This window comes from Amycolatopsis sp. NPDC054798, assembly GCF_053611505.1.
On sequence record NZ_JBSHAM010000004.1, the window covers coordinates 112065 to 168968 of the forward strand.

Consider the following 56904-nt stretch of genomic DNA (forward strand, 5'->3'; position numbering starts at 1 on the left):
GTCGGCTGCAACAACACCTGCACGTTCTGCATCGTGCCGTCGCTGCGCGGCAAGGAGCGCGACCGCCGTCCCGGCGAGATCCTCGCCGAGGTCGAGGCGCTGGTCGCCGAGGGCGTGCTGGAGGTGACGCTGCTCGGCCAGAACGTGAACTCCTACGGCGTCGAGTTCGGCGACCGGCTCGCCTTCGGCAAGCTGCTGCGCGCCACCGGCGGGATCGACGGGCTGGAGCGCGTGCGGTTCACCTCGCCGCATCCGGCCGCCTTCACCTCGGACGTGATCGACGCGATGGCCGAGACGCCGAACGTCTGCCACCAGCTGCACATGCCGCTGCAGTCCGGTTCGGACCGGGTGCTGCGCGAGATGCGCCGGTCGTACCGGTCCACGCGGTTCCTGAACATCCTCGACGAGGTGCGCGCCAAGATGCCGGACGCCGCCATCACCACGGACATCATCGTCGGCTTCCCCGGCGAGACCGAGGAAGACTTCCAGGCGACGCTCGACGTCGTCCGCGCCGCGCGGTTCTCCAGCGCGTTCACCTTCCAGTACTCGAAGCGCCCCGGCACGCCCGCCGCCGAAATGGACGGGCAGCTGCCGAAGGAGGTCGTGCAGGAGCGCTACGACCGGCTGGTCGAGCTGCAGAACGAGATCTCCTGGGAGGAGAACCGCAAGCTGGTCGGGCGCCGGGTCGAGCTGCTGGTCGCGGCGGGCGAGGGCCGCAAGGACGCCGAGACGCACCGGATGAGCGGCCGTGCCCGCGACGGACGGCTGGTGCACTTCACGCCGTCCGGCTCGGCTGTCGACCGTTCGGTCCGGCCGGGCGACGTCGTGGAGACGGTGATCAGCTACGGCGCGCCGCACCACCTCGTCGCCGACGGCGACCTCCTGACGCATCGCCGCACGCGAGCGGGCGACAACGCCGAAGCCGGTCTTCGGCCCAAGACGAGCGGGGTCACCCTGGGACTGCCGGGCTTCGGAGCCCCGGCGGCGCAGCCGGCCCCGGTGAGTGGGTGTGCAGGATGAGCGAACCGGGAACGTCGGCCGAGGTGGATCGGCACCTCAGCAACGAGATCGACGACGCGGGCCGCCGCGCCGCGCGCACGGTCGAGCTGGGCAGGCGCGGGTTCACCATCTCGGTGCTGATGTTCGTGCTGCTCGTGGCCCAGATCCTGCCGTGGGCCCAGGGCCGCGCGGGCTGGGAGACGCTGGCCGGCCAGGCGGGCGGGGTGCCGCAGCTGTTCGCCGCGACGTCCACCGGCGTCGGCGTGTTCATCGGCGCGGTCGCGCTGGTGTCGCGCCGCTGGTGGGTCGCGTGGTGCTGCGCCGCGGGCGGCTGGTTCGCCTCGGTCGACGGCCTGCTGGCGATCTGGTCGCAGCAGTCCGCGCACGCCAGCGGAGCGGCCGGGGACGGCCCGGGGATCGGCATGATCGTGGCGTGGATCGCGACGATCGTCCTGGCGACCCTCTGGATGCGCACCGCGTTCTCGCGCACCTGATCGCCTTCGGCAAAGTCCGTGAAGGGAACCTTCACGGACTCTGATTCCCTCAGGGTTCCCCTCACGGACTTCGGCCGGGCAACGAAAAGGGCCGGTACCCAGCGGTACCGGCCCTTTCCCGTAAATCAGCGATCCGCGACCGCGGCTTCCGCGGCCTCCATCCATTCCCGCCACTGAGCGGCCTGCTCGTCGGCCTTCTTCGCGCGCCGCTCGTCCCCGGCGGCGCGGGCCTTGGCGGCCTGCGATTCGAACTGCTCGACCCGCTCCCGGAACTGCGCGGCGCGCGCCTGCGCCTCCGGGTCGGTGCGGCGCCAGCGGCTGTCCTCGGCCGACTTCACCGCGTCCTGCACCGCCTTGAGCCGTCCGTCCAGTTCGCGGATGCGTTCGCGCGGGACCTTGCCGATCTCGTCCCACTGCTCCTGGATCCGGCGCAGCGCCGACTTGGCCGCCTCGAGATTGGCCGCCACGTCGATCTTCTCGGCCTCGACCAGCAGTTCTTCCTTGCGCTGGGCGTTGCCGGCGAACTCCGCGTCGCGCTCGGAGAACACCGCCGAGCGGCGGGCGAAGAACGCGTCCTGCGCCGCGCGGAACCGCTGCCACAGTGCCTCGTCACTGTCCTTCGGGGCGCGCCCGGCGGCCTTCCACTCGGCCATCAGGTCCTTGTACCGGCCGGCGGTGGCTCCCCAGTCGTCCGAGTCGGAGATCGACTCGGCTTCCGCGATCAGCTCTTCCTTGCGCTGCTTCGCGCTCGCCCGCTGCTTGTCCAGTTCGGCGAAGTGCGAGCCGCGGCGGCGGTTGAACGCCTCGCGCGCCTTCGAGAACCGCTTCCACAGCTCGTCGTCGGTCTTGCGGTCGACGCCCTTGACCGTCTTCCACTCGTCGAGGATGGCGCGCAGCCGGTCGCCCGCGGCCTTCCACTGGGTGGACTCGGCGGCGATCTTCTCCGCCTCGTCGGCCAGCGCCTGCTTGCGCGCGACCGCGGCGGCACGGGCTTCCTCGCGTTCGTGCTTGACGTTGACCAGCGCCTTCTCCGCCAGCCCGATCACGTACTCGAGCCGCGCGGCGAGCGCCTTGAGGTCGCCGACCACCGCTGCTTCGCCGAGCCCGTCACGGATCTGGGTGGCGCTCGAAAGCGCGTGCTTCGGGTCGCCCGCTCCGGAGTTCAGCCGCGTTTCGAGCAGTTCGACCTCGGTGCGCACGTCGTCGAAGCGGCGCGCGTAGTGCAGCAGGCCCTCCTCGGGCGTGCCGGCCTGCCAGACCCCGACCTCGCGTTCGCCGTCGGCGGTGAAGACGTAAACGGTGCCTTCCCCGTCGACCCGGCCCCAGGTGGCGGGGGCGGGCTCGGCGGGCGGCACCGGAGGCGCGGCATGGCCGGCGCCCTGCGCGTGCGGCACCGGGTGCGGTGCCGGGGTGCCGGGGGACGTGTTCTCCTGGGCCATCGCAGGCTCCTTATCGCCTGTACGCCCGCGGCTGCGGGCGCCCCGCCGCGGAAGCGGGGCCGGGTTACGCTGTTGTCGTGCTCTGCCGGGGGCATGGGGCCCCAGCGGCATTCAAGCAGCTCAGCGCGCGCCGTGGTACTGGGTGAGCCGCCTGAAAGCGTTGATCCTACTTCTCCTTGACGCTCCGTGCCCGCGTCCCGTCCCGGCCGGGTACCGTTCACCGGCGTGATCAGCCCTGCTCAGCGGCCCCGGCCGGTGGCCGTCGTCGGCCCCACCGCCACCGGGAAGACAGCACTGGCCGTGGAACTCGCGCTGGCGCTGGACGGCGAGGTCGTGAACGCCGACGCGCTCCAGCTCTACCGGGGCATGGACATCGGCACCGCCAAGGCGACCCCGGAAGAACGCCGAGGGGTCCCGCACCACCTGCTGGACGTACTCGACGTGACCGAGACCGCGTCGGTCGCCGCCTATCAGCGTGACGCCCGCAGCACGATCGAGCGGATTCTCGACGCGGGCCGGGTTCCGGTGCTGACTGGCGGCTCCGGGCTTTACGTGCAAGCGGTTCTGGACGACCTCCGTTTCCCGGGCACCGACCCGGCGGTGCGCGCACGGCTCGACGAAGAGGCGGCCGCACTCGGCACCGCCGCGCTCTATACCCGGCTGGGGGAGCGCGATCCGGTCGCCGCGGCGGCGATCCTGCCCACGAACACCCGCCGGATCGTGCGCGCGCTGGAGGTCATCGAGATCACCGGCGAGCCGTTCTCGGCGAACCTCCCGAAACCGGGTCCGGCGCGCTGGGACACCGTGCTGATCGGGGTCGACCGCGAGGTCGCCGAACTGGACGAACGCGTCGACCTGCGGGTGGAGCGGATGTTCGAGGCCGGTCTCGTGGACGAGGTGCGCGCGTTGCTCGGCCGGGGTTTGCGGGACGGGAAAACCGCTTCGCGGGCGCTCGGCTACCAGCAGGTGCTCGCCGAACTGGACGGCGAAGGCGACTTCGCGGCGGCAGCCGCAGCGACCGCACAGGCCACGCGGCGGTTCGTGCGGCGGCAGCGTTCGTGGTTCCGCCGGGACAAGCGGATCCAGTGGTTCGACGGCGGATCGGCGGACCTGGCCGCGCGGGTCCTCGCCGTGCTCGACCAGTAACCTGGACGCATGGGCGGCATCGAATTCCTCAAGGGCCACGGCACGCAGAACGACTTCGTGCTGCTGCCTGACGCGGCTGGCCGCCTGGACCTCACGGCGGAGCGGGTCGCGGCGTTGTGCGACCGGCAGCGGGGCATCGGCGCGGACGGCGTGCTGCGTGTCGTGCGTTCGAAGGCCATCGGCGAAGAGTCGGCCGGCGAATGGTTCATGGACTACCGCAACGCGGACGGTTCGATCGCCGAGATGTGCGGCAACGGCACCCGCGTTTTCGCGCGCTACCTGGTCGACGCCGGCCTGGAGCCGGACGGCGAGTTCGTCATCGGAACCCGCGCGGGCGACCGGCCGATCGTCGTGCACCCGGACCGTTCGGTCACCGTCCAGATGGGCCCGGCGGCGATCACCGGCACGTCGGTCACCGTGGTGGCCGGGGAGCCGTTCTCCGGGGTCGCGGTGAACGTCGGCAACCCGCACCTGGTGTCGGTCACCGACACCGACATCGCCGGTCTCGACCTGCGCGACCAGCCGGTTTTCGACCACGACGTGTTCCCGGACGGCGTCAACCTGGAGTTCGTCAACGTGCTCGGCGAGGGCGCGCTGCGGATGCGCGTCCACGAGCGCGGCGTGGGGGAGACGCGCGCCTGCGGCACCGGCACGGTCGCTGCGGTGGCCGCCGCGCTGCATCTCTCCGGCAAGGACACCGGCGAGTCCACAGTGGACATCCCGGGCGGCCGGGTGTCGGTCACGATCGGACGCGGCGAATCGACGCTGTCCGGACCGGCCGAGATCGTGGCCCGCGGCGAGCTGGACGAAGCCTGGTGGCTCGCCGCGGGCGCTTGATCAGCTGATCTTCACCGCCACCGCGAGTTCGCCTTCCCGGGTGGCCACGGTGTTCACCACACCGGCGATCCGCACGTCCTCGGCGATTCCGGCGAAGCCTTCGAGCACGTCCTCCGGAGCGGTGATCGACAGCGTCTCGACGGCGGTCCGCATGGACACCTTCGCGTCGCTCTTGGCCCTTCGCACGGCAGCGATCACCGAACCGGCTAGCGGCAGCAACGTGGCGTCGCCGTCGCTGTCCTGCGCGGTCGGCCAGGACGCTTGGTGCACGGAGCCTTCCTGCCACCACGACCAGATCTCTTCGGCGGCGAAGGGCAGCACCGGCGCGAACATCCGCACCAACGCGGACAGCACCGTCCGCAGCGCCACCTGGGCCGATTCGGCTGCCTCCGAGCCGAGGTCGCCGTACGCGCGGCCCTTCACCAGTTCCACGTAGTCGTCGCAGAACGTCCAGAAGAACGTCTCGGTCACCTGCAACGCACGCGCCTGGTCGAGCGCTTCGAACGCGGCTGTCGCTTCCTCGATCACCTTCGCCAGCGCGGCGAGCACAGACCGGTCCAACGGCTCCGTCGCGACCGCCTCTGCCCCCGGAATCCCGAGGCCGAGCACGAACCGGCTCACGTTCAACAGCTTCGTCGCCAGCCGTCGCCCGACCTTCATCTGGCCTTCGTCGACCGCCGTGTCCACGCCCGGCCGCGCGCTCGCCGCCCAGTAGCGCACCGCGTCGGAACCGTGCCGTTCCAGCAGATCCGCCGGGGTGACGACGTTGCCGACCGACTTCGACATCTTCTTGCGGTCCGGGTCGAGCACCCAGCCGGAGATCACCGCGTCCCGCCACGGCAGCACGCCTTCCTCCAGTTCGGCGCGGACCGCGGTGGAGAACAGCCAGGTGCGGATGATCTCGTGCGCCTGCGGCCGCAGCGAGAACGGGAACACGCGACGGAACAGGTCGTCGTCGATGCTCCAGCGCCCGGCGATCTGCGGCGTCAGCGACGATGTCGCCCAGGTGTCCATCACGTCCGCCTCCGCGACGAACCCGCCCGGCACGCCGCGCTGCTGCTCGGTGTAGCCCGGCGGAACGTCCGTGCTCGGGTCCACCGGCAGGCTCGCGTCCTCGGGCGTCAGCACGGCGTCGTGGTCCGGCTCGCCGTCGGCGTCCAGCGGGTACCAGACCGGGATCGGCACGCCGAAAAACCGCTGGCGGCTGATCAGCCAGTCGCTGGTCAGGCCTTCGACCCAGCTGCGATAGCGCACCTGCATGTGCGGCGGGACCCAGTTCAGCTCCTCGCCGCGCTCCAGCAGCTTCGCGCGCAGGACGTCGTCGCGGCCGCCGTTGCGCAGGTACCACTGGCGGCTGGTGACGATCTCGAGCGGCTTGTCGCCTTTTTCGTAGAACTTCACCGGATGCGTGATCGGCCTCGGCTCGCCGCGCAGCGCGCCCGACTCCCGCAGGAGGTCCACCAGGATCTGGCGTCCTGTGTGGACAGTCTTGCCCGCCAGCGGCTCGTACGCCTCTGTCGGCACCCCGTGCGGCGGTTCGGCGCGGAACCGGCCGTCGCGACCCAGCACGGGACGCGTTTCAAGCTGCAACGCCCGCCACCAGGTGACGTCCGTCGTGTCGCCGAAGGTGCACACCATCGCGATGCCGGTGCCCTTTTCCGGATCCGCGAGGTGGTGCGCGTGCACCGGAACCTCGACGCCGAACACCGGGGTGCGCACGGTCTTCCCGAAAAGGCCTTGGTAGCGCTCGTCATCCGGATGCGCGACGAGCGCGACACACGCGGGCAGCAACTCGGGACGCGTAGTCGAGATCAGCACTTCAGCGCCGTCGTCGGCGGTGAACACGAGATCGTGATACGCGCCCGGACGCTCGCGGTCTTCCAGTTCGGCCTGCGCGACAGCGGTGCGGAAGGTGACGTCCCACAGCGTCGGGGCTTCGGATTGGTACGCCTCGCCGCGCGCGAGGTTGCGCAGAAACGCGCGCTGCGAGATCTCCGTGGTCGCTGGGTCGATCGTCTGGTAGGCCAGCGTCCAGTCCACCGAAAGCCCGATGCTCCGCCAGACCTCTTCGAACACCTTCTCGTCGGTTTCGGTCAACTGGCGGCACAGCTCCACGAAATTGCGCCGGGACACCGGAATCGCGTTCTTGCCGGGCTTCTCCGGCGGAGTGAAGGACGGGTCGTAGGGCAGAGACGGCTCGCAGCGCACGCCGAAATGGTTCTGCACGCGGCGTTCGGTGGGCAGGCCGTTGTCGTCCCAGCCGACCGGATAGAACACCGAACGCCCGCGCATCCGTTGGTAGCGCGCGAGAACGTCGGTGTGCGTATAGGAGAAGACGTGCCCGATGTGCAGCGAACCGCTCGCGGTCAGCGGCGGCGTGTCGATCGAGTAGACGTCCGGGCGCGCGCGGTCGAACCGGTATACGCCTTCGCGTTCCCACACCGGTACCCATTTGGCGGTCAAGCCGTCGACGCCGGCTTTGTGCGGGATCTTCTCGTTCATGCCCGCACTTTACGGGGCGGGTACAACGATTTCCGCGCTCGTCGGAAGGTCCCGCATGCGCCGCAGCGGCGAGCAGATCACCCACAGCGCGCCCGCGACCGCCCCGGCCGTCCCGATCCACAGCGCTCCGGCGAGCCCCAGCCATTCGCCGAGCACGCCGCCGAGCAGCCCGCCGAGCGGAAGGGCGCCCCAGACGACGAACCGGACGCTCGCGTTCATCCGCCCGAGCAGCCGGTCCGGCGTGATCGCCTGGCGGTAGGAGACCTGCGCGATGTTGTAGAGGATCACGCCGAACCCGAACAGGGCCAGTCCCAGCCCGGCGAGCGCGGTCCGCCAGCCCGGTCCGGCGAACAGGACCAGCACTCCGCCCGGCCACAGCAGCACCGGGATCAGCCAGATCGACCGGGCCTGGCCGAGCTTCCGGATGAGCGGCCCGGCGCACAGCGCGGCCGCGATGCCGCCGACGCCGCTCGTCGCGAGCAGCCCGCCGACCTCGGCCGCGTTGAGTCCGGCGGTGCGGGTCAGGAACAGCACCTCGACGGCCTGCACCACGCCGGCGAAAAGGTTTGCCGTGGCGGTGCAGGCGACGATCGCGCGCAGCGGCCGGTCGGAGAGGACGAACCGCAGGCCTTCCAGCATCTGCGGCACCAGCCGGTCCTGTCCAGCGCGTTCCGGACGGGTTTCGACGGTGCGGATGCGCCACAGGCACAGCGCGGACGCGAGGTAGCCGAGCCCGGTGACCAGGACCGTGCTGGCCGCCCCGAGGAATTGCACGAGCACGCCCGCGACACTCGGGCCGGCGATCTGCGCCGACGACTGCACGCCCTGCAGCTTCGCGTTGCCCTCCAGCAGCTTTTCGCGGCCGACCAGCGCGGGCAGATACGCCTGGTAGGAGACGTCGAAGAAGACCGTCGCGAAGCCGACGAGCAGCACGACCGCCAGCACCTGCGCCATGGTGAGCACGCCGGCCCACCACGCGAGCGGGATGCTGAGCAGCAGCGCGCCTCGCACCAGGTCGGCGGCGAGCATGAGCGGCCGTTTGCGCATCCGGTCCACCCAGACGCCCGCGGGCAGGCCGATGACCAGGAAGCCGAGGGTCTCGGCCATGGTCAGCAGGCCCATCTCCAACGGGGTGGCGGCCAGCGTGACGGCGGCGAGCAGCGGAATGGCCGTGATCCCGACGAACATCCCCAGCTGGCTCGCCGTGTCCCCGGCCCACAGCCTGCGGAAATCGGCGTGGAAGAAGAGCGAGTCGCGACGCACCCGATCGAGTGTCGTCGAGTGATTGGAAAGAGTCAATCACTTTGTTTAGGCTGTGCGGATGCCGTGGCACCGACGTCCCTCCACCGAAGCCGAGGCAGCCGCGCTCGCGTCCGGAATACGGCTGCGCATCATCCGGTTGACCTCTTTCGAGGCGATGACGAACAAGGAGCTCGCGGCGCGGCTGCACCGCGACCCGGCGACCACGCTGCACCACGTGCGGCGCCTGGTGGACACCGGTTTTCTTGTTCCGCAGGAACCGCGCCGCGGAGCGCGCGGGGCGAAGGAGATCCCGTACCTGTCGACCGGGCTTTCCTGGCAGCTGGACAACGACGGCACGGACGCCGTCGCGGTCAACGAGGCCATGCTCGAGGCGTATCTGGCCGAAATGGCCGAGGCGGACCTGGCCGAGACGGAGACGACGCGACTCGTGGTCCAGGTGGGCGAGGAGGACGTCGCGGAGTTCAAGCGGCGGCTCGAAGAACTGCTCGAAGACTTCAAGGCCCGGCCTCGCGATCCGGCCTCGGAACGCACGGCTTTGTACATCTCGGTTTATCCCAGCAGGTAATCCGTTCGGTTCCCGCGCCGAAACGTGGGACCATGGAGGCACGATGACAGAACAGACACACGAAGACTTTTACGACGACAACGACCCCTACGACCCCTCGGTCGGGGAGATGGAGCTCGAGGACCGCGCGTCATTGCGCCGGGTCGCGGGCCTCTCCACCGAGCTCGAGGACATCACCGAGGTCGAGTACCGGCAGCTGCGGCTGGAGCGCGTTGTGCTGGTCGGCGTGTGGACTGAAGGCACCGCCCAGCAGTCCGAGGCGTCGCTGGCCGAACTGGCGCGACTGGCCGAAACGGCGGGCTCGGAGGTGCTCGAAGGCCTCGTCCAGCGGCGGCAGAAGCCCGATCCGGCGACCTACGTCGGGTCCGGCAAGGTGCGCGAGCTGCGCGACGTGGTCGTGGCGACCGGAGCCGACACGGTGATCTGCGACGGCGAGCTTTCGCCCGGCCAGCTGCGCCAGCTGGAGGAGAAGGTCAAGGTCAAGGTGATCGACCGGACCGCCCTGATCCTCGACATCTTCGCCCAGCACGCCCGCTCCAAGGAGGGCAAGGCGCAGGTCGAGCTGGCCCAGCTGCAGTACCTCGTCCCGCGGCTGCGCGGGTGGGGTTCGGCGCTGTCCCGGCAGGCAGGCGGCCGCGCGGGCGGCGCGAACGGCGGCGTGGGCCTGCGCGGGCCTGGTGAAACGAAGCTGGAGACGGACCGGCGGCGGATCAGCAAGCGCGTGGCGAAGCTGCGCCGGGAGATCGCCGCGATGGACACCATCCGCGAGACCAAACGCGGCAAGCGCGTGGCCAACGAGGTGCCGAGCGTGGCGATCGTCGGCTACACCAACGCCGGCAAGTCGAGCCTGCTCAACGCACTGACCGGGGCCGGGGTCCTGGTGGAGGACGCGCTGTTCGCCACCCTGGACCCGACCACGCGCCGGGCGCAGACGGCAGACGGGCGCACGTTCACGTTGACCGACACCGTCGGGTTCGTGCGGCACCTGCCGCACCAGCTGGTGGACGCGTTCCGCTCGACGCTGGAGGAGGCGGCCGACGCCGATCTGCTCCTGCACGTCGTGGACGGTTCCGACGCGGCTCCGGAGGACCAGGTCAACGCGGTCCGCGAGGTGCTCGCCGAGATCACCCGCAGCCGCAAGGAGCCGCTCCCGCCGGAGCTGCTGGTGATCAACAAGGCCGACGCCGCCGACGACGTCACCCTGGCCAGGCTGCGGCACGCGCTGCCCGGTTCGGTGCAGATCTCCGCACGCACCGGTTCGGGCGTGGCCGACCTCGCCGAGGTGCTGGCCGAGCGGCTGCCGCGGGCGGAGACGGTGATCGACGTGCTGGTTCCGTACTCGCGGGGCGAACTCGTGTCGCGGGCGCACGCGGAGGGCGAGGTGCTGGAAGAGGAGCACGTCGCCGACGGCACGCGCCTGCAGGTGCGGGTCCGGCCGGACCTCGCCGCGGCTCTGCGGGCGTTCGAGACCAACGCCTCGGCGCTCTGAACGTCTTCCGTAGTGCACGGGCCCAGCGGGCCGTGCACTACGGAGGTGAACTGGTGCGGGTCGTCCTGGCACTGACAGCTGTCCTGATGCTCGCGGGCGCTGTCCCGGCCGCGGCGGCTCCGCCTGCCCCGGAAACGCTGTGCCGGGTCGCGGACAAGCGGCTCAACGAGCTGTCCGGCCTGGTTTCCGACGGCGAGCATTGGTACGCCATCAACGACGGCGGCACCAAAGTGCAGGTTTTCGTCCTGGACCGGAAATGCCAGGTGCAGGACGTTCTGACCGACCCGATGGACCCGTACGACGTCGAAGACCTCGCTCGCGGCAAAGACGGCACTTTGTGGCTCTCGGACACCGGCGACAACCGCGCCAAGCGCGAAACGGTTGCCTTGCTGGAGCTGAAACCGGGCGGCGGCGCGGCAGTCGTGCACCGGCTGACCTATCCGGACGGCCCGCACGACACCGAAGCCTTGGTCCTGGACCAGTCCGGCACGCCGTTCCTGGTCACCAAAGACCTGCTGGGCACTTCCAAGGTCTACAAGCCTTCGGCTCCGCTGGCCGCTCCCGGCCCGACGAAACTGGAGCAGGTCGGCACCCTGCGAGTCCAGAGCACCGACACTCCCGGCGGTCCGGTCGGCTCGTTCGGTTCGGCGCTGATCACCGGAGGCGCGAGCAGCGCGGACGGCAAAGTCATCGCCCTGCGCACCTACACGGACGCGTATCTGTACGCGGCCCCGGACGGCGACGTGGCGGCAGCTCTGCAACGCGAACCTGTCCGGATTCCGCTGCCGAACGAGAAACAGGGCGAAGCCATTGCTTTCGAACCGGACGGCACGCTGTTGTCCGCGAGCGAAGGCGTCGGCGAACCGGTGCGGGCGATCAAGAACGCCACGGCTTTGGTCACACCGAAAGCACCCGCGCCGAAACCCGGCGGTGCCGCCGCTCAACCTGCCGAGCAAGACTCCGGCGGTTTCCCGATCGTCCTCGCTGCCGCCGTGGCCGCGGTCGTCGTTCTCGCCGCCTGGTTCCTGCTGTCCAGGAAACGCCGTCGCTCCTGACTTGGCTCGCACCCGCAAGCGCGTCGGAACCGACTGCTGAGCCCGCTTGCTCGCGCTGGAGGCCATGACCGGCTGCTGCCGTCTGGCGAACACATCGCGATGCGCGGGCCAGAACTCGTGGGTGGCGACGCCGGTTCTCACCGGCATCGCCACTCTCTCGCGAGACGCGGCGGCAGAGCCAGCTAGTCAGAGGCGGCGGAGTACCGCCACCACCTTGCCCAGAATCGACGCGTCGTCGCCGGGAATGGGCTCGTACGCGTCGTTGTGCGGCATCAGCCACACGTGCCCGTCCTTGCGCTTGAACGTCTTCACCGTGGCCTCGCCGTCGATCATCGCGGCGACGATGTCCCCGTTCTCCGCGGCGGGCTGCTGCCGGACGACGACCCAGTCGCCGTCCGTGATGGCAGCGTCGACCATCGAATCGCCGGTGACGCTCAGCAGGAACAGCTCGCCCTCGCCGACGATTTCGCGCGGCAGCGGGAAGACGTCCTCGACGGCTTGTTCGGCGAGCACCGGACCGCCCGCCGCGATCCGGCCGACCAGCGGCACGTACGCCGCCTTCGGCACGGACGGCTGCTGGTCCATCTCGATGCCCATGGGGTTGTCGTCGGTGGACGCGAGCACGCCCACCGCACGCGGCCGGTTGGCGTCGCGGCGCAGGTAGCCCTTGCGCTGCAGCGCGCGCAGCTGGTGCGACACCGACGACGTGGACGTGAGCCCCACCGCCTCGCCGATCTCGCGCACGCTCGGCGGGTAGCCGAAGCGGCTCACCCACGTGCGGATGACGTCGAGCACTTGCTGCTGGCGGACGGTCAGCGTCTCGTCCACGTCATACACCTCGGGCATGGCGCTCACCTTCCCCGTGCTCTCGTGGCCGGATTCGCGCGCGGATTGTGCGGACGCCTTGCCTCGCGAGGCCGTCTTGGCCCCTTTCGCCGCGGTGCCCTTCACCGTGTCCTTCTCCAACGCTGCGTCGCCTCCAGCCGTCCCGCGGTCGCCGTGTCGGCGTCCCGCGCGTATCCGCGTGCGCCGGTCCCGGGGCCGCGTTTTCCGCGACCGCCCGTCCGGCGGCACCCGCCGGAGCCGGTCCGGCAGATGTCCTGGTCATCGACGTTAGTCACCGCGCGCGACTATTTCAAACATCTGTTCGATCGACACGCCGTGTCCTCTCGATTTTGTCGGTGCGGGGTGGTAGACCTTCGCACGGACGTTCGATAGAACGCCTGTTCGATCTGGACCGCTGCGGCGCAGGTGAACGGCCCGGACCGGACGGATCCGCAGGTCACGAGGAGGTTCCGTCATGTCGATCCTGGCAGATCGCGGGCTCGTCCGCCCGCTTCGGCCCGTCCCCGCCGGCCGCCCCGCCGAGGGCGGCGCCGCGTCGGAAGAGGCGATCCCGGTCCGGAGGAAACCCGGGTCCGGGGGCCCGGCGCGCCGGTCGCGGCGGCGGGCGGAGCGTGTGGACGCCACCCGAAAGGATGGTGTTCCGGAGGAGGCCGGGGCTGGATCCGGCGCTGATCCGGGCTCGGCGGGCGGGTCCGGAGAGGTGGTGGAGCTTTGCGGCCGGGCTGGGGCCCGGCGCGGTGCTGGCGTGGGTTCCGGCGAGGCGGCTGCTCGGCGCGATGGCGGGGGTGCCGGTGCGGGCGAGGGTGCTGGGCTGCGCTCTGCTGTCGCTGTCCGGAGCGCCGGGCGGGATGAGCGGGAAGTGGCGGGCGAGGCCGACGAGTTCCGCTCCGCCGCTGCCTTCCGGTCTGCTGGGCGAAGCGTGAGGGAGGTGGCGAGTGAGGCCGCTGAACTTCGCTCCGGCACTGCTGTCCGGTCTGCTGGGCAGGGGGCGGGGGAGATGATGGGCGAGGTTGCCGAACTGCGTTCCGCCGCTGCCGTCCGGTCTGCTGGGCGGGGCGCGCGGCAGGTCGCGGGCGAGGCCGCTGAACTTCGCTCCGGCACTGCTGGGCGGGGCGTGCGACAGGCGGCGGGCGAGGCGGCCGAATTCCGCTCCGGCACTGCTCTCCGGTCCGCTGAGCGAAGCGTGCGGGAGGTGGCAGGCGAGGTCGCCGAGTTCCGCTCTGCCACCGCCCTCCGGTCCACCGAACGAGCCGGATTCCAGACGTCCGCCCCCTCTGCCGTCGAAACCGAAGAAGCCCCGGCCCGCGAGGCCCGTCGCCGTGCCGTCCGGCACATCCCCGCCGCGGTCCCGGCCAACCCGGGTCGCACCGCGCGCGAGCGGCGCGGCGAGCCGGTGCGGCCGCCGTCCCGGGCGCGGGTCGTCGCCGGACAGCGCGGCGGCGTGGCCTGCCGGACCTCGGCGCGGCCGTCGGTGCGGTGGCCGTGGCTGTTCGCGATCGCCTTCGCGGCCTGCGTCATCGTCACCGGCCTCGGCGTGTTCGGTTCGGGAGTCTCCAGCGGCCCGGTGCCGTCGCGGACCGCGTCCGTTTCCGTGCAGCCGGGCGATTCGCTAGGGGCGCTCGCCGCCCGGTTCGCGCCCAACGCCGACCAGAGCGCGGTCGTCGAGCGCATCAAGGAACTCAACAACCTCGACGACACCGCGCTGCTGCCCGGCATGCCGCTCACCGTGCCGGTCGCCTGGCCGGGCAACGGTCAGGGAGGCGGCCAGGGCAACGGTCAGGGCGGGGAAACGGGCACGGCTGGTTCATGACTTTCGGAAACCACCCGGTCGCATCTTGCGCAACCGCTCTTTCACCCTCTCGGGTTCCTTGCGCCCGCTCCGGTGGCGATCTAAGGTCTACCCCTATATCTAGTAGTTACACCGCTGTAGTTGGTCCACAGGTAGGGGTAGACTGGCGGCAGTTGTCCACAGCCGGCCGGCAGTTGCCCACCGGATGTCCACAGGTCGATCACCAGGCGCGGGGTCGCGCGCGGTGACCGCGGTCCAGGCCGTAGCGTGGCGGCAGGGGCCGGTTGGGACAGGAATCGACCGGCGCGGAGGGGAAGGTGATCGGCGGATGAGGTGCCCGTTCTGCCGGCATGCGGACTCTCGGGTCGTCGACTCCCGAGAGGTGGACGAGGGACAGGCGATCCGGCGGCGGCGTTCGTGCGCCGAGTGCGGACGACGTTTCACCACGTCGGAGACGATGGTGCTGGCCGTGGTCAAACGGTCCGGCGCCACCGAGCAGTTCAGCCGGGACAAGGTGGTCAACGGCGTGCGGCGGGCCTGCCAGGGCCGTCCGGTCGACGACGACGCGCTGCAGAAGCTCGCGCAGCGCGTGGAGGAGTCGATCCGGTCCGCCGGGCTGGCCGAGATCCCCAGCCACGAGGTCGGCCTCGCCATCCTCGGCCCGCTGCGGGAGCTGGACGGCGTCGCGTATCTCCGGTTCGCCAGCGTCTACCGCTCCTTCTCCTCGGTCGAGGACTTCGAGAAGGAGATCTCCGACCTGCGGAAAGCCATGGCGGGAACTGCGGAGGACCAGGAAGGCGAGCGCGCCGGCGACGACTGAGCCGTCACCGGGTCGCGGGGAGCGAGGGACAGGACCGCATGACCGAAACCGTGGGAACCGGCGCTGCGGCCGGACAGAACCAGAAGCCGAACAAGGGCCTCACCGTCCGGCGGGTCTTCACCACCGAGGGGAGCCACCCCTACGACGAGGTCGCGTGGGAGACCCGCGACGTCGTCATGACGAACTGGCGCGACGGCAGCGTCAACTTCGAGCAGCGCGGGGTCGAATTCCCCGAGTTCTGGTCGGTCAACGCCACCAACATCGTCACCAGCAAGTACTTCCGCGGCGCGGTCGGCAGCCCGCAGCGCGAGAGCAGCCTCAAGCAGCTCATCGACCGCGTGGTGCGCACCTACGTGAAGGCCGCCGCCGAGCACGACTACTTCGCCGGTCCGTCCGACCTCGAGATCTTCGAGCACGAGCTCACCTGGATGCTGCTGCACCAGGTCTTCAGCTTCAACTCCCCGGTGTGGTTCAACGTCGGCACGTCCTCGAAGCAGCAGGTGTCCGCCTGCTTCATCCTCGCCGTCGACGACACCATGGAGTCGATCCTCAACTGGTACCGCGAGGAAGGCCTGATCTTCAAGGGCGGTTCCGGAGCGGGCCTCAACCTCTCCCGCATCCGGTCCTCGAAGGAACTGCTCACCTCCGGCGGCACCGCGTCCGGCCCGGTCTCGTTCATGCGCGGAGCCGACGCGTCCGCGGGCACCATCAAATCCGGCGGAGCCACCCGGCGCGCGGCGAAGATGGTCGTGCTCGACGTCGACCACCCGGACATCGAGGAGTTCATCCAGACCAAGGCGCGCGAAGAGGAAAAGATCAAGGTCCTCCGCGACGCCGGGTTCGACATGGACCTCTCCGGCTCCGACATTTCCTCGGTGCAGTACCAGAACGCGAACAACTCGGTCCGCGTGTCCGACGAGTTCATGCACGCCGTCGAGAACGGCACGGACTTCGGCCTGCGCGCCCGGCTCACCGGCGAGGTCATCGACCGCACCGACGCGAAGAAGCTGTTCCGCAGCATGGCGCAGGCGGCGTGGGAATGCGCCGACCCCGGCGTCCAGTACGACAGCACGATCAACGACTGGCACACCTGCCCGGAATCGGGCCGGATCACCGCCTCCAACCCGTGCAGCGAGTACATGCACCTCGACAACTCGAGCTGCAACCTCGCGTCGCTCAACCTGCTGAAGTTCGTGTCGGACGAGGGCACGTTCGACGCGCCGCTGTTCGCGAAGGCCGTCGAGTTCGTCATCACCGCGATGGACATCTCGATCTGCTTCGCCGACTTCCCGACCGAGCCGATCGCCGACACCACGCGCAAGTTCCGCCAGCTCGGCATCGGTTACGCCAACCTCGGCGCGCTGCTGATGGCGCTGGGCCACGCGTACGACTCCGAGGGCGGCCGCGCGCTCGCCGCCGCGATCACGTCCCTGATGACCGGCGTGTCCTACCGTCGTTCGGCCGAGCTGGCCGGCGTCGTCGGACCGTACGAGGGCTACGCCCGCAACGCCGAGGCGCACCAGCGCGTCATGCGCAAGCACGCCGCGGCCAACGAGCTTGTCCGCACCTACCACAGCAACGACGCCGCGGTCCGCGCGCTCGCGTCGGAGGAGTGGCAGAAGGGCATCGAACTGGGCACCCGCAACGGCTGGCGCAACGCGCAGGCCTCGGTGCTCGCGCCCACCGGCACCATCGGCTTCATGATGGACTGCGACACCACGGGCATCGAGCCGGACTTCTCGCTGGTGAAGTTCAAGAAGCTCGTCGGCGGCGGGTCCATGCAGATCGTGAACCAGACCGTGCCGCGCGCTTTGCAGGTGCTGGGCTACCAGCCCGAGCAGGTCGAGGCGATCGTCGAATACGTCGCGCAGCACGGCCACGTGGTCGACGCGCCGGGCCTGCGTCCCGAGCACTACGAGGTGTTCGACTGCGCGGTCGGCGACCGGTCCATCGCGCCGATGGGCCACGTGCGGATGATGGCCGCGGTGCAGCCGTTCATCTCGGGCGCGATCTCGAAGACGGTCAACATGCCGGAGTCGGCGACCGTCGAGGACGTCGAGGAGATCTACTTCCAGGGCTGGAAACTCGGCCTCAAGGCCCTCGCGATCTACCGCGACAACTGCAAGGTCGGGCAGCCGCTGTCCACGGCGAAGAAGAAGGAAGCCGCGGTCGAGGCGGAGCCGGAGAAGGTCGTCGAGTACCGCCCGGTGCGCCGCCGCCTGCCGAAGAAGCGCCCGAGCCAGACGGTGTCGTTCACCGTCGGCGGCGCCGAGGGCTACCTGCACGCGGGCTCGTACCCGGACGACGGCCTCGGCGAGATCTTCGTGAAACTCGGCAAGCAGGGCTCCACGCTGTCCGGCGTGATGGACGCCTTCTCGATGTCGATCTCGGTCGGCCTGCAGCACGGCATCCCGCTCGAGTTCTACGTCTCGAAGTTCTCCAACCTGCGCTTCGAACCGGCAGGCATGACCGACGACCCGGACATCCGGATCGCCACGAGCGTCATGGACTACCTGTTCCGCCGCTTGGCGCTCGACTACCTGCCGTACGAAAAGCGGGCCCAGCTGGGCATTTTCACCGCGGACGAACGCTCGGCCGAGGTCGAGGCGAACTACGGCGGCCAGAACCTCGACATCGACGCCCTCCGCAGCAGCGTGGACGCGTCGCCCGTCCGAGCCGAAGAGTCCACAACGGACGCCTCGGCGCGCGACGCGCACAGCACGGCCGAGCTGATGGAACTGCACCTCGGCAAGGCCGCGGACGCACCGCTGTGCATGACCTGCGGCACGAAGATGCGGCCCGCCGGATCGTGCTACGCCTGCGAGGGCTGCGGGGCTACGTCCGGTTGCAGCTGATCGGTCCTTAGCGAGAAGCAGGTGAGAAGGGGGAGGCGCGGCGGCGCCTCCCCCTTTTTTTTGCGGTTACCGGCCGAGCAGCGGCAGCCACACCTCGTCCACGATCTCGACGATCGCCGCGTCCGGCACCGCCCCCATGGTCATCAGCATGTCGTGGCGCACCAAGTCGAAGGGCAGGTTCACCACGCGTTCGGATCGCGGCACCTCCGTAATCTCGCCGCGGTCGACGGCGCGTTCGACGAGCGTCGCGAAGGGAGGCGTCTGGTCTCCAGGGCGGAGCCGGTTGCGCAGGTCGCTGAAGCTGGTGCCGGTCTCGCGGAAGTAGTCCGCCAGCTGGATGCGCAGGAGTATCACCGTGCGGGCCCGCTCGGCGTTGATCGCGCGCAGGAGAGCGAGGGCGTCCTGGCGCAGGCTGCCGGTGTCCGGGACTTCGAGAGGACGCCAGTGCCGGGCGAGGGTGGCGACAAGAAGGTCCTCGCGCTGCGGCCAGCGCCGGTAGAGCACCGGTTTGCTGGTTCCGGCGCGTGCCGCGACGGCCTCGTAGGTGAAGCCGCGGTAGCCCTGCTCGACGAGAACTTCCCAGGCGGCATCGGTGATCGCGTTCTCCAGCGCGGCACCCCTGCGCCGGGTGGGAGTGCCCTCCGCGCGCCGTTCGCTCACCACTGCCTCCACAGGTCCGTTCAGCCTTACGGTTAGATCCGCTTGCGTATCTTAACCCCCGGTCGTACGCTTGAATCAATAAGATACGAATCCGTTTCTAAACGGGGTACGACCAGGTAAGGGAAACACGCATGTCCATGATCAACGCCGCGCTGGTGGAGTCCTTCGACGAGCCGCCGCACTTCCGCTCCGTCCCCGCTCCCGAGGCCGCTCCCGGCCAGGAGACGGCGGACGTCCTCGCCGTCGGCGTGCACCCCGCCACCCGCGGCATCGCCGCCGGCAAGCACTACACGAGTCCCCAGACACTGCCCGCGCTGGCGGGGGCGGACGCTGTCGTCCGCCGGGCGGACGGCAGCCTCGGCTACGTCATGCTCATGGGCGCCGGCACTCTGGCCGAGCGCATCGTCTTCGATCCGGCTGAGGTCATCCCGGTTCCGGACGGCACCGATCCCGCTCTTCTGGCCGCCACCATGAACCCTGCCCTGTCCTCATGGGGCGCGCTGCGCACCCGCGTCCCGTTCCAGGCCGGGCACTCGGTCCTGGTGCACGGCGCGACGGGCAACGCCGGCTCGACGGCGGTCAAGGTCGCCAAGCACCTCGGCGCGGGGCGGGTGATCGCCGCCGGACGCAACCGCGCCCGCCTCGACGAACTCCTGGACCAGGGTGCGGACGCCGTAGTCCAGCTCGTCCCCGACGAGGACGCCACCGCGGCCGCGCTCGCCGAGGCCGCCGCGGAGGTCGACGCGGTCCTGGACTACGTGTGGGGGCCGCCCACCGAACTCGCCATGCGTGCCGTCCTCGGAGCGCGTACCCAGCACACCCGCCTGCTCGACTGGGTGCAGATCGGCGGCATGGGCGGAGACGCGCTCACCCTGTCCGGGCACGCTCTGCGCTCCAACGCGGTCCGGATCCTGGGCAGCGGCTTCGGCGCGGTGGACCCGCAGGTCATGCGGCGGGAATTCACCGAACTCGTCGCCGCGATCGCCGCGGGCGGCATGGTCGTACGCCCGCATCCGTTCCCGCTCGACCAGGTCGAGGCGGCCTGGGCGCACCAGGACGCACCGGGCGAGCGCACCGTCATCGTTCTGTGAGCGCGCGGGAGGGAGGTTCGGCGGCGAGCGAAAGCGTCAGCGCAGCATTTGCGCCACTCCCTCGCCGAGCGACCAATCCGCTTCACCGTTCTCCGTCAAACTGAAGAGAACATTCCGCGGTTCGATCCCGGTCGCCTCGGCGATGAGTTCGGTCGCTCGGCGGTACAGCGCGGTTTTCTGGTCCTCTGTGCGGCCGGCGCGCAAGGTGATGGCGATGTACACGATGTCGTCGTCGCGGTGGACGCCGAGGTAGCCCGGGTCGTAGCGCAACCGGCCGGCGGCGTGGCTCGTCAGGATCTGGAACCGGTCGTCGACCGGGACGTCGATGGTTTCGGTCATCGCCTGGTGCACGGCGTCTCCGATGGCGGGGAGGCGGTCGGCGTTGGGTTCGGACAGCACGTCGATGCGGACGAGCGGCATGAGGACCTCTCAGTTCAGCTGGTCGAGATTCGGTTGGGACAGGTGAAGAACCCGGTACTGGACGTCGGTGTCCTCGTCCGGGGTGGTGGTCCAGAGGGTGAAGCGCACGATTTCCCAGCGCTGCGGGTCGATCGCCAGCGCAGTGGTGTGCACAGCCGGATTTTCGGACAGGCGCGCTAGTTCGGCCAGTTCGAGGCCGATCCGGTCGGCAGCTTCCGGCAGTACGCGTTTGGTCGCGAATTCCGGGGCGGTCTCCCGGGCGGGACCGGCCAGGCAACGCGCGCCGGTCCAATGGTGCACTGGCGGTCGGCCGAAATCCTGGACTATGCCGTCGAATCCGCCGCCGCCCCACAGGAACTGGCTCATTCCGGCGGTGTCGGTCCACAGGTAGAACGGCGCGTACTGGTTGGCGCGCACCAGATACGCCTTGAGCCCCAACCCGGGGAACGCGTCGGTGCGATGGCCTCGGGTGGCGACTCGGTGCTCGATGTCGTATCCAGCGGGCAGGTCGATCTCGTACTGCATCGCGTACATCGACGTCACCGCCGGCCGAGGAGCGCGAGCGCTCCGCGGATCGCTTGGTCGAACGGCTCGGCCGTCCCGGCGGATCGGGCGAGGACGTACCCGCCCTGCACTACCGCGACGACTGCGGACGCTGTCGCGGCTGGGTCGAGGTCGCCTGGGAACTCGCCGTTGGCGATGCCCTCGGCGACTATTTCGGCGAGACGGCCGCGCAGCCAGTCGAACGTTTCTTCAAGCGGTGCACGCAATTCCGGGTTCGCGACGATCTCAGGATCCAGCGCCAGCCGGCCGACCGGGCAGCCGCGCAGGACGTCCCGCTCGCGCACCAGGTAGGCGGAGACGCGTTCGACCGCGGTCGTGCCCTCGGCGAACGCGGCTTCGGTGGAGGCACGCAGTTCGTCGGCGTTCTGCCGGATCGCGGCGAGCGCCAGGTCGGCTTTGCCGGCGAAATGGTGGTACATGCTGCCCTGCCCGGCCCCGGCGCGCTGCTGGATCGCTTTCGGGCTCGTGCCGACGTACCCCCGCTCCCACAGCAGGTCCTGAGTGCTCGCGATGAGCTGGTCTCTGGCGGACATGCGATCAGCGTACATACTAGTAGGTACAGAGACAAGTACGGGTGCAGGCCCTACCGCGGAAAGACCGGTTGTCCGCATGGTCCGGATGATCTTGGCCCGGAAGGCTGTCCGGAAGGCGAACGAAAGGATTTCTCCGTGATCAAGTCTGCTGGCCGCCGGGTGGTCGCTGTGACGGCTGCCTGTGCTCTCTTGTTCTCGACCGGCACTGCCGAGGCGATCGTGAAGGGCGGCGATTCGACGCAGCGCTACCCGTTCATGGCGTCCATCCAAGAGAGGGTCAACCAGACCGGCGACCGCGGCGTGTGCGGTGCCTCGCTGATCGACCCGCAGTGGGTGGTCACGGCGGGGCACTGCGTGGACTCGACCCTGGTGACCCCGACAGGCACTGTCCGGATCGGCAGCGAGCGACAGCATTCCGGCGGCACCGTCCGGCGGATCGCGCAGGTGATCACGCATCCCGGCTACGCGCTGCAGAGCGAAAAGATTCCCTTCAACCGCAACGACATCGCGCTGCTGAAGCTGGACCGTCCGGTCGCTGAGACACCGGTCCGGCTGGCTTCCCGGCCGGGTGCGCCTGGTACGCCGACGCGGTTGCTGGGGTTCGGCACCACTGTCGACACGTACGACTTCAAGAAGGCGAAGTTCACCGAGCGGTTGCAGGAACTCGACGTTCGACGCGGCGCGGAGGCCGAGTGCGATCCGGGCTATGCGGGCCGGACGCGGCTGTGCACAGTCAGCCCGAGGCCGGAGGCGATGGCGTGCATCGGCGACTCCGGCGGTCCTCAGATCCGGCGCGGACCTGGCGGGCGGTGGGAGCTGATCGGGGTCACTTCGGGGCCGGGCACCGCGCGGGAGGCTTGTGCGGGCGGGCCGGGCCTCTACAGCAGCGTGCCTGCTTACGCCGACTGGATCCGGCGGACGATCAGGGGAGGAAACTAGACCGCGTGACTCTTGTGTCAGCGGGCTACCGGGCCGTGCAGCGAAGCGGCGAATTCGTGTCGATCAGCGAATGCGTCGCCGAGGTGCACGAAGACGACTGGTTCCGCGATCTCGCCCTCGCCCGGCAAACCGGGTTTGACGTGCTCGAAGCCGGGTTCGCGCCCGAGGAGGCCGAGCCGGTCGTCCGCGAAATCCTCGCGGACGGCTGGAGTCGCGAGACCAGCGTCGTCGTCGGGCGGATCGAGGAGGGCGCGAGTACGTCCGGCGAACTGCTCGGGTTCGAACTGGTCGGTTACGACTGCGGACTGTGGCACACCTGGCGCTGTCTCGGCGGTCTGGTCGACGACGTCCGTGCGGCCACTGGCGTCGTGCCCGGACGGCACGGGCTGATCGAGGACGCGGACGCTGCCCGCCAGGCTGCCCGGTGGCTCACCGAATCCGGTTTGGGCGACCCGAAGGTGTTCCACTGGGCCGCCGCCGGACTGTTTCTCCCGTAACTCCACGGAATCTCCACATTCTCCTCGCGGCAGCGGCACATCCGGGCGGCAGCATGACCGCCGTGGACTGGAATGCGGTGTTCGAGGCGGAGACGCGGCGGCGGAAGGTCCGGCCGCGGCCGGCGTGGGGGAGCGGGGTCCGGCTGGATCCGGTGGTGGCGCGCAGTGTCCGGCGGTTCGAGCACGCGCCGGACGAGCTGACCGCCGAAGACCGGCGGCAGCAAGCCAATCTCGTCGCCCGGCTGCTCGAAACCGCTAGCCAGCCGGGGAAAAGCGACGTGATGAGCCAGCTGATCTCCGACGTGCTCGCGTTCGGCTACTACCGCGCGCTGCGGGACGGCACCCGCGATCCGGTCACCGCGGAGGTCGCCGCGCGGGTGCTCGCCGGGGTGGAACGGCGGCTGGGGTGTCACGTGGATCGGTTGCGGCGCTGGGGAATCGCGGCGACCGCGAGGTGGCGAGCCAGGGCGATCCTGGAAACCGGCGGCGTGCTGGTCGGGCACGGACGCGCGCTGCGGCGGCTCGGCGTGCCGTGGCTCGAGTTCGTCACCGACGCTTGGGCGAGATTCGAACGGGCGCTCGCGGAAGTCCGCAGAGGACCGTCAGTGCGCCCGGGGCCGCGCGTGCGGGCGCGGCCCCGGGGACTGGTTTAGGACAGCTTCGACCAAAGGAACTCGTACGCGACAGCCGAACGGAACGCGAGTTGTTCGTTGTCCGCAGCCGCCCCGTGGCCGCCTTCGATGTTTTCGAAGTACTCCACGTCATGGCCCTGTTCGCGCATCCGCGCGACCATCTTGCGCGCGTGCCCGGGGTGCACGCGGTCGTCGCGTGTCGAGGTCACGAAGAGGATCGGCGGATAGCTGACGTCGGCCGAAACATTGTGGTACGGCGAGTATTTCGAGATGTACTCCCACTCTTCCGGGACGTCCGGGTCGCCCCATTCGGCCATCCACGAGGCCCCGGCCGGCAACAGGTGGTAGCGCTTCATGTCGAGCAACGGCACCTGGCACACGATCGCGCTGAACAGCTCCGGGTAGCGGGTGAGCATGACGCCCATCAGCAGCCCGCCGTTGCTGCCGCCCTGGATGCCGAGCCGTTCCTTCGTCGTGATGCCCCGCGCGACCAGATCGCGCGCCACCGCGGCGAAGTCCTCGTACGCCTTGTACCGGTTCTCTTTCACCGCCTGCATGTGCCAATCGGGCCCGTACTCGCCGCCGCCGCGGATGTTCGCGACCACGTACGTGCCGCCGCGCGACAGCCACGCCCGCCCGACAACCCCGCCGTACGACGGTGTCAGCGAAACCTCGAAGCCGCCGTAGCCGTACAGCAGCGCCGGGCCGTTTTCCGCGCCGGGCGGACGGACCACGAAATACGGGATCTTCGTGCCGTCGTCCGAAGTCGCGAAGTACTGGCTGACCTCGATTCCGCTCGCGTCGAAGAACGCCGGCGCCTGCTTCAGGACCTCGACGTCGCCGCCGACGACGCCGCGGGTGAGCGTGGACGGCTGGACGTAGCTGGAGGAGTCGACCAGGTATTCGTCGTCGACGTCCGGCTCGGTGTCGACGATCTGCGCGCTGCCGAATTCCGGCGCACCGCCCAGTTCCGCCTCAGCCCAGCCGTCCGGGCCCGGCGTCAGCACGCGCAGCTCCGACTTGACGTCGTGCAGCGTCGCGAGCAGGAGGTGGTTGCGGGTCCAGGTGTAGTAGTCCAGCGACGTGTGCGCGTCCGGCGTGAACAGCGCGGTGAACTCGCGGTCGCCCGATTTGAACGCGTCGTAGCGGATCGCGAGCAGTGTGCCCGCAGGGTGTTCGGTGCCGCCGGCAGTCCACGCGCTGCGCGGGTGCACGAGCAGCCATTCGCGGTGCGTCGACACCTCGACGTCCTCGGGCAGGTCCAGTTTGCTCAGCCCGGACGGGGTCCGCTCGAAGTATTCGGTGCGGTAGAAGTCGATCGCGCGGCGCACGAAATCGCGTTCGAACCCCTCGGTCGGGTCGTGGTAGGCCATCACCGCGACGTCGTCCGGTTTGCCCTCGGCGACGAGTTCCGCTTCTTCGAGCGGGGTGCCGCGCCGCCATTCCTTCACCAGGCGCGGGTAGCCCGAGGTGGTGAGCGAGCCCGGGCCGAAGTCGGTGCCGATGTACACCCGGTCGGCGTCGATCCACCCGATCCGGTGCTTCGCCTCGGGCAGGGTGAACCCGTCCGGCACGAACTCGTGCGCGTCGAGGTCGAACTCGCGGACGACGGTCGCGTCCGCGCCGCCCCGGGACAGCTGGACCAGGCCGAGCCGGTGCCCGGGACGCAGCACCGCGGCGCCCTTCCAGACCCAGTTCTCGTCCTCGGCCGCGGCGAGCGCGTCGACGTCGAGCAGGATCTCCCAGTCCGGTTCGGCGGTGCGGTACTGCTCCAGCGTGGTGCGCCGCCACAGCCCGCGCGGGTGCTCGGCGTCCTGCCAGAAGTTGTAGAGGCGCGTCCCCCGGCGCGCGACGTACGGGATCCGGCCGCCCGCGTCGAGCACCTCGCGGATCGTGTCCCGCAGCTGCCCGAACCTCTCGCTCGCGGTGAGCACGTCCAGCGTCTCCGCGTTGCGCGAACGGACCCATTCGAGCGCCTCGTCGCCCGTCACGTCTTCCAGCCACAGGTACGGATCTTCGACAGTCATAGCGTCCAGTCTCGCTGCCTGCCGCGGATCCGGCCAGGGGCCCCGGCGTTCCCGTTTCGTGATCCAGGGCGGCTCGCGGTCTCCGTATGCTGGCCGGGAGGGGGGAGGAATGACGTACTACGCGGGAGGCTCGTGGCCTCCTCCAGCACCACCGCAGGCTCCGCAGCCGCCGCCGCGCCGAAGGCCGGGCAAAGCGCTGGGCGGCCTCGCCGCGGTGGCGATCGTCGCGGTCACGCTCGCGCTCATGGCCGTGGTGCCGCACGAGGTGTCCGGGCACGCGATCGCGGCGCCGGACGCCGACGCGATGCCGGACCGCCAGGACGCCAAACCGGTGCGCAAGCTCAGCGGCAATCCGTTGCTGGCCAAGGGCGTCGCGCTCGGTCCCGTGTCGTGTGATCTGCCGGAGCTGAGCCGGGACCCGGAGCAGCTCAAGGCCTTCTACACGGCGCTCGCGGGCTGCCTGAAGCAGGCGTGGCAGCCCGCGCTGGACAAAGCGGACGAGCCGAGCCTGCCGGTCAAGGTGTCGGTCACGCTGCCGAAAACCAGCGCCTGCGGCAACGCGCCGTCCCGGGACGAAGCCGTCGCGTACTACTGCGGCGGCGACGCCACGATCTACGCGCCCACCGAGTGGATGCTGTCGGACGCCGGGCTGAGCCGGGCCCGGCACCTGGCGACGCTCGCGCACGAGTACGGCCACCACGTCCAGCGCGAGAGCGGCATCCTCGACGCGGCGAGCACGGAGATGAGTTCGCCGGAACCGAGCAACGACGCGGACAAGGCGGTCGTGCGCCGGATCGAGCTGCAGGCGAACTGCTTCGGCGCGCTGTTCCTCAACGCCGCGGCGGATCGCGGTTCGATCAGCCGGGCCACCGCGAACGCCGCCGTCGCCGACTACGGCCGCGCCGACGACAGCGGCGACCACGGCAGCCGCGCGAACCAGCTGATGTGGGCGAAGGCCGGCTACACCGGAGCCGGTCCGGTCGCCTGCGACACCTGGTCGGCGCCGCCGGACAAGGTCAGCTGACCCGCCATCCCGGGTCGCGGCCCACCAGGCCGAGGAACTGGTCCAGTTCGCTTTCGTCGGTGCTGACGGGCACCACCGGCGCGAAGGTCCCTCGTTCGACGCGTTCCTTCGGGTCGGTCGGGATCATGAGCGCGAACTGCAGGCTGGCGTGCACCGCGGCCGGAACCGGGTCGTAGGCGACGTCGAGGGTCTTGGCCAGGTCCCAGCCGTGCGCGACGGTGTCGACGAGGTGCATCGCGATCGCCACCGTGCCGGGGAAGGTGCCGAAGGTGTTGACGGCGATCTGGCGTTCTGCGATGTCTGCTTCGCCGTACGCGGCGAGGTAGTCGGTCACTGAGGCTGCGTACGCGGCGTACGGATCTTCGCCGAGCTGACCGCTGTCCCAGTCCTTCGCGGAGCCGTTGCGTGCTGCCTCGGCGAAGGCGCGGTTTTCGCTGACTTGATGGCGGAGCAGGTCGGCGAGCGTCCAGCCGGCGCACGGGGTGGGCCGGTCGAGGTCCGCCGCGGTGATTTTGGAGACGATCGGGTCGAGGACGAGCAGGGCCTGCCGGTCGAGGTCGAACGTGGTCATGGGCTCACGCTAACCGGCAGATCGGTCCAGGAAGAGAGCCAAAACCAGGCCAATCGCGGTGGACCAATCTAGGCTGGACCCGTGGACCTGCACCTGGACCTGTCCGGTACCCGCGGCCATCGCGACGAGATCTACCGCCAGATCCGCGAAGCGGTGCTCGACGGACGGCTCCGGGACGGCGACGTGCTGCCGCCGTCCCGGGAACTGGCGCACCGGCTGGCCGTTTCGCGCACCACCGTCACCGCGGCGTACGAACGCCTCACCGCGGAAGGATTCCTCGCCGGCCGGGTCGGCGCCGGAACCTATGTGCGGGCCGGTGCCGCGCCGCGGCCTGCCGAACCGGCGGGGGTCGCGGAGGGCGTCCAGCCGCGTCCAGAGTGGACAGACGTGCCCGCGCCGCCGAAGGCGTTCACCAATCCGCCGGAGTTCGATTTCCGCGCCGGGGTACCGGATGTGCGGTTGTTTCCGTTCGACACCTGGCGTCGGCTGACGGCTCAGGCGTTGCGCAGTTCCCGGGCGGAGCTGATGACGTACGGCGAACCGCAGGGCGATCCCCGGCTGCGCGACGAGCTCGCGCGGCACCTCGCGGTGTCCCGGAATGTTCGCGTGCGCCCGGAACATCTGGTGATCACTTCGGGCGCGCAGCAGACGATCGACCTCGTCGCCCGCGTTCTGTTGCGGCCCGGCGACCTGGCCGCGGTCGAGGATCCCGGGTACCCGCCGCCGCGTCTGCTGCTGGGCACGCTCGGAGTGCGCGTCGCGCCGGTCCCGGTGGACGACGAGGGCATCGTGGTCGACGCGATCCCGCCGGGCACTCGCCTGGTGCACGTGACTCCGTCGCACCAGTATCCGCTCGGCGTCGCGATGTCTCCGTCGCGTCGGAGGGCGTTGCTGGATTGGGCTGAGGACAACGGGGCAGTCGTGGTCGAGGACGATTACGACACCGAGTTCCGTTACTCCGGGCGACCACTGGAACCGTTGCACAGCTTGGATTCTCACGGCCGGGTGGTGTACGTCGGCTCGTTCTCGAAGGTGCTGTCGCCCGCGCTGCGGCTGGGTTTTCTCGCCGCGCCGCCCGCTTTGGCCGAGGCGATCGTGAAGGCGAAATACCTCGCCGACTGGCATTCCCCGGGCATCGAGCAGGCGGTGGTCGCGGCGTTCCTCGCCGAAGGCGGATTCGCCCGGCACGTCCGCCGGATGCGCGGCATCTACCGCGCGCGCCACGACCTCCTCGTGGACGGTCTGCGCGCCGAATTCGGCGACGTGCTGAAGCCGGTGCCCGCGTCGGCGGGGCTGCACCTGAGCGCGTCGGCGGACCGGGACTTGCGCGGCTTCGCGCGGAAGGCGTCGGGGGCGGGCGTCCGGCTGTTTTCGCTCGGCGATTTCTCCGTGGCGGCGCGGCGGCACGGTCTGCTGTTCGGCTACGGCGGAATCGCGGCGGAACGGATCGGGCCCGGTCTCGCGCGGTTGCGGAGGGTGTTCGAAGGCGGACCGGGCTGAGCGCGTTACCACGAACGGACGCGTCCCGCCGGACTTTCGCACTCGGCGGCGGGGCCCTAACCTGATGTGACCCGACTCACCGAGGAGAGGGCATCGCCATGCGGATTGCGGATTTGCTCCAGCGCAAGGGCGCGACGGTCGCCACTGTGTCGCCGGGTACGACGGTCACCGAGCTGCTGGCGGGCCTGGCCCGGCACAACGTCGGCGCGATGGTCGTGGTGGACGCCGAAGGCGGGATCGCCGGGATCGTGTCCGAACGCGACGTCGTGCGCAGGCTCGACGAACACGGGCCTTCGGTCCTCGAAGGGCCGGTCGCGGACATCATGACCACCATGGTCGCCAGCTGCACCCCGGACGATCCGGTGGACCAGCTCAGCGTGGTGATGACCGAACGGCGGATCCGGCACGTGCCGGTGCTCGACGGCGGGCGCCTCGCCGGCATCGTGAGCATCGGCGACGTGGTGAAGATCCGGATGGAGCAGCTGGAACAGAGCCAGGAACAGCTGGAGGCCTACATCTCGCAGGGCTGACGCGTCACTCGCGCCAGCCGCTGAGTTCGACGCCCTTCGCGACGTCCACCCGGTAGCCGAGCGAGACCGTCGCGGACGCTCCGGGCGCGATCGTGAGCCGCCAGGTGAACTGGCCCAGCTCGGTGCGCTCGACCGGCTCCGGGCTGAGCCGCAAGTCCCGCACGGTGATCCCGTCGTCCCGGGAAACCGGGGCCTGGTCGAGCACGGCGACCACGGCTTCGCGGGGGCTGTGGTTGGTCACCGTCGTCAAGTAATCGGCTTCGCGGCGGCGTTGTGCGGAGAACGTCGCTTTGCTGGCGCTGCGCTTGACCAGTTCGCGTTCGACTCGGATCCGGTCGTCGACGCCCAGCGCGAGTTCGCGTTCTTCGCCGGGAGCCCACAGCTCTAGTTGCGTGGTGCCGACGAATTCGGCTTCGTGGAACACTGCGGCGCGACCGGCGCGAAGCGTGTGCTCGGCGGTGTTGACCACCTTCGCGCGCAGGTACGCTTCCTCGGCCTGCGTCGGTGCGGTCACGTAGTCCAGTTCCGCGGTGAAGTCCAGTTGCGCGAGCGTCGTCCGGTGGCCTTGCGCGCCGGAGGGAATCGCGACCGGGCGCGCCGGGCGGAAAGTGACCGCGGTGGTGCCTTGCTCCACTTCGGCGACGTGCGCGGCGAAGCCGTCTCGACCTCCGGCCGCGGCACCGTACGCCAGTGCAGCGGGCGCGGGCGGTGCCATCGATCGCCGCTCCGGTTGCTGTCGATCCAGGTACCAGGGCTGGAGTTCCGGGATCACGACGGTGTTCGCCGGGCGGGCGGTGGACAGCGTCAGCTCGCACTCCGGCCAGTCCTCGCCGGTGTGCTGGCTGACGAGCCCGTACGAGGTGACCGTGACGTCGGTGCCGCGCACGCGGACGTCGTACCCGGGTTCCCAGCGCGCGCCAGGGACCACATAGGACAGTTCGATTTCGGCGGTGGCCGGGGATTCCAGCTCCACCACGATGGTCGAACTGTCCTGTTCGGACTGTGCGCTGCGGGTTTCGATCTGGCGGTCGAGCGCGGCGAGGTCTTCGCGCAGCCGTTCCAGCCTCGTGGCGAGCGCGCGACGTTCCTTGAGCGCCGCGGCCAACTGCGTGCTGAGCGCTTCGCTCACCTCTTGGACACGCCCCGGCTCTGCGTCGCCTCCGGCCAACGCCTTCGCGAAGCTTGCTCCGCTGCGTCGCGAGACGCCGGTCAACAGGTCGACGCGCGCCGACGCGGCGCTCTCGTCGTCCGCGACCTCGTCGACAGTCGCCTGGTCCGCGCGACGCTGCTCCACGAGCGCGCGCAGGGCTGGGTCGGCAGGCTCGGCGTGCTGCGCGTACGCGACGTCGACGCCGGTGACCAACGCGTCGCCCGCGCCGCTGACGCGCACCGAAGCAGCGTCGAGCGACAGGGGGAGACCCGTGATCTCTACGCGGGACCCGTCAGCCGGAGTGACTTGACAGCGGCGGGTGACGCGCGCGTGCTGCGGGTAGACCGTGACCGTAACGATCGGTGCGTCCATGGCTCCGACGTTAGTCGGTTGACGCGACTTGCGGTTGACGGAAGTCTCGAAGCTGCTCGCCTGCTTCGTCCGGCTTGGGGGTTCTGGTGGGAGTTGCTGCTCGAGTTGCTGCTGTCTTCGTCGCGGTGGCCACGTTGTCCGTGCCCGCAGTCGCTGAAGCTGCTTCGCCGCCTTCGCCGGTCTTCACCGACGGTCAAGCGCAGCCAGTCTTCGACCCGGCTGACGTCATCCGTGAAGACGTCTGGGTCACCGCGCCCGTCGACAGCGACCACGACGGCAAGCCTGACCTCGTACACGCGCAGGTGGTGCGTCCGCGCGCCACGGAGCAGGGCATGAAGGTCCCTGTCGTGTACGAAGCGAGCCCGTACTTCGCGGGCGGCAACGACGTACCGAACCACAACGTCGACACCGAGCTGTACGTGCCAGGCCCGCACGTCGCGTCGCCGATCGGGTGGAGCTACCAGAACTACTTCACCGCACGCGGGTTCGCTGTCGTGTACGGCGAATCTCTCGGCACCGGGCTGTCCACCGGCTGTCCGACGACCGGCGACGTGAACGAGACGGTCGGCGCGCGTTCGGTGGTCGACTGGCTCAACGGCCGCGCGGAGGCACACAACCAGGCCGGAGCGCCCGTCGCGGCGAACTGGAGCACCGGGAAGACCGGCATGATGGGCGTGTCGTACAACGGCACGCTGCCCAACGCGGTGGCCAGCACCGGTGTCGAAGGACTCGAGACGATCGTGCCGATCGCCGCCATTTCGAGCTGGTACGGCTACTACCGCAACGCTGGCGCGGTCGTGGCTCCCGGCGGTTACCAGGGCGAGGACGCGGACGTGCTCGCCGGCTACGTCTACTCGCGCGCTGACCGGGAGGCCTGCCGTCCGGTGCTCGACGGCCTCACCGCCGCGCAGGACCGCGTGACGGGGGACTACAGCCAGTTCTGGGACGTACGCAACTACCGTGACGACGTCGGCAAGGTGCACGCGTCGGTGCTCGCGGTGCACGGGCTGAACGACTGGAACGTGAAGACCGAGCAGGTCGCTTCGTGGTACGAAGCGCTCAAGAAGCACGGCGTCGAGCACAAGATCTGGCTGCACCAGTCCGGGCACGCGGACCCGATTTCGCTGCGCCGCGACGTCTGGCTCACGACGTTGAACAAGTGGATGTCGCACTACCTCTACGGGATCGACAACGGCATCGAGCGCGAGCCGAAGGCGACCATTCAGCGCGAGGACAAGTCGTGGGTCGACGAGGCCGAATGGCCGGCGCCGGGCACCGCGGACGTCGTGCTGCACCCGTGGCCGGGCGGACGTTCGACCGGGACGCTCGACCGGCAGCCGGTGCCAGGCCGTCCGACCGTCGAGACGCTGGCCGACGACGCGAGCAAGAAGATCGAACAGCTCGCGGACGCGGCGTCGTCCGGGAACCGCTTGCGCTACCGCACTTCCGCGACCACGGAACCGGTCAGGCTGTCCGGCGCCGCGAAGGCCGAGCTGCAGCTGTCGTTCGATCGCCCCGCCGCGAACGTCACCGCGGTGCTGCTCGACCGGGCGCCGGACGGCACCTCGCACGTGATCAGCCGGGGCTGGACGGACCCGCAGAACCGCGTCAGCCCGTCGGTCACGTCGCCGATCACGCCCGGACAGCGGTACCGCATCGAGGTTTCGCTGATGCCGAAGGACTACGTCGTGGCCGCCGGACATCGCCTGGAGTTCCTGCTGGCTTCCAGCGACCACGACTTCACGCTGCGGCCGGATCCGGGCACCGGGCTGTCGCTGGAGCTGACCGGGACGTCCGTGACGCTGCCGGTCGTCGGCGGGAAGAAGGCGTTCTACTCGGCGATCCCGGCGCGGTAGGCGAACGCGACGGCTTGGGCGCGGTCGCGCAGACCGGCCTTGGAGAACAGGTGATTGACGTGCGTCTTCACCGTCGCTTCGCTGACCACGAGGGTGCGTGCGATCTCCGTGTTCGACAGGCCGGCCGCGATCAGCCGCAACACCTCCACCTCGCGCGCGGTGAGGCCTTCCAGCTCCTTCGTGCGCACCGGCGCGCGGCTCGTCGCGGCTGCTACCAGCCGTTGCTGGAGCGCGCCGTCCACAGTGGACTGGCCGGCGGCCGCTGAGCGGAGGGCGCGGGCGATCGCGTCGGCGTCGGCGTCCTTGGTGAGGAACCCGCGCGCACCGGCTTTGAGCGCGGCGAGAAGGGAATCGTCGTCGGCGTACGTGGTGAGGACGACGACCTCGGTCTTCGGATGCTGCGCGCGGACCAGTTCAGTCGTCTCGACGCCGTCGCGGTTGGGCATGCGCAGGTCCACGAGCAGTACGTCGGGCTGGTGCTCCGCGACAAGCTCGAGTGCCTGTACGCCGTCTGCGGCCGCGCCTACCACCTCGATGCCCGGCAGCAGTCCGAGCAGCGTGACGAGTCCTTCGCGCACCACTGCTTGATCGTCGGCCAGAACCACGCGAAGCGTCACGCCGGTACCGTCAGCTGAATCCGCCATCCGTCCTCCCCAGGGCCGCATTCGAGCTTCCCGTGCAACAGTGCGGCCCGCTCGCCCATGCCTCGCAAACCGTATCCCGGAGCCGGCGGCTCCGGCGGACGGCGGCCCTGGTGGTCGGCGATCGTTAAGTCGACTTCGTCGTTGTTGAAGGCCACCGTGACGTCTACGGCGGGACCGCCCGCGTGCTTGCGCGAGTTGGCGAGGGCTTCCTGTACGGCGCGTACGAGCGTCGTGCCGACAGCCGCGTCTAGCTCGCGTGGTTCGCCTTCGATCACCAGGTCGGCGCGAGAGCCGGTGTTGAGCCTGTACGCGGCAAGGAGGTCCGAGACCGAGCGCTCGACGGGTACGGCGTCTTCGCGCAGTGCGGCGACGGCCTTGCGTGCTTCGGCGAGACCGTCCGTCGCCAGCTTCTGTGCGCGTTCTATTTGGGCGAGAGACTCTTCGCTCGCGCCGTCGCGGACCAGCATCAGACGCGCGCCTTGGAGGTTGAGCGCGAGCCCGGCGAGAGAGTGCGCGAGGACGTCGTGCAGTTCGCGGGCAATGCGCGCACGTTCGGCGAGGGCGGCCGCGCGGGCGTGCTCCTCGCTGGCGGTCTGGGCACGGGCGAGCGCTAGTTCGGTCTGCTCCAGCCGTTCCGCGCGGCCCCGGCGGTTGGCGGCGAGCAGGACTATCACGGCGAGGATCGCGAAGAGAGCGAGGGCGTTCAGCCAGTCGAGTTCGTAGGTGATCGACCAGACGAGGATCGCCGCCGAGGCGACGGCGAGCGAGATCGCCGCAGCGATCCGGCCACTCACGCGGAGGGTGTAGAAGACGGCGCCGAACATCGTCGTCGAGGTCCAGCTGCTCGGCTGCAACACCCAGAGCGCGCCCGCAGCCGCGACGACGGCGACCATGGCTGCGGGCATCAGCCAGCGCGGCCGCGACTCCCGGGTGAGCCACAGCGCCGGGACTGACAGCAGGAGGACCAGCCCGATCAGCGGCCACGTCCACGGCCGCGCGTGCGGGATCGCGAACAGCGCCGGCACGGCGAGCACGCCCCAGCGCACCCAGTCGGCGCCCTCGAACCGCCGCCGCGCCTTGGCGAGCGAGGCCGCCGGTGTGCGCATGGGCCCTCCATCCGTCTTGTACGGAAAATGTACTGGCTCGGGCTTGGCTGGGGAGTGTCGGACATTTCCCCCACCAGGAGGTACGCCCCCATGTCCAGATTGAGACGGTTCGCGGCGGCCGCGGCCGCGGTGGTCCTGCCCGCGTGCGGCCTGACGCTCGCCGCCCAGTCGACGGCGTCCGCGGCCCCCAACTTCCAGGTGCCGTTCAAATGCGGCGTGACGGTCACGGCGGCGACCTTCAGCGGCCACAACCCGGCCAACTCGGTCGACTTCCAGAAGTCCGGCATCACCGGCATGCCGGTGCTCGCGGCCGCGCCAGGAACGGTCACGCGCGTCGCGAACGAGGGCAGCACCAGCTACGGCCGGTGGATCGAACTGGATCACGGCGGCGGCTGGCGGACCCGGTACGCGCACCTGTCCGAGCAGGAAGTCTCGGTGGGCCAGAGCGTCGGGCAGGGCAAGGAGATCGGCAAGGCGGGCGCGACCGGCGGGGTGACCGGCCCGCATCTGCACTTCGAAGAGAACTTGAACGGCGTGACGCAGAAGGCCGTGCTGAACGGTGTTGCGGTGCCGTACTACGGCAAGAAGGACTTCACGAGCAAGAACGGCTGCGGCGGCAACCCGTACTCGGCGACGCAGGTGTGCGGGTCGGGCTTCTCGGTGATCGACCAGCAGGCGCTGGGGACGGCGGGCACCGCGTACCTGCTGTACAACTCGTCTTCCAAAGAGAACTGCGTGACGACCCTGAAGGCGGTTTCGCTGGGGACCGCCAGTCCGGTTTCGGCGTTCCTGGAGGTGCAGGGCTCGACCAGGACGACAGATTCGGGCAGCTTCACCTACTACGCGGGGCCGGTGAAGAAGACCGCCGGTTCGACGTGCGTCAAATGGGGCGGTTCGGTCGGCTCCTCGGCGTACGAGAGCCCGTTCGAACACTGCGGCTGAGGTTTTTCACCTGTGCTGCCGGATCCCTGCTGGGGGTCCGGCAGCATCTGTCTATTGTGGACTTTCTGGTTCATGCACACCCCACCGACAATTTCCGCCGGTTCCCTTCGCTCGTGACGCGGTTGTCCACAACTGCCTGCTGCCGTCCACAGATTTGCTTTGCCGGCCTTGATTCGCGTCATCGCGGCGCACAGTGGAGGCGTGACCACCTCGACGCCGCCCGGCATCTCCCGGGCCACCCTCAGCAACCCGGCCGACCTCATCGCCTCGCTCCCGTACCTGCTCGGCTTCCGTCCCGCCGATTCCCTCGTGCTGCTGGGCCACCGCGTGCCCGGCACCACGATCGGCCTGATGCTGCGCGCCGACCTTCCGCCGCGAGAATTTCAAGCAGAGCAAGCGGATGCGCTGATCCCGCGCTTCGCCGACCCCGACCACAACGGCGTCACCGCGATCATCGTCGGCGGCTCGACCGCCGGTGGTTCAGCCGACGAAAACGGACCACCCCGAAGAGAATTCGTCGCCGAACTTAAGCGTGCCCTGTCCGACCACGGCCTCCGCCTGTTCCATGCATTGTGGACACCCGAGGTCGAAGCTGGCGCGCCATGGTCGTGCTATCTGGAACCCGACTGCGGCGGTGTACTGCCAGATCCCCAGGAAACCGTCGTCGCCGCGGCCACGACGGAGGCGGGTTTCGTGGTCTTCCGCAGCCGCGAAGAGCTGGCCGCTGTGCTGGAACCACGCTCTGCAGAAGCGATCAGCCGCCGCGCCGGCATGCTGGCGTCCGCTCCGGAACCGTTGTACAGCCCCGGCATGTCGCAGAGCGATGTCCTGGACGCTGCGACAACCGAACTCCGCGAGGCCTTCCTCCGCCAACGCCGAGGCGCGGGCCCGCCCAGCGACGATCAAGCCGTGCGGCTAGCCCACGCGTTGACGTTCAACCCCGTCCGCGACGCCTGCCTGGCCCTCGCGGTTCCGCCGCACACTTCGCTGACCCGTGAGGCGGAGGAGGTATGGCTGACCCTGGTCCGCGAACTGCCTCCGCCGCACCGGGCCGAAGCTGCCCTCCATCTCGGCTACACCGCGTTGATGCGCGGCGAAGGAGCGCTCGCCGGGATGGCACTGGCGAACGCCGTGGAAGCCGATCCGGGGCATGTGGTGGCGCAGCTGCTGCAGGCCGCGTGGAACATCGGCACGGATCCGTCGAAGCTGACCGGCCTCGCGGACTTGAGCACGGCGGTGGATCTCGGGTTGTCCCCGCCGCCGGAACCGGGGAGTGGCGTCGAGCAGGGAGCGGGTCGAAGATCGGAGCCGCCGAGGGGATGAGATGACGGGGGTCGGTGCGAACGGGATGAGATGACGGGAGCCTGTGTGGGCGGGGTGAGATGACCGGGGTTGGTGGCGGTTCGGTCGTGCGGTTTCCGCGGTGTGGAACGACTGTGCTGGCGTGGCATTGGCGAGTCCAAAGTGGACTCTCGTGGCCCGGTGTTCCCGAGCGGTACTTACGGCCCGTTGCGGCGACGCAGGGGCGGGGATGCACCTGAATCCCCGCCTCGCGACCGAAACCGAACCTCGCCCGCAGCCCGTCGCCCACGACCCGGAGCCTGCCCGCGGCCCCGTCGCCACGACTCGAACTCCGCCTGCGGCCCACCGTCACGAACCGAACCCCGCTCGCAGCCCGCAGTCACAACCTGAACCCCGCCCGCAGCCCGAAGCCACGCCCGAACCCCGCCCCGGCCCCACAGCCACGACCCGAACCCCGCCCCGGCCCGTCGCTGTGACCCGGAGCCCACCCGGTAACCCCGTCAGGAACGACGCGACTGGGTGAACTGCCAAGCGTCCGACACGATCCCGTCCAGGTCGGTCAGCTTGGGCGTCCACCCCAGCTCGCCGTTGGCCTTGTCGCTGGACGCCACCAGCACCGACGGGTCGCCCGCGCGGCGCGGGGCCACGACGGCGGGGATGGCGTGCCCGGTGACCCGGCGGCAGGCCTCCACGACCTCCAGCACCGAGAACCCGGTGCCGCTGCCGAGGTTGTAGATGCGGTGCTCGCCCGCCGCGGCGTGGCGCAGGGCGAGGAGGTGGGCGTCGGCGAGGTCGACCACGTGGATGTAGTCGCGGACGGCTGTTTTGTCCGGCGTCGGGTAGTCGTCGCCGTAGATGGAGATGTGTTCGCGGTCGCCGGTCGCGACCTGGAGAACGAGAGGAATGAGATGGGTTTCGGTGGTGTGCCGTTCGCCGAACGCGCCGTAGGCTCCGGCCACGTTGAAGTACCGCAGGCTCACCGCGGCCAGGCCATGGGCGCGGGCGAAGCTGGTGATCGCGTGGTCGATGGCGAGCTTCGAGGCGCCGTAGGTGTTGGTCGGCTGTGTCGGGGCCGTTTCCGGGATCGGCGACACGTCGGGCTCGCCGTAGGTCGCCGCGGTGGAGGAGAACACCAGGCGCGGCGTGCCGTGCTTCTTCATCGCCTCCAGCAGCCGCAGCGAGGTCACCACGTTGCCTTCCCAGTACTTCGCCGGGTCGGTCATCGACTCGCCCACCAGAGACTTCGCCGCGAAGTGCAGCACGCCGTCGAACCCTTCGCCGAGCAGGTCCGCGGCGACCTCGGCGGCGTCGCCCTCGACGAAGCGCGCCTGCGGGTGCACCGCGTCCGCGTGCCCGGTCGACAGGTCGTCCACGACGGTGACCTGGTGACCGGCTTCGATGAGGCGGGCGGCGCACACGCTGCCCACGTACCCCGCGCCGCCCGTCACGATGAGTTTCAGGGGGCTCTGCTGGTCCGTCACGTCAAGGCCTTTCTGCTGAGGGGTGGCGACTGTGCGGCACAGTCTCCCCTCAGTGCGACGCGACGGACCCTCCGGGGGTTGCTCCGGAAATCAGGCCTCGTCGCGGCCCGCGCCGCGCGACGGCACCGCCGTGAACATCCGCGGCCGGCGGAACCCGGCCTGCTCGCAGGCGGTTTCGACCGCGGTGCGGACCCCGTCCACCTCCGCGTCCCGGACCAGCGCGATCGCCGAACCGCCGAACCCGCCGCCGGTCATCCGCGCGCCCAGCGCACCGGCCGACCGGGCCGAGTCGACCGCCAGGTCGAGCTCCGGCGTCGAGATGCGGTAGTCGTCGCGCATGCTCACGTGCGAAGCATCGAGGTGCGGCCCGATCTCGGCGAGCTTTTTCTCGCGCAGCAACGCGACCACGTCGAGCACCCGCTGGTTCTCGGTGACCACGTGGCGCACCAGCGGAACCAGATCCTCGGGCAGCTGCGCGAGGGCTTCGTCGAGCCCTTCGAGCGTGACGTCGCGCAGCGCCTTCACGCCGAGCAGTTCCGCCGCGCGCTCGGTGCCGCGCCGCCGCGCGCCGTAGCCGCCGTCGGCGTGGGAATGCTTGGTGCGGGTGTCCATGATCAGCACCCGGAGCCCGGCCTCGGCGAGCGGGAACGGCACCTGCTCCATCTCGCCCGAGCGGACGTCGAGGAACAGCACCCGCGAGTCCTCGCAGCACAGCGACGCCGTCTGGTCGAGCAGCCCGGTGGGCGCGCCGACGAAGTCGTTCTCCGAACGCTGCACCCAGCGCGCGATTTCCGGACGGGTGGGAGTGCCTGCGCCGCCGTCTTCGAGTTCCACCCCTGCCGTGCCCAGCAAAGCCAGCGACACCGCGCATTCCAGCGCGTGAGAGGAGGAAAGCCCGGCCCCGGACGGCACGTCGCCGGCGATGACCACGTCGGCCCCGTCCGCGAAACCCTGGTCGCGCAGCACCCACGCCACCCCGGCGGGATACGCGGCCCATCCGCCGACCGAACCCGGTTCGAGCGCGGCGATCTCGTGCGGCCCGGAGTGCTGCAGCTGCCCGTCGTCGCCGAGGGTGGCGACCTGGAGCTTGCCGTCCCGGCGCGGGGAGGCGGCCGCGGCGAGCCGGTGCGGGAGGGCGAAGGGCAGCACGAAACCGTCGTTGTAGTCGGTGTGCTCGCCGATCAGGTTCACCCGGCCCGGCGCGGACCACACGCCTGCCGGGGCCCGCCCGTGGACCTCCCGGAACGCGCGGGCCGCCTCGGTCGCCGGGGTCACTTGGCGAGCGCCAGCACGGCGTGCAGCGCCGCGGTGGACACCTGCGCCGTGCTTTCGGTGCCCTTGACCTCGACGGTCGCGCTGCCGCCGGAGGCCTTGCCGACCGTGACGAGCCCGCCGGGCACGATCCCGACCGTCCGCAGTTCGGTGAGCAGCGATTCGTCGAGCTGCACGTGCTCGGCGATGCGGCGGATCTCGACCTCGCCGCCGCCGGTGCGGGCGAACTCGTCGAGGCGCACCAGGCCGTCCTCGGCGCGCGGCGCGGGATCGCCGTCGCCGAGCTTGTCGAGGCCGGGAATCGGGTTGCCGTACGGCGACGTGGTCGGGTGGTCGAGCAGCTTCACCAGCTTGCGCTCGACGGCCTCGCTCATCACGTGCTCCCAGCGGCACGCCTCGTTGTGCACGTGCTCCCACTCGAGGCCGATGACGTCGACGAGGAGGCGCTCGGCGAGCCGGTGCTTGCGCATGACCGCGACGGCGAGGTCGTGGCCGTGGTCGGTGAGCTGCAGATGCCGGTCGTCCGCGACGACGACCAGCCCGTCGCGCTCCATCCTGGCCACGGTCTGGCTCACGGTGGGCCCGCTCTGCTGCAGGCGCTCCGCGATCCGGGCCCGCAGCGGGACGACCCCTTCCTCTTCGAGCTCGTAGATGGTACGCAGGTACATCTCGGTGGTGTCGATGAGATCGTTCACGCTGTCCCCTTCGTCCGCGTAGCTCATCGTAGTCGCTGGCCCCGACAGCGACGGCTCGCCTCGGCGTAACGACCCGGCCGCGGCGAAAAGTCCTGCCCTGATGCGCGAACCGCGTCCGGACCTGCAGGATGGGGGCCATGCGACCGTTGATCTCGCCCGCTGAGCTCGCCGCGTTCCCCGGCCGCGAGCGTCCCGTCGTGCTGGACGTCCGCTGGCGGCTCGGCGGACCGCCCGGCGCGGAGTCCTACCAGGAGGGACACCTGCCCGGCGCGGTGTTCGTCGACCTCGACACGGCGCTGGCCGCGCCGCCCGGAGAGGGCGGCCGACACCCGCTGCCCGACCCGGCCGTCCTGCAGCGTGAGCTGCGGAAAGCCGGGGTTCAGGCAGGGCGTCCGGTGGTCGTCTACGACGACGCGGACGGTTCGGTCGCCGCGCGGGCCTGGTGGCTGCTGCGCTGGGCGGGGCATCCGGAGGTCGCGGTGCTCGACGGCGGTTACACAGCGTGGCTGGCCGAGGGGCGGGAAGTGACGGCCGAAGCGCCTTCGCCGGAGCCGGGCGACATCGAGGTCCGGCCGGGCGGCATGCCGGTCCTGTCGGCGGACGACGCGGCGGCGCTCGCGCGCGAAGGTGTGCTGTTCGACGCGCGGGCGCACGTCCGCTACACCGGCGAGACTGAGCCGGTCGACCCGCGGGCCGGGCACATCCCGGGCGCGGTGAGCGCGCCGTCGTCCGAGCACGCGGGTGCGGACGGGCGCTGGCGGTCGCCGTCCGAGCTTGCCGAGCGGTTCGCGTCGCTGGGCTTGGCCGACGGCGTTCCGGCCGGTGCCTACTGCGGTTCGGGCGTCACGGCGTCGTCGGTGGTGCTCGCGCTGGAGGTCGCCGGGCATCCGGAACCGGCCGCGCTGTACGCGGGGTCGTGGTCGCACTGGTCGCGCGATCCGGAGCGTCCCGCGGCCACCGGTCCCGAACGCGGCTGAATCCGCCGGAACTTTCGGCGCTGTGCACCGACTTCTCGTCCGGAAGGCTTTTCCAGGCGAGAGGCGGCGTTCATGGAGCGAAGGACATTCCTGCGCGGGTCGGCGGCGGCAGGGGCGGCGATGGCGGCGTCGGCGGCGGTACCGGCCGAGGCTGCGACCACAACCACGGCCGCAACTGCGGCGACGACCGGGGCAGCGTCCGGACGGCGGCCGTTGCGGGTGCAGGTCGTGTTGTTCGACGGCGTCGAGGAACAGGATTTCGCCGGTCCGTACGAGGTGTTCTCCGCGGCGGGCATGCATGCCAAGCGCGGCACGGATGTTTCGTATGTGCGGGTCGATGGGCCGGGCGTGGTGCGCGCGGCGTACGGGACGAAGGTGGAGGTCGAGCGAGGCTGGTCCCCGCAGGACGCCGACATCATCGTGGTGCCCGGCGGCGGTTACGCGAAGCGGAAAGGACCGGGCATCTGGGCGGAGATCGACCGTCGAGTGCTGCCGGACGCGCTCGCCGCCGCACCGCGCAAAGGGCTGACCCTGGCGGCGCTGTGCACCGGCACGCTTCTGCTCGGCGCGGCCGGGCTCGTGCGGGGACGTCCGTGCACGACGCACCACGGTGCCGTCGAGACGCTTGTCCAGCAAGGCGGGGAGGTCAAGAAAGCCCGCGTGGTCGACGACGGCGACGTGGTCACCTCGGGCGGCATCACGAGCGGCCTGGACCTGGCTTTGTGGCTGGTGAAACGGGAACTCGGCTCCGACGCGGCGGCCGGGCTGGAGGAGATGCTCGAGTACGAGGCGCGCGGCGTCGTCTGGACGCGGGGCTGAGTTCCGCCCCGCCGCGAAACCCGGCTCGGGGCGCGGCGGGGAAGTACAGTGCGGTGCATGTCGTCGCCTGCAGTTGTCTGGGATCCGTCGCTGCTGAAGTACGACCTGGGCGGGCAGCATCCGTTCAACCCCGTCCGGCTCGACCTCACCGTGCGGCTCGCCACCGAACTGGGCGTGCTCGACGGGGTCGACCTGCTCGTGCCGACCGCGGCGGGGGACGAGGAACTGCTGCGCGTGCACGTGCCGGAGTATTTGGCCGCCGTGCGGGAGGCCCCGCTCGTCGGATGGGACGTCGGGCACGGGCTCGGCACCGACGACAACCCCGTGTTCCCCGACATGCACGACGCGACCGCACTGGTCGTCGGCTCGACCCTGCTCGCCGCGCGCAAAATCGCCGACGGCGAGGCGCGGCGGGCAGTCAACATCGCGGGCGGGCTGCACCACGCGATGCGCGATCACGCGTCCGGTTTCTGCATCTACAACGACTGCGCGATCGCCATCTCGTGGCTGCTCGACCACGGCTTCGACCGCATCGCGTACGTCGACACCGATGTGCACCACGGCGACGGCGTCCAAGCCGCGTTCTATGACGACCCGCGAGTGCTCACCGTCTCGATGCACCAGCACCCGTTCACGCTGTGGCCCGGCACCGGTTATTCCGCCGAGGTCGGCAAGGGCAAAGCGGCCGGCACGGCGGTGAACCTGCCGCTGCCGCCGCACACGCGGGACCCCGGGTGGCTGCGGGCGTTCGACGCGGTGGTTCCGGCTGTGCTGCGGGAGTTCCGGCCGCAGCTGCTCGTCACCCAGTGCGGGGTCGACTCGCACGAGGAAGACCCGATGGCCGACATGTCCTTGTCGGTCGACGGCCACCGCACCATCTACTCCACCCTGCGCGACCTGGCCGAACGCTACGCGGACGGCCGCTGGCTCGCCGTCGGCGGCGGGGGATACCAGCTGATCCGCGTGGTGCCGCGCTCGTGGACGCACCTGATGGCGACCGTGCTGGACCGCGACGTCCCGCCGGAAACGCCGCTGCCGCCCGGCTGGGTCTCGACGGTCAAGCGCGCCGCCCCGGCCGCCGACCTCCCCGCCGCGATGACCGACGGCGAGGACACCGCCTTCAAACCGTGGGGCGACGACGCGGACGACCCGGTGGACATCGCGATCCGCGACACCCGCCGCGCGATCTTCCCGCTGCACGGCCTCGACCCGGACGATCCGAGGGACTGACCATGCCCGAGCAACCTCGCCAGCCCGGCACCGGCGACCCCGGCCAGGGCGACCCCGCTTCCGGCGCCCGATCGAAGCGCGAGCCCGGCGGAACCGCTGCGCCGACTCCTGGGAGCGGCACTGGGAGAGCGCCGACTTCTGGTGCCAGCGCGGAGGGAACGCCGACTCCCGGCCGCGCCGCTGCCGCGGAGGCTGTCGGGTCACCCGGTTCGGCTGCTGGCGGCAAGCACGGAGAGAGCGGCTCGCTGGGCGCATCCGGCGAGTCCGCGCCTGCGCGCCCGGCCTCGGGCGAGCGCGCGGCGTCGGAACGGCCTGATCGCGCAGGGGGTTCCGCGGCGGGTGGCGGTGCGGCTGCTGCGACCTCTGCGGCCGGGGCAGGCGGAGCAGCACGGGGAAGCGGAGCGGCAGGGACAAGCGGAGCACCGGGCGAGCCCGCTTCAGCGGAACACCCCGCCCCGGACGGGAAGCGCGATCCCTACGACTACCCCCGCGACTGGGAAGCCGACGTAGTCCTCTCCGACGGCGGCACTGTCCACTTGCGACCCGTCGTGCCCAGCGACGCCGACGGGCTCGTCGCGTTGCACGGCAGGCTTTCCGACCGCACCCGGTACTTCCGGTACTTCGGCGCCTACCCGCGCATCCCGCCGCGGGATCTGGAGCGGTTTTCCACCGTGGACCACCACGACCGGGTCGCGTTCGTCGCCTTGCTGGGGGACGACGTGGTCGCGGTGGGGCGTTACGAGCGGCTCGATCAGGGGCCTTCGGCGGAGGTCGCGTTCGTCGTCGACGACAAGCATCAGGGGCGCGGGCTCGGGTCGATCCTGCTGGAGCATCTCGCCGCGGCGGCGTCGGAGTGCGGGTTGCGGCGGTTCGTCGCGGAGGTGCTGAGCGAGAACGCGGCGATGGTGCGCGTCTTCCGCGACGCGGGCTACCAGGTCAGCCGCGCCCTCGAGGAAGGCGTGCTGCATCTCGAGTTCGACATCGACCCTACCGAGGAATCGCTCGCGGTCGCGCGGTCTCGGGAGCAGGCCGCGGAGGCGCGGAGCGTGCACAATCTGCTCCACCCGGACACGGTGGCGGTGATCGGGGCGAGCGCGGATCCCACGAAGGTCGGGCATGTCGCGTTCGCGAACATGCTCGCGGCCGATTTCGCGGGGGCGGTGTATCCGGTCAACCCGGAGCATCGGTCGGTGCGCGGGGTGCGGGCTTATCCGTCCGTTCTCGATATCCCGGATCCGGTTGACCTGGCGCTGGTGGCGGTTCCGGCGGAGGCGGTCGAATCGGTGCTGGACGCGTGTCTGGCCAAGGGCGTCAAGACACTGGTGATCGTGTCCGGCGGGTTCGCCGAATCGGGGCCGCTGGGGTTGCACGCGGAGTTGCGGCTGGTCGGCGAGGCGCGGGCGCACGGGATGCGGGTGGTCGGGCCGAACGCGCTGGGCGTGCTCAACACCGCGAAGGACGTTCGGCTCAACGCGACGCTCGCGCCGCGGCTGCCGAAGCGCGGGCGGACGGGGTTCTTCTGCCAGTCGGGTGCGCTGGGGACGGCGATTCTGGCCGACGCGGGGTCGCGCGGGCTGGGGTTGTCGACGTTCGTGTCGGCGGGCAACCGGGCGGATGTGTCCGGCAATGACCTGCTGCAGTACTGGGAAACCGACCCGGATACCGATCTGGTGCTGCTGTATCTGGAATCGTTCGGCAACCCGCGGAAGTTCGCGCGGCTGGCGCGCAGGCTGGCGCGGTCGAAGCCGATCGTGGCGGTGAAGTCGGGGCGGCACGCGGTGCGGCCGCAGCTCGCGGCGACGTCGGCGGAGGTCGACGAGGCCAGTGTGCAGGCGTTGTTCGAGCAGGCTGGCGTCGTGCGGGTGGAATCGCTGGCGCAGCTGTTCGACACGGCGCTCGTGTTCGCGCATCAGCCGTTGCCGGCGGGGCCGCGGATCGGGATCGTCGGGAATTCGAGTGCGATCGGGTTGTTGGCGGCCGATACGGCTCGTGCGGAGGGGTTGCGGCTGGCGTTCGATCCGGTCGACATCGGGCCGCAGGCCGGGCCGGACGAGTTCGCGACGGCGGTGCGGGAGGCGTTGGATTCGCCGGACACTGACGCGTTGATAGCGGTATTTGCGCCGCCGGTGGCGATTCCTGGCACCGCGTACGCGCGAGCGTTGCGCGAAGCGGTGTCGGAGATGAAGCAGTCGAAGCCGATCGTTTCGACGTTCCTCGCCGCTGAAGGGGTGCCGGACGAACTGGCGGTGCTTTCTGACGACGGCGTGCCGACGCGTGGGTCGATTCCGTCGTATTCGAGTCCGGAGCGCGCGGTGAACGCGTTGGCACGCGTGGTGCGGTACGCCGCGTGGCGGCAGCGGCCGCAGGGGACGTTGGTGCGGCCTGGCGGTCTGCACGTCGAGCAGGCGCAGGAGATCGTGCGCGAGTTGTTGCCGGAGGACGGCAGTTCGACGCTGCTGTCTGATGACGACGTGGTGCGGTTGCTCAGCTGTTACGGCGTGGACGTGGTGCCGTTCCGGGTGGCGTCCAGTGAAAGCAAAGCAGTCGCTGCGGCGGCTGAGCTTGGGTATCCCGTCACGTTGAAGGCGGTGGACGAGCGGTTGCGCGGGCGGCCGGACTTCGCTGGCGTACGGCTTGACCTGATGTCCGAAGAGTCCGTACGTGTCGCGTACCGAGATCTGTGCACAGTGTCTGGCGACGAAGACGTGTACGTGCAACAGATGGCGCCGAAAGGACTGTCGTGCGCCATCGGGCTGCAGGACGACCCGTCGTTCGGCACGCTCGTGTCGTTCGGGCTGTCCGGGTTGGTCAGCACGCTGCTCGGCGACCGCGCGTACCGGGCGGTGCCGTTGACGGACGTTGACGCGGCGACGCTGATCCGTGAGCCGCGTACGTCGCCGTTGTTGACGGGGTATCGCGGCGACGAGCCCGCTGATCTCGCGGCGTTGCAGGACATGGTGTTGCGCGTGGCGGCGCTCGCGGAGGACAACCCCGAGGTCCGGTCGCTGGCTCTGGACCCGATCCTCGCGTCGCCGGACGGGGCGTTCGTCGCCAATGCGCGGTTGGTCGTGGGCGCACCGCCGACGCGGCCGGATACCGGACCGCGTCGGCTGCGGCACATCACGCCGTTGGACTGACCACCAGTTCGCCGAGGCCCAGCAGTTGCTCGGTCGCGCCGCCGCTGGTGAACTCCAGGCGCTTCGCGGCGGCGAAGTAGCGGTGGACCGGGTGCTCGACATCGATGCCGACGCCGCCGTGCAGGTGCACTGCGGTGTGCGCGACACGGTGTCCGGCTTCGGCCGCCCAGAACTTCGCGGTGGCCACGTCAGCGGCGGCGGGGAGACCTTCGGAGAGCTTCCAGGCTGCCTGCCATAGCGTCAGCCGTACGGCTTCGACGTCGATGTACGCATCGGCGAGGCGGTGTCGGACGGCTTGGAAACTGCCGAGCACTTTGTCAAACTGCTTGCGCTCGCGTGTGTACGCAGCTGTCAGCTCAAGCGCGCGTTCCAACACGCCCAGCTGTTGTGCGCAGGCACCGAGAGCGCCACGAAGGCGCAACTGCTCGCCGACGTCGCCGAGACCGACTCCGGGAGTGTCTGACAGCGTCACCAAAGCAGCGTCGGCGTGGTCGGTGGTCGACTGCGCTTCGATAGAAATCCCAACAGCGTCCTTCTCGACGATGTACACGCCGTCGTTGGCTTCGACGAGTAAGGCGTCCGCGAAGGCTGCGAAGGGGACCGCGGTCTGCGTACCGGTGAGGCGTCCGTCTGAAGCGACAAACGATCCGCCCAAAGCGACAGCGAGCACCGCCTTGCCGCGAGAGACCGGAAGCAGCCATCGCTCAGCCAGCAACGGGTCGGTGAGCACCGAGCCCGCCTGGACGACGGAGGAAAGGTACGGAACAGGCGCGACCGCGCGGCCGATCTCGATCAGGACCGAACACTGTTCCAGCAAACCGAAACCGCCGCCGCCGACCGTCGCGGGCAGGGCGGCGTCGAGGACGCCGGAGCGGGCCAGCACAGTCCACAGTGGAGCGTCGAAACCGCCGGAGCCGTGCGGGCCCAGCGATTCCGCGGTGACCTGGTCGGCGAGAATGCGCCGGGTCAGTGCGGAAAGGTCGGTTTGTGCTTCGGTGAGAGAGAAGTCCACCGGGAGAACTCCTTAACGCGTCACGGGCTGGCCGAGGGCGGTGGCGGCGACGATGTCGCGCTGCACCTCGTTGGTGCCGCCGCCGAAAGTGAGGATCAACGCCGAACGGTGCAGCCGTTCCAGCCGTCCTGCGAGCACCGCGCCGGGGGAGCCCTCGCGCACCACGGCGGCCGCGCCGACCACTTCCATCAGCAGCCGGTATGCCTCGATCGCCATTTCGGTGCCGTACACCTTGGTCGCCGACGCCTCGGCCGGGCCGAGTTCGCTCGCAGCGGCGGCCCAGGCGATCTTCCAGTTCCGCAGCTTCAAGTACTCGGCGTACGCGTGCACGCGCGCGAGGTGCGTCCGGACCCACTCGCGGTCGGTCAGCGACTCCGTGCGGGCCCATTCCACGACGTCGGCCAGCGCTTTCCGCACCGGCGCGGCGGAGGTGAGCGCGACGCGTTCGTGGTTGAGCTGGTTGGTGATCAGCGGCCAGCCCGCGTTCTCCTCGGCGACCCGCGAGGTCACCGGCACGCGGATGTCGTCGTAGTAGGTCGCGCTGGTGCCGGGCCCGGCGACGGTGTGCACCTTCGTCCAGGAGAAGCCCGGAGCGGAGGTCGGCACGATCAGGATCGACAGGCCCTTGTGCTTGCGCGCCTCCGGGTCGGTCCGCGCGGCGAGCCACACGTAGTCGGCGTACTCGATCAGGCTGGTCCACATTTTCTGCCCGTTGACCACGTACTCGTCGCCGTCGCGGGTAGCCCGCGTGCGCAGCGAAGCGAGGTCCGTGCCCGCGCCCGGTTCGGAGTAGCCGATCGAGAAATGCAGTTCGCCCGCGGCGATCTTCGGCAGGTAGAACGCCTTCTGATCCGGGGTGCCGAACCGCATGATCGTCGGGCCGATCGTATTCACCGTCAGGAACGGCACCGGCACCCCGGCGACCGCCGCCTCGTCGGTGAAGACCAGCTGGTCGAGCATGCTCCGGTCCTGGCCGCCGTACTCGCGCGGCCAGCCGAGCGCGAGCCAGCCGTCCTTGCCGAGCTGCCGGACGATTTCCTTGTACGCCAAGCCGTCGCCGTACTCGCCGCCGGGCGCGGCGAGGCTTTCCCGCCGCGCCGGCGTCATCAGCTCGGCGAAGTACTCCCGCAGCTCAGCGGCCAGTGCCCGCTGCTGCGGCGTGTAGTCGATCCGCACCCGTCACCTCCACCCCGCCGGTCTCGTTGTGGTGTCGTACCGGGCCCCGGCGGTAAGCTAGAACCTGTTCTAGTTGTACCAGGAGTGCCGGACGGGAGGAAGCATGGAGGTCAGTGTCGACCGGTCGCTGTGCGAGGCGAACGCGGTCTGCGTGGGATTCGCGCCGGAGGTCTTCGATCTCGACGACGACGAGAACCTGGTGATCGGGCCGGTTCCGGAGGATGAAGTAGAACGTGTTTCGCAAGCGGTGACGAACTGTCCGAAGAACGCCCTGTTCACGACCGGTTAATCAGGGCTTGCTCAATACGAGAACAGATTCTAGTCTGTGCTTCGTCAGGCAGGCTTCGACGAGGAGGCTCGCGGGTGGAACCGTCCGCAGGGAACACGAGCGACGACCGGGTTGAGGCGGTTCGATGACGCTCGAGGGCAAAGTCGCAGTCGTCACCGGCGCCGGAGCGGGGCTGGGCCGGGCCGAAGCGCTCGCGCTGGCCCGCGAAGGCGCGTCCGTCGTGGTCAACGACATCGGCGAGGCGAGCGACGTCGTAGCCGAGATCGAAAAACACGGCGGCAAGGCGCTCGCGGTGGCCGGGGACGTCTCGGCGGCCGAGACCGCGAAGGAACTGCTGTCCGCCGCGGTGGACCACTTCGGCAGCCTCGACATCGTCGTGAACAACGCGGGCGTGCTCCGCGACCGGATGCTGTTCTCGATGTCCGACGAGGACTGGGACAAGGTCATCGCGGTGCACCTGCGCGGGCATTTCCTGCTGTCCCGCAACGCCGCCGCGTACTGGCGCGATCGCTCCAAAATGGAGGGACAGCCGGTGTACGGCAGGCTGGTGAACACTGCGTCCGAAGCGTTCCTCGTCGGTTCGCCCGGCCAGCCCAACTACTCGGCGGCCAAGGCGGGGATCGCGGCGCTCACCATGTCCGCGGCGCGCGGGCTGGCGAAATACGGCGTGCGCGCCAACACGATCTGCCCGCGCGCCCGCACCGCGATGACCGCGGACGTCTTCGGCGAAGCGCCCGAGGACGGTCTGGATCCGTTGTCGGTAGAGCACGTTGCTCCGTTTGTCGCATTCCTCGCCTCACCGGCCGCGGACGCGATCAACGGCCAGGTCTTCGTCGTCCACGGCGGCATGGTCGCCTTGCTGGCCCCGCCGTCGGTGGAGGAGCGTTTCGACACCGCGAACGGCGCCTGGACCACCGGTGAACTCGCCGAAACCGTCGGCGCGCACTTCGCCGGCCGCGACCCGGAGCGGATGTTCGCCGCGACCGATCTGCTTTCGCTGCCCTGAAACCGGAGGACGCATGACCGAGCACCGGCTGGCAGGCAAGGTCGCCCTCATCACCGGCGCGGCCCGGGGACAGGGCGCGGCCGCCGCGCGCGCGTTCGTGGCGCAAGGCGCGCAGGTGGTGATCGCCGACATCCTCGACGACGAAGGCGAGAAACTCGCCGCGGAACTCGGCGAAGCGGCGGTGTTCTGCCATCTCGACGTCAGCGACGAGGACGGCTGGACGGCGGCGGTCGAGCGCACGGCGGCCGAATTCGGGCCGCCGACGGTGCTGGTCAACAACGCCGGGGTGCTGTACTTTTCGGAACTCGCGAAGACGCCGCTGGCCGAATACGAACGCGTCGTGCGGATCAACCAGATCGGGGCGTTTCTCGGCATGCGCTCGGTCGTTGAACCGATGGCAGGGGCCGGCGGCGGCTCCATCGTCAACGTGTCCTCTGTGGAGGGTCTGGCCGGGATGCCGTTCCTCGTCGCCTACACCGCGACCAAATTCGCGATCCGCGGGATGACCAAGGTCGCCGCGCTGGAACTGGGCGCGCGCGGGATCCGGGTCAACTCGGTGCACCCGGGCATGATCGACACGAAGATGGTGTCCGACGCCGCGGGCGCGGACGTGGACGTGTCCTGGGTCGGCAAGAAGGTCGCGCTCGGCCGGGTGGGGCGGGCCGACGAGATCGCGCCGCTGCTGGTGTTCCTCGGCAGCGACGAGAGTTCGTATTGCACCGGCGGCGAGTTCGTCGCCGACGGCGGGGCCACTGCCACGCACGCGTTGAAGCTGTGAACGGTGCTGCTGGGCCTAGGGTGACGGCTGGGGCCCGAAGGGACGGGAGTGAACACCGCTAACCGAAATCGGCGGGCGGGGATGGGCAAGACTCGGGGGTGACTACTGGGAGGTGCGGTGGGCGAAAGCGGCTCGGTCACTCTCCCGGGCACCGCGGCGCTGGCTCAGGTCGGCAGGCTCGCCACGCTGTCCTGGGAGGTCCTGCGGGCGATCTTCAAACGCCCGTTCCAGTTCCGCGAATGGATCCAGCAGTGCTGGTTCTTCGCGAGCGTGACCATTCTTCCGACCGCTCTGGTCGCGATCCCGTTCGGCGCGGTCATCGCGTTGCAGCTGGGATCGCTGACCACGCAGATCGGCGCGCAGTCGTTCACCGGCGCGGCCAGCGCGCTCGCCATCGTGCAGCAGGCGAGCCCGCTGATCACCGCGCTGCTGGTGGCGGGCGCGGGCGGCAGCGCGGTCTGCGCCGACATCGGCGCGCGCAAGATCCGCGAGGAAATCGACGCGATGGAAGTGCTCGGCGTCAACCCGGTGCAGCGCCTCGTGGTGCCGAGGGTGCTCGCCGCGATCGTGGTGTCGGTGCTGCTCAACGGCCTGGTCAGCGTGGTCGGCGTGCTCGGCGGCTACTTCTTCAACGTGGTGCTGCAAGGCGGCACGCCCGGCGCGTACCTGGCCAGCTTCAACGCGCTCGCGCAGGTGCCGGACCTCTGGATCAGCGAGATCAAGGCGTTCCTGTACGGCTTCGTCGCGGGCGTGGTCGCCGCGTTCCGCGGGCTGAACCCGGCGGGCGGCCCGAAGGGCGTCGGCGACGCGGTGAACCAGGCGGTGGTGATCACCTTCCTGCTGCTGTTCCTGATCAACGTCGTGCTGACCGCCGTGTACCTCAAAATCGTGCCCCCGAAGGCGCTGTGACATGACAGCAGAACCGATCGAGCAGCCGCGCACGTCCGACCGGACGCTGGAGATCATCGCGCGCCCCGGCGCGAGTCTCGAAGGACTCGGCAAGCAGCTGTCGTTCTACGGCCGGGCGCTCGCCTGGTCGCCGCGCACGATCCGCCGCTACGGCCGCGAAACCACGCGGCTGCTGACCGAGGTCTGCTTCGGCACCGGCGGTCTCGCGGTGATCGGCGGGACGCTCGGCGTGATGATCGGCATGACGCTGTTCACCGGTCTCATCGTGGGCCTGCAGGGGTATTCGGCGCTGAACCAGCTCGGCACCGCCGCGCTCACCGGGTTCATTTCGGCCTACTTCAACACCCGCGAGGTCGCGCCGCTGTCGGCCGGGCTCGCGCTGTCGGCGACCGTCGGCTGCGGGTTCACCGCGCAGCTCGGCGCGATGCGGATCTCCGAAGAGATCGACGCGCTCGAAGTGATGGCCGTGCCGAGCATGCCGTATCTGGTCACCACGCGCGTACTCGCCGGGGTAACCGCGGTGATCCCGCTGTACGCGGTGGGCCTGCTGTCCTCGTATCTCGCTTCGCGGCAGATCACCATCTGGCTCTACGGCCAGTCCGCGGGCACCTACGACCATTACTTCACGCTGTTCCTCCCGCCCGAGGACGTGCTGTGGTCGTTCGCCAAGGTGATCGTGTTCAGCGTGCTGGTCATCCTTTCCCATTGCTACTACGGCTACACCGCGTCCGGCGGACCGGCCGGGGTGGGCATCGCGGTGGGCCGCGCGGTGCGCACGTCGATCGTGCTGATCTCGGTGCTGGACTTCTTCCTCAGCCTCGCGATCTGGGGCGCGAACACGACAGTGCGGATATCCGGATGAGTACCCGTCGAGAGTTGCGCAAACGGCTCCAGTACCAGCTGCTGGGCCTGGTTTTCCTGGTCGTGGCCGCGTTGTTCTTCACCACGACGATCGCCGCGTACCGCAAGGTGTTCACGCCGGTCACGCTCGTGAAGCTGGAGACCGACCACGTCGGCAGCCAGTTGCGCGTCGGCGGCGACGTGAAGGTGCGCGGCATGCTCGTCGGCGAGATCCGCGACGTGCGGCCGGTCGGCGACCACGCGGAGCTGGAACTGGCGCTGCAACCGGACAAGACCGACGTGATCCCGGCGAACGTTTCGGCGCGGCTGCTGCCGAAAACGCTGTTCGGCGAACGGTACGTCGCGCTCCAGCTGCCCGAGCAGCCGCAGCGGGCGATCAAGGCGGGCGACGTGATCCCGCAGGACCGCAGCAGTACCGCGATCGAGCTGGAGCAGGTGCTCAACCATGTCATGCCGCTGTTGCAGGCGGTGCAGCCGGAGAAGCTGTCGAGCACGCTCAACGCCGTGTCCACCGCGCTCGACGGACGCGGCAAGAAGCTCGGCGAGACGCTGACCCAGCTGTCGGACTACCTCGGCAAGCTCAACCCGTCGCTGCCGGACCTGAAGGCCGACATCACCGGGCTGGCCAACGTTGCCGGCATCTACGACAAGGCCGCGCCGGACGCGTTGCAGGCGCTCTCGGATCTCACCACGACGACGCAGACCATTGTGGAGAAACAGCGCGGCCTGACCGATCTGTACTCCTCGGTGACCGGCACCGCCACCGACCTGACGCGCTTCCTGGAAGTGAACAAGGACAACATCATCCGCCTCACCACCGCCGTGCAGCCCACGCTCGACGTGCTCGCGAAGTACGCGCCGGAATACCCGTGCCTGTTCAAGCAGCTGGCCGGGACGGTGCCGAACGCGGAGCTGGCGTTCGGCAAGGGCACCGCGCATCCGGAGGTCAGCCGCGTGACGATCGAGTTCTCGGCGAGCCGCGGCAAGTACCTGCCCGGCGTCGACGAGCCGAAGTACGACGACAAACGCGGCCCGCGCTGTTACCCGCAGGTGCCGAAACCCGGGCACTGGCCGCAGTACCCGCCCGACGGCGCGGTGAAGGACGGGGCGACCAAACCCGCTCCGCCGCGCGTTCCGGACGGCACGCTGCCCAGCGACTTCACCAACGGCTCGCTGCCCGGCGGGTCCGGATCGACCGGCGGCGCGCCGAGCATCGTCGGGTCGGCCGACGAGCAGAAGCTGCTCGACCTGCTCGTCTCGCCGACGCTGAACACCACGCCGGACAACGTGCCGGGCTGGTCGGGGCTGCTGGTCGGACCGCTGTACCGCGGGGCGGAGGTGGAGCTGAAATGAGGTCGTTCGTTCCCGCGCTGATCAAAATCGGCATCTTCGCCGTGGTCACCGTGCTGCTCACCGGGGTCCTCGCCACCACGATCGCGAACACGAACTTCGGCGACACCGCGGCCTACGTCGCGAAGTTCACCGACGCCTCCGGCCTGCAGGCCGGCGACGACGTGCGGATCTCCGGCGTGAAGGTCGGCCAGGTCGAGACGATCGGGGTCGACCAGGGCGAGCAGAACTACGCCGAGGTGCGGTTCCTCGTCGAATCGGCGTACAAGCTGCCCTCGCTGGCCACCGCGACGATCAAGTACCGCAACCTCGTCGGGCAGCGCTACCTCTCGCTCGGCACGGACGTCAGCGGCGGCGAGATGCTGTCCCCCGGCGACACGATCCCGCCGGAGCGGACGAAACCGGCACTGAATCTGACCGTGCTGTTCAACGGGTTCAAGCCGCTGTTCAAGGCGCTGGACCCGAAGGAGGTCAACCAGCTTTCCGCCGAGATCGTGCAGGTGTTCCAGGGCGAGGGCGGCACGATCACGAGCCTGCTGTCGCACACCGCGTCGATCACGTCGTCGATCGCGGGCAAGGACAAGGTGATCGGGCAGGTCATCGACAACCTCAACCAGGTGCTCAGCACGGTCAACGCGCGCGGCCCGCAGCTCGGCGACCTCGTCGACCAGACGCAGCGGCTGGTGAGCGGGCTGGCGCAGCAGCGCAAGCCGATCGGCGACGCGGTGGGCGCGCTCGGCGACCTGACCAACGCGACCGCGGGCCTGCTCGCCGACGCCCGGCCCGTCGTGCAGCAGGACGTGACGCAGCTCGGGAACCTGGCGAACAACCTCAACGATTCGCAGCCGCTCATCGAGCACCTGCTGCAGGTGCTGCCGGGGAACCTGGAGAAGTTCACCCGGACCCTGAGCTACGGCAGCTGGTTCAACTACTACCTGTGCGGGATCGAAGGCACCATCGGCATTTCCTCGCTGGACGTGACGCTGCCGATCGTGCCGATCCCCGGCACTGAGCGCGCGCCGAGGTGTGGCCCGTGACTAACCGTCTTTTGAGGGGTCCAGGGGGGCTTGCCCCCCGGCTGGGGTCTGGGGCTCGGCCCCAGAGGAAGCGACTCAAAGACCGGAACCAGGCAAGCGTCGGCGCGGTGACGCTCGTGCTCATCGTGCTGATCACCGCGGTGACGTATTTCTCCGACAGCATCCCGATGTTCGGCAGCGGCACCACCTACACCGCGGCGTTCGCCGAGTCCGCCGGGCTCGCGCCGGACAACGAGGTCCAGGTGGCCGGCGTCAAGGTCGGGCAGGTGACTTCGGTGGAACTGGGGCACAAACAGGTGCTGGTGAAGTTCCGGGTGAAGGGCGTGCGGGTCGGCGACGCGACCACGGCGTCGATCGAGATCAAAACGCTGCTGGGGGAGAAATACCTCGCGCTGGACACGAAAGGCGGCGGCACGCAGACGCCCGGCGACACGATCCCGGTGCAGCGCACGCGGACGCCGTTCCAGTTGCAGGACGCGTTCAACCAGCTGTCCACGACCGTCGGCGACATCGACACCAAGCAGCTGGCGCAGAGTTTCACCGCGCTGTCGGATTCCCTTAAGGACAGTCCGCAGTACTTGAAGGACACGCTGTCCGGGCTGTCGGCGCTGTCGAAGACGGTGTCCTCGCGCGACGCCGATCTGCACGCGCTGCTGGCCAACACGAGCAAGATCTCGAAGACGCTGTCCGACCGGAACGCTCAGCTGCAACAGGTGATCAGCGACGGCAACCTGCTGCTGACCGAGTTGCAGCAACGCCGCGCGCAGATCAGCACCCTGCTCAAGGGCACGCAGGAGATCTCGAAGCAGCTGTCCGGGCTGGTCTCGGACAACCGCACGCAGATCGGGCCGACGCTCGCCGCGCTCGGGAAGGTGACCGACGTGCTGCAGCGCAACCAGGGCAACCTCGACCGGAGTTTGCAGCTGATGGCCCCGTTCGCCCGGGTCGGCGCGAACGCGACCGGCAACGGGCGCTGGTTCGAGGGGTACTTGTGCGGGTTGCTGCCGCCGACCATCACGGTGGGCGGGCTGTCGATCAACCCGGAGGGCTGCACGCCGCCGATCTCCGCGCCGGATCAAGGGGTGGGTGGACGATGACTACCGCCGACGTACTTTTTCCCTCGGAGGCGTCATGACTGTCGAGACTAAAGCGGGCCGGAGCCTCGTTACCTGGCTCGGATTCGCTTGCGTGGCTGCGCTTTTGCTGACGGCGGGCATCTACTTCGCGCTGCGCGACACCGGCGGGACGAAGATCTCGGCGTACTTCGGGAAAACCGTCGGCCTCTACGCCGGTTCGTCGGTGCGCGTGCTGGGCGTCGCGGTCGGCGAGGTCACCGCGGTGACGCCGCAAGGCCAAACGGTGCGCGTCGACATGACGGTGAACGACGACGTCCCGATCCCGAAGGACGTCGGCGCGGTCGTGGTTTCGCCGAGCCTGGTGAGCGACCGGTACGTCCAGCTGACCCCGGCGTACGACAGCGGCCCGACGCTCGCGAGCGGAACCGTGCTGGCGCGCGACAAAACCGCGACGCCGGTCGAGCTGGACGACCTTTACGCGAGCCTCGACAAGCTGTCCACCGCGCTAGGACCCAACGGGGCGAACAAAAACGGTGCGTTCTCCGATCTGCTGGACACCGCCGCGGCCAACCTCAAGGGCAACGGCAAGGACCTGAACTCGACCGTCGGCAGGCTCGCCGATCTGGCCGGGACGCTGGACGATTCCAAGGACGACCTGTTCTCCACGGTGAAGAACCTGAACTCGTTCACCTCCGCGCTGTCCCAAAGCGACAGTCAGCTGAACGAGTTCTACCAGCGCCTCGCGGACGTCAGCGGGTTCCTCGCCGACGATTCGCACGACGTCGGGGCGGCGCTCGATTCGCTGTCCACGTCGCTGGGGGACGTGAAACAGTTCGTGGCGGACAACAAGAACGGGCTTTCGTCCAATGTGGCCAAACTGGCGTCGCTGACCAAGGTGCTGGTGGACCAGCGGGCCTCGCTCGCCGAGGTGCTCGACATCGCGCCGACCGGGGCGACGAACTTCATCAACACCTACGACGCGGCGTCCGGCACGATCGCGGTGCGCGACAACCTGAACGAGATCACCAACCCGCCGATCCTCACCGTCTGCCGGCTGATCAGCGCGGGCACGCCGAAGCCGTTGCCGGACACGCTCGGCAACATCTGCAAGAAGCTCGCGCCGGTGCTCGACGGCACGCTCAAGCTGCCGTCCATCCCGCAGGCGCTGAACTCCTTGCAGAACGGCCAGCTGCCGCCGTTGCCCCTGCCGCTGACGGACGTGCTGACGCAGAAACCCGGAGGTGGCAAGTGAAACGCCTCCGGAAACGGCTGGCGGGCGTGCTCGCCGGAGTGCTGGTTCTCGCCGGGTGTAGCGACGGCGGGTTCAACGGGCTGTACTC

At 69.9% G+C, this 56904-nt stretch carries 53 protein-coding genes (2 of these 53 running past the window's edge); 35 read left to right on the plus strand and 18 right to left on the minus strand.

The window, feature by feature from the left end; translation table 11 throughout:
* Both miaB and ACWGIC_RS04365 read left to right on the plus strand, forming a co-directional pair.
* Window positions 1-1020: the 3' portion of a tRNA (N6-isopentenyl adenosine(37)-C2)-methylthiotransferase MiaB gene (miaB, locus tag ACWGIC_RS04360; protein ID WP_452074467.1), read on the plus strand. The gene continues 462 nt to the left of window position 1, outside the view; the window shows 1020 of its 1482 coding nt (coding positions 463-1482); the start codon falls outside the window, past its left edge; the stop codon is at window positions 1018-1020.
* Complete coding sequence (locus ACWGIC_RS04365; protein WP_452074468.1) at window positions 1017-1493, plus strand: Rv2732c family membrane protein; 477 nt, start codon at window positions 1017-1019, stop codon at window positions 1491-1493. Before miaB ends, ACWGIC_RS04365 begins: the two co-directional genes overlap by 4 nt.
* A gap of 125 nt (window positions 1494-1618) precedes the next feature.
* On the opposite strand, the gene ACWGIC_RS04370 is transcribed toward ACWGIC_RS04365, so the two are convergent.
* The gene (locus tag ACWGIC_RS04370; protein ID WP_452074469.1) at window positions 1619-2932 is read right to left on the minus strand and encodes a DUF349 domain-containing protein; all 1314 of its coding nucleotides are present in this window, start codon (window positions 2930-2932) and stop codon (window positions 1619-1621) included.
* Between the two features lie 225 nt (window positions 2933-3157).
* On the opposite strand from ACWGIC_RS04370, the gene miaA reads away from it, so the two are divergent.
* Both miaA and dapF read left to right on the plus strand, forming a co-directional pair.
* Window positions 3158-4078, plus strand: a complete 921-nt coding sequence (miaA, locus tag ACWGIC_RS04375) for a tRNA (adenosine(37)-N6)-dimethylallyltransferase MiaA (protein WP_452074470.1) — start codon at window positions 3158-3160, stop codon at window positions 4076-4078.
* Window positions 4079-4087: 9 nt separating this feature from the next.
* Window positions 4088-4915: a diaminopimelate epimerase gene (gene dapF / locus ACWGIC_RS04380; protein ID WP_452074471.1), complete on the plus strand. Its 828-nt coding sequence runs from the start codon at window positions 4088-4090 to the stop codon at window positions 4913-4915.
* On the opposite strand, the gene valS is transcribed toward dapF, so the two are convergent.
* Both valS and ACWGIC_RS04390 read right to left on the minus strand, forming a co-directional pair.
* On the minus strand, window positions 4916-7417 hold the full coding sequence (gene valS, locus ACWGIC_RS04385; RefSeq protein ID WP_452074472.1) for a valine--tRNA ligase: 2502 nt from the start codon (window positions 7415-7417) through the stop codon (window positions 4916-4918).
* A 9-nt stretch (window positions 7418-7426) separates the two neighbouring features.
* Window positions 7427-8680, minus strand: a complete 1254-nt coding sequence (locus ACWGIC_RS04390; RefSeq protein WP_452074473.1) for an MFS transporter — start codon at window positions 8678-8680, stop codon at window positions 7427-7429.
* Window positions 8681-8738: 58 nt separating this feature from the next.
* Between ACWGIC_RS04390 and ACWGIC_RS04395 the strand changes: the two genes are divergently transcribed.
* From ACWGIC_RS04395 to ACWGIC_RS04405, 3 genes are read left to right on the plus strand one after another with little or no spacing between them, the layout of a single operon-like run.
* Window positions 8739-9245: an ArsR/SmtB family transcription factor gene (locus ACWGIC_RS04395; protein WP_452074474.1), complete on the plus strand. Its 507-nt coding sequence runs from the start codon at window positions 8739-8741 to the stop codon at window positions 9243-9245.
* 43 nt (window positions 9246-9288) lie between these two features.
* Window positions 9289-10734 (plus strand): GTPase HflX, encoded by a 1446-nt coding sequence (gene hflX / locus ACWGIC_RS04400; protein WP_452074475.1) that lies wholly within the window; start codon window positions 9289-9291, stop codon window positions 10732-10734.
* Window positions 10735-10787: 53 nt separating this feature from the next.
* Entirely contained in the window at window positions 10788-11789 is a 1002-nt protein-coding gene (locus ACWGIC_RS04405; protein ID WP_452074476.1) for a hypothetical protein, read from the plus strand.
* A gap of 186 nt (window positions 11790-11975) precedes the next feature.
* Here the strand turns inward: ACWGIC_RS04405 and lexA are convergent, their stop codons facing one another.
* On the minus strand, window positions 11976-12635 hold the full coding sequence (gene lexA / locus ACWGIC_RS04410) for a transcriptional repressor LexA (RefSeq protein WP_067593639.1): 660 nt from the start codon (window positions 12633-12635) through the stop codon (window positions 11976-11978).
* A 632-nt stretch (window positions 12636-13267) separates the two neighbouring features.
* Between lexA and ACWGIC_RS04415 the strand changes: the two genes are divergently transcribed.
* From ACWGIC_RS04415 to ACWGIC_RS04430, 4 genes are all read left to right on the plus strand, one after another.
* Window positions 13268-13558 (plus strand): hypothetical protein, encoded by a 291-nt coding sequence (locus ACWGIC_RS04415; RefSeq protein WP_452074477.1) that lies wholly within the window; start codon window positions 13268-13270, stop codon window positions 13556-13558.
* A gap of 74 nt (window positions 13559-13632) precedes the next feature.
* Window positions 13633-14445 carry a LysM peptidoglycan-binding domain-containing protein gene (locus ACWGIC_RS04420; RefSeq protein WP_452074478.1) on the plus strand — a complete coding sequence of 271 codons (813 nt, stop codon included), beginning with the start codon at window positions 13633-13635 and terminating at the stop codon, window positions 14443-14445.
* A 307-nt stretch (window positions 14446-14752) separates the two neighbouring features.
* Window positions 14753-15244: a transcriptional regulator NrdR gene (nrdR, locus tag ACWGIC_RS04425; RefSeq protein WP_037809784.1), complete on the plus strand. Its 492-nt coding sequence runs from the start codon at window positions 14753-14755 to the stop codon at window positions 15242-15244.
* Between the two features lie 38 nt (window positions 15245-15282).
* The gene (locus tag ACWGIC_RS04430) at window positions 15283-18099 is read left to right on the plus strand and encodes a vitamin B12-dependent ribonucleotide reductase (RefSeq protein ID WP_452074479.1); all 2817 of its coding nucleotides are present in this window, start codon (window positions 15283-15285) and stop codon (window positions 18097-18099) included.
* 66 nt (window positions 18100-18165) lie between these two features.
* Here ACWGIC_RS04430 and ACWGIC_RS04435 read toward each other — a convergent pair whose 3' ends face one another.
* Window positions 18166-18759, minus strand: a complete 594-nt coding sequence (locus ACWGIC_RS04435; protein WP_452074480.1) for a TetR/AcrR family transcriptional regulator — start codon at window positions 18757-18759, stop codon at window positions 18166-18168.
* A 131-nt stretch (window positions 18760-18890) separates the two neighbouring features.
* Between ACWGIC_RS04435 and ACWGIC_RS04440 the strand changes: the two genes are divergently transcribed.
* Window positions 18891-19850, plus strand: coding sequence for a quinone oxidoreductase family protein (locus tag ACWGIC_RS04440; RefSeq protein ID WP_452074481.1), 960 nt, complete (start codon window positions 18891-18893; stop codon window positions 19848-19850).
* A gap of 36 nt (window positions 19851-19886) precedes the next feature.
* Here the strand turns inward: ACWGIC_RS04440 and ACWGIC_RS04445 are convergent, their stop codons facing one another.
* From ACWGIC_RS04445 to ACWGIC_RS04455, 3 genes are read right to left on the minus strand one after another with little or no spacing between them, the layout of a single operon-like run.
* Complete coding sequence (locus tag ACWGIC_RS04445; protein ID WP_452074482.1) at window positions 19887-20270, minus strand: tautomerase family protein; 384 nt, start codon at window positions 20268-20270, stop codon at window positions 19887-19889.
* A gap of 9 nt (window positions 20271-20279) precedes the next feature.
* On the minus strand, window positions 20280-20804 hold the full coding sequence (locus ACWGIC_RS04450) for a DUF4865 family protein (protein ID WP_452074483.1): 525 nt from the start codon (window positions 20802-20804) through the stop codon (window positions 20280-20282).
* Window positions 20805-20809: 5 nt separating this feature from the next.
* Window positions 20810-21367, minus strand: a complete 558-nt coding sequence (locus ACWGIC_RS04455; RefSeq protein WP_452074484.1) for a TetR/AcrR family transcriptional regulator — start codon at window positions 21365-21367, stop codon at window positions 20810-20812.
* A 135-nt stretch (window positions 21368-21502) separates the two neighbouring features.
* On the opposite strand from ACWGIC_RS04455, the gene ACWGIC_RS04460 reads away from it, so the two are divergent.
* The 3 genes from ACWGIC_RS04460 to ACWGIC_RS04470 are packed head-to-tail and all read left to right on the plus strand — an operon-like array spanning window position 21503 to window position 23456.
* A complete protein-coding gene (locus tag ACWGIC_RS04460; RefSeq protein WP_452074485.1) occupies window positions 21503-22306 on the plus strand; it encodes a S1 family peptidase in 804 nt (267 codons plus the stop codon).
* Window positions 22307-22311: 5 nt separating this feature from the next.
* Window positions 22312-22803, plus strand: coding sequence for a hypothetical protein (locus ACWGIC_RS04465; RefSeq protein ID WP_452074486.1), 492 nt, complete (start codon window positions 22312-22314; stop codon window positions 22801-22803).
* Between the two features lie 53 nt (window positions 22804-22856).
* Window positions 22857-23456: a hypothetical protein gene (locus tag ACWGIC_RS04470; RefSeq protein ID WP_452074487.1), complete on the plus strand. Its 600-nt coding sequence runs from the start codon at window positions 22857-22859 to the stop codon at window positions 23454-23456.
* Here the strand turns inward: ACWGIC_RS04470 and ACWGIC_RS04475 are convergent.
* Window positions 23453-25462, minus strand: coding sequence for a prolyl oligopeptidase family serine peptidase (locus tag ACWGIC_RS04475; RefSeq protein WP_452074488.1), 2010 nt, complete (start codon window positions 25460-25462; stop codon window positions 23453-23455). The genes ACWGIC_RS04470 and ACWGIC_RS04475 overlap by 4 nt on opposite strands.
* A 109-nt stretch (window positions 25463-25571) precedes the next feature.
* Between ACWGIC_RS04475 and ACWGIC_RS04480 the strand changes: the two genes are divergently transcribed.
* Entirely contained in the window at window positions 25572-26486 is a 915-nt protein-coding gene (locus ACWGIC_RS04480; protein ID WP_452074489.1) for a neutral zinc metallopeptidase, read from the plus strand.
* On the opposite strand, the gene ACWGIC_RS04485 is transcribed toward ACWGIC_RS04480, so the two are convergent.
* Window positions 26479-27057 carry a TIGR03086 family metal-binding protein gene (locus ACWGIC_RS04485; protein WP_452074490.1) on the minus strand — a complete coding sequence of 193 codons (579 nt, stop codon included), beginning with the start codon at window positions 27055-27057 and terminating at the stop codon, window positions 26479-26481. The two genes, ACWGIC_RS04480 and ACWGIC_RS04485, sit on opposite strands and share 8 nt — an antisense overlap.
* An 81-nt stretch (window positions 27058-27138) precedes the next feature.
* On the opposite strand from ACWGIC_RS04485, the gene pdxR reads away from it, so the two are divergent.
* A complete protein-coding gene (pdxR, locus tag ACWGIC_RS04490; protein WP_452074491.1) occupies window positions 27139-28557 on the plus strand; it encodes a MocR-like pyridoxine biosynthesis transcription factor PdxR in 1419 nt (472 codons plus the stop codon).
* A gap of 98 nt (window positions 28558-28655) precedes the next feature.
* Window positions 28656-29087: a CBS domain-containing protein gene (locus ACWGIC_RS04495; protein ID WP_452074492.1), complete on the plus strand. Its 432-nt coding sequence runs from the start codon at window positions 28656-28658 to the stop codon at window positions 29085-29087.
* Between the two features lie 4 nt (window positions 29088-29091).
* Here the strand turns inward: ACWGIC_RS04495 and ACWGIC_RS04500 are convergent, their stop codons facing one another.
* The gene (locus tag ACWGIC_RS04500; protein WP_452074493.1) at window positions 29092-30609 is read right to left on the minus strand and encodes a DUF4139 domain-containing protein; all 1518 of its coding nucleotides are present in this window, start codon (window positions 30607-30609) and stop codon (window positions 29092-29094) included.
* Window positions 30610-30734: 125 nt separating this feature from the next.
* Between ACWGIC_RS04500 and ACWGIC_RS04505 the strand changes: the two genes are divergently transcribed.
* The gene (locus ACWGIC_RS04505; protein WP_452074494.1) at window positions 30735-32465 is read left to right on the plus strand and encodes a Xaa-Pro dipeptidyl-peptidase; all 1731 of its coding nucleotides are present in this window, start codon (window positions 30735-30737) and stop codon (window positions 32463-32465) included.
* On the opposite strand, the gene ACWGIC_RS04510 is transcribed toward ACWGIC_RS04505, so the two are convergent.
* Complete coding sequence (locus ACWGIC_RS04510) at window positions 32441-33082, minus strand: response regulator (protein ID WP_452074544.1); 642 nt, start codon at window positions 33080-33082, stop codon at window positions 32441-32443. The genes ACWGIC_RS04505 and ACWGIC_RS04510 overlap by 25 nt on opposite strands.
* The gene (locus tag ACWGIC_RS04515; RefSeq protein ID WP_452074495.1) at window positions 33079-34215 is read right to left on the minus strand and encodes a sensor histidine kinase; all 1137 of its coding nucleotides are present in this window, start codon (window positions 34213-34215) and stop codon (window positions 33079-33081) included. Before ACWGIC_RS04515 ends, ACWGIC_RS04510 begins: the two co-directional genes overlap by 4 nt.
* Window positions 34216-34305: 90 nt before the next feature.
* Here ACWGIC_RS04515 and ACWGIC_RS04520 point away from each other — a divergent pair, with 90 nt between their 5' ends.
* Both ACWGIC_RS04520 and ACWGIC_RS04525 read left to right on the plus strand, forming a co-directional pair.
* On the plus strand, window positions 34306-35157 hold the full coding sequence (locus tag ACWGIC_RS04520) for a M23 family metallopeptidase (protein ID WP_452074496.1): 852 nt from the start codon (window positions 34306-34308) through the stop codon (window positions 35155-35157).
* Window positions 35158-35358: 201 nt separating this feature from the next.
* On the plus strand, window positions 35359-36480 hold the full coding sequence (locus ACWGIC_RS04525; protein WP_452074497.1) for a DUF4192 domain-containing protein: 1122 nt from the start codon (window positions 35359-35361) through the stop codon (window positions 36478-36480).
* A gap of 479 nt (window positions 36481-36959) precedes the next feature.
* On the opposite strand, the gene galE is transcribed toward ACWGIC_RS04525, so the two are convergent.
* The 3 genes from galE to ACWGIC_RS04540 all read right to left on the minus strand — a co-directional run bounded on the left by galE (window position 36960) and on the right by ACWGIC_RS04540 (window position 39934).
* Window positions 36960-37940 (minus strand): UDP-glucose 4-epimerase GalE, encoded by a 981-nt coding sequence (gene galE / locus ACWGIC_RS04530; protein WP_452074498.1) that lies wholly within the window; start codon window positions 37938-37940, stop codon window positions 36960-36962.
* A 90-nt stretch (window positions 37941-38030) separates the two neighbouring features.
* Window positions 38031-39215, minus strand: a complete 1185-nt coding sequence (gene galK, locus ACWGIC_RS04535) for a galactokinase (RefSeq protein WP_452074499.1) — start codon at window positions 39213-39215, stop codon at window positions 38031-38033.
* Window positions 39212-39934 carry a metal-dependent transcriptional regulator gene (locus ACWGIC_RS04540; protein WP_452074500.1) on the minus strand — a complete coding sequence of 241 codons (723 nt, stop codon included), beginning with the start codon at window positions 39932-39934 and terminating at the stop codon, window positions 39212-39214. Before ACWGIC_RS04540 ends, galK begins: the two co-directional genes overlap by 4 nt.
* Window positions 39935-40044: 110 nt before the next feature.
* Here ACWGIC_RS04540 and ACWGIC_RS04545 point away from each other — a divergent pair, with 110 nt between their 5' ends.
* The 4 genes from ACWGIC_RS04545 to ACWGIC_RS04560 all read left to right on the plus strand — a co-directional run bounded on the left by ACWGIC_RS04545 (window position 40045) and on the right by ACWGIC_RS04560 (window position 46070).
* Window positions 40045-40884 (plus strand): sulfurtransferase, encoded by an 840-nt coding sequence (locus ACWGIC_RS04545; RefSeq protein ID WP_452074501.1) that lies wholly within the window; start codon window positions 40045-40047, stop codon window positions 40882-40884.
* A gap of 72 nt (window positions 40885-40956) precedes the next feature.
* Window positions 40957-41703, plus strand: a complete 747-nt coding sequence (locus ACWGIC_RS04550; protein WP_452074502.1) for a DJ-1/PfpI family protein — start codon at window positions 40957-40959, stop codon at window positions 41701-41703.
* Window positions 41704-41760: 57 nt separating this feature from the next.
* Window positions 41761-42933, plus strand: coding sequence for an acetoin utilization protein AcuC (locus ACWGIC_RS04555; protein ID WP_452074503.1), 1173 nt, complete (start codon window positions 41761-41763; stop codon window positions 42931-42933).
* Window positions 42934-43178: 245 nt separating this feature from the next.
* Window positions 43179-46070: a bifunctional acetate--CoA ligase family protein/GNAT family N-acetyltransferase gene (locus ACWGIC_RS04560; RefSeq protein WP_452074545.1), complete on the plus strand. Its 2892-nt coding sequence runs from the start codon at window positions 43179-43181 to the stop codon at window positions 46068-46070.
* Here ACWGIC_RS04560 and ACWGIC_RS04565 read toward each other — a convergent pair.
* On the minus strand, window positions 46054-47082 hold the full coding sequence (locus ACWGIC_RS04565; protein WP_452074504.1) for an acyl-CoA dehydrogenase family protein: 1029 nt from the start codon (window positions 47080-47082) through the stop codon (window positions 46054-46056). The two genes, ACWGIC_RS04560 and ACWGIC_RS04565, sit on opposite strands and share 17 nt — an antisense overlap.
* Before the next feature lie 12 nt (window positions 47083-47094).
* Window positions 47095-48258: an acyl-CoA dehydrogenase family protein gene (locus ACWGIC_RS04570; RefSeq protein ID WP_452074505.1), complete on the minus strand. Its 1164-nt coding sequence runs from the start codon at window positions 48256-48258 to the stop codon at window positions 47095-47097.
* 103 nt (window positions 48259-48361) lie between these two features.
* Between ACWGIC_RS04570 and ACWGIC_RS04575 the strand changes: the two genes are divergently transcribed.
* From ACWGIC_RS04575 to ACWGIC_RS04620, 10 genes are all read left to right on the plus strand, one after another.
* A complete protein-coding gene (locus ACWGIC_RS04575; protein WP_452074506.1) occupies window positions 48362-48547 on the plus strand; it encodes a ferredoxin in 186 nt (61 codons plus the stop codon).
* A 124-nt stretch (window positions 48548-48671) separates the two neighbouring features.
* Window positions 48672-49553, plus strand: a complete 882-nt coding sequence (locus tag ACWGIC_RS04580) for a 3-oxoacyl-ACP reductase (RefSeq protein WP_452074507.1) — start codon at window positions 48672-48674, stop codon at window positions 49551-49553.
* A gap of 13 nt (window positions 49554-49566) precedes the next feature.
* Window positions 49567-50331, plus strand: a complete 765-nt coding sequence (locus tag ACWGIC_RS04585; protein WP_452074508.1) for a glucose 1-dehydrogenase — start codon at window positions 49567-49569, stop codon at window positions 50329-50331.
* 117 nt (window positions 50332-50448) lie between these two features.
* A complete protein-coding gene (locus tag ACWGIC_RS04590; protein WP_452074509.1) occupies window positions 50449-51240 on the plus strand; it encodes an MlaE family ABC transporter permease in 792 nt (263 codons plus the stop codon).
* 1 nt (window position 51241) lies between these two features.
* Window positions 51242-52102, plus strand: a complete 861-nt coding sequence (locus ACWGIC_RS04595) for an MlaE family ABC transporter permease (RefSeq protein WP_370939050.1) — start codon at window positions 51242-51244, stop codon at window positions 52100-52102.
* Window positions 52099-53454 carry an MCE family protein gene (locus tag ACWGIC_RS04600; RefSeq protein ID WP_452074510.1) on the plus strand — a complete coding sequence of 452 codons (1356 nt, stop codon included), beginning with the start codon at window positions 52099-52101 and terminating at the stop codon, window positions 53452-53454. The genes ACWGIC_RS04595 and ACWGIC_RS04600 overlap by 4 nt, the downstream gene beginning before the upstream one ends.
* The gene (locus ACWGIC_RS04605) at window positions 53451-54488 is read left to right on the plus strand and encodes an MCE family protein (RefSeq protein ID WP_452074511.1); all 1038 of its coding nucleotides are present in this window, start codon (window positions 53451-53453) and stop codon (window positions 54486-54488) included. The genes ACWGIC_RS04600 and ACWGIC_RS04605 overlap by 4 nt, the downstream gene beginning before the upstream one ends.
* 107 nt (window positions 54489-54595) lie before the next feature.
* Window positions 54596-55585, plus strand: coding sequence for an MlaD family protein (locus ACWGIC_RS04610; RefSeq protein WP_452074512.1), 990 nt, complete (start codon window positions 54596-54598; stop codon window positions 55583-55585).
* Between the two features lie 34 nt (window positions 55586-55619).
* A complete protein-coding gene (locus ACWGIC_RS04615) occupies window positions 55620-56816 on the plus strand; it encodes an MCE family protein (RefSeq protein WP_452074513.1) in 1197 nt (398 codons plus the stop codon).
* On the plus strand, window positions 56813-56904 hold the beginning of the coding sequence (locus ACWGIC_RS04620) for an MCE family protein (protein WP_452074514.1). It continues 1105 nt past the right edge of the window; the window shows 92 of its 1197 coding nt (coding positions 1-92); the start codon lies at window positions 56813-56815; its stop codon lies beyond the right edge, outside the window. Before ACWGIC_RS04615 ends, ACWGIC_RS04620 begins: the two co-directional genes overlap by 4 nt.

Coding starts and splice junctions, on each gene's coding strand:
- ACWGIC_RS04365 (WP_452074468.1), top strand. CDS start 1,017: ATGAGCGAACCGGGAACGTCGGCCGAGGTGGATCGGCACCTCAGCAAC.
- ACWGIC_RS04370 (WP_452074469.1), bottom strand. CDS start 2,932: ATGGCCCAGGAGAACACGTCCCCCGGCACCCCGGCACCGCACCCGGTG.
- dapF (WP_452074471.1), top strand. CDS start 4,088: ATGGGCGGCATCGAATTCCTCAAGGGCCACGGCACGCAGAACGACTTC.
- valS (WP_452074472.1), bottom strand. CDS start 7,417: ATGAACGAGAAGATCCCGCACAAAGCCGGCGTCGACGGCTTGACCGCC.
- ACWGIC_RS04395 (WP_452074474.1), top strand. CDS start 8,739: ATGCCGTGGCACCGACGTCCCTCCACCGAAGCCGAGGCAGCCGCGCTC.
- hflX (WP_452074475.1), top strand. CDS start 9,289: ATGACAGAACAGACACACGAAGACTTTTACGACGACAACGACCCCTAC.
- lexA (WP_067593639.1), bottom strand. CDS start 12,635: ATGCCCGAGGTGTATGACGTGGACGAGACGCTGACCGTCCGCCAGCAG.
- ACWGIC_RS04415 (WP_452074477.1), top strand. CDS start 13,268: ATGGTGTTCCGGAGGAGGCCGGGGCTGGATCCGGCGCTGATCCGGGCT.
- ACWGIC_RS04420 (WP_452074478.1), top strand. CDS start 13,633: ATGATGGGCGAGGTTGCCGAACTGCGTTCCGCCGCTGCCGTCCGGTCT.
- nrdR (WP_037809784.1), top strand. CDS start 14,753: ATGAGGTGCCCGTTCTGCCGGCATGCGGACTCTCGGGTCGTCGACTCC.
- ACWGIC_RS04430 (WP_452074479.1), top strand. CDS start 15,283: ATGACCGAAACCGTGGGAACCGGCGCTGCGGCCGGACAGAACCAGAAG.
- ACWGIC_RS04440 (WP_452074481.1), top strand. CDS start 18,891: ATGTCCATGATCAACGCCGCGCTGGTGGAGTCCTTCGACGAGCCGCCG.
- ACWGIC_RS04445 (WP_452074482.1), bottom strand. CDS start 20,270: ATGCCGCTCGTCCGCATCGACGTGCTGTCCGAACCCAACGCCGACCGC.
- ACWGIC_RS04450 (WP_452074483.1), bottom strand. CDS start 20,804: ATGTACGCGATGCAGTACGAGATCGACCTGCCCGCTGGATACGACATC.
- ACWGIC_RS04455 (WP_452074484.1), bottom strand. CDS start 21,367: ATGTCCGCCAGAGACCAGCTCATCGCGAGCACTCAGGACCTGCTGTGG.
- ACWGIC_RS04470 (WP_452074487.1), top strand. CDS start 22,857: ATGACCGCCGTGGACTGGAATGCGGTGTTCGAGGCGGAGACGCGGCGG.
- ACWGIC_RS04475 (WP_452074488.1), bottom strand. CDS start 25,462: ATGACTGTCGAAGATCCGTACCTGTGGCTGGAAGACGTGACGGGCGAC.
- ACWGIC_RS04480 (WP_452074489.1), top strand. CDS start 25,572: ATGACGTACTACGCGGGAGGCTCGTGGCCTCCTCCAGCACCACCGCAG.
- ACWGIC_RS04485 (WP_452074490.1), bottom strand. CDS start 27,057: ATGACCACGTTCGACCTCGACCGGCAGGCCCTGCTCGTCCTCGACCCG.
- ACWGIC_RS04495 (WP_452074492.1), top strand. CDS start 28,656: ATGCGGATTGCGGATTTGCTCCAGCGCAAGGGCGCGACGGTCGCCACT.
- ACWGIC_RS04500 (WP_452074493.1), bottom strand. CDS start 30,609: ATGGACGCACCGATCGTTACGGTCACGGTCTACCCGCAGCACGCGCGC.
- ACWGIC_RS04515 (WP_452074495.1), bottom strand. CDS start 34,215: ATGCGCACACCGGCGGCCTCGCTCGCCAAGGCGCGGCGGCGGTTCGAG.
- ACWGIC_RS04520 (WP_452074496.1), top strand. CDS start 34,306: ATGTCCAGATTGAGACGGTTCGCGGCGGCCGCGGCCGCGGTGGTCCTG.
- ACWGIC_RS04540 (WP_452074500.1), bottom strand. CDS start 39,934: ATGAGCTACGCGGACGAAGGGGACAGCGTGAACGATCTCATCGACACC.
- ACWGIC_RS04545 (WP_452074501.1), top strand. CDS start 40,045: ATGCGACCGTTGATCTCGCCCGCTGAGCTCGCCGCGTTCCCCGGCCGC.
- ACWGIC_RS04550 (WP_452074502.1), top strand. CDS start 40,957: ATGGAGCGAAGGACATTCCTGCGCGGGTCGGCGGCGGCAGGGGCGGCG.
- ACWGIC_RS04555 (WP_452074503.1), top strand. CDS start 41,761: ATGTCGTCGCCTGCAGTTGTCTGGGATCCGTCGCTGCTGAAGTACGAC.
- ACWGIC_RS04575 (WP_452074506.1), top strand. CDS start 48,362: ATGGAGGTCAGTGTCGACCGGTCGCTGTGCGAGGCGAACGCGGTCTGC.
- ACWGIC_RS04580 (WP_452074507.1), top strand. CDS start 48,672: ATGACGCTCGAGGGCAAAGTCGCAGTCGTCACCGGCGCCGGAGCGGGG.
- ACWGIC_RS04585 (WP_452074508.1), top strand. CDS start 49,567: ATGACCGAGCACCGGCTGGCAGGCAAGGTCGCCCTCATCACCGGCGCG.
- ACWGIC_RS04595 (WP_370939050.1), top strand. CDS start 51,242: ATGACAGCAGAACCGATCGAGCAGCCGCGCACGTCCGACCGGACGCTG.
- ACWGIC_RS04600 (WP_452074510.1), top strand. CDS start 52,099: ATGAGTACCCGTCGAGAGTTGCGCAAACGGCTCCAGTACCAGCTGCTG.
- ACWGIC_RS04605 (WP_452074511.1), top strand. CDS start 53,451: ATGAGGTCGTTCGTTCCCGCGCTGATCAAAATCGGCATCTTCGCCGTG.
- ACWGIC_RS04615 (WP_452074513.1), top strand. CDS start 55,620: ATGACTGTCGAGACTAAAGCGGGCCGGAGCCTCGTTACCTGGCTCGGA.